Genomic DNA, 42,185 nt, shown 5'->3' on the forward strand with positions numbered 1-42,185 from the left:
ATTATCGGTGCGGTAGTAGACGTGGAATTTCCACGTGATTCAGTACCGAAGGTATACGACGCTCTGACCGTAACTAAAAACGGTCTGACGCTGGAAGTTCAGCAGCAGCTGGGCGACGGTGTTGTTCGTGCGATCGCAATGGGTCAGACCGAAGGCGTTAGCCGTGGTCAGGACGTTGCAAACACTGGTGCGCCAGTTTCTGTACCTGTAGGTACAGCAACACTGGGTCGTATCATGGACGTACTGGGTAACCCAATTGATGAGTGTGGCGAAATTGGTGAAGAAGAGCGTATGCCTATTCACCGTAAAGCGCCTTCTTATGACGAGCAGGCAGCATCTAACGAACTGCTGGAAACTGGTATCAAGGTAATCGACCTGGTATGCCCGTTTGCGAAAGGTGGTAAAGTTGGTCTGTTCGGTGGTGCGGGTGTAGGTAAAACCGTAAACATGATGGAGCTGATCCGTAACATCGCGATCGAGCACTCAGGTTTCTCCGTATTCGCCGGCGTAGGTGAGCGTACTCGTGAGGGTAACGACTTCTACTACGAGATGAAAGAATCCAACGTACTGGATAAAGTATCTCTGGTTTACGGTCAGATGAATGAGCCTCCAGGTAACCGTCTGCGTGTAGCGCTGACAGGCCTGACGATGGCTGAGAAATTCCGTGACGAAGGTCGTGACGTACTGTTGTTCGTAGACAACATCTACCGTTACACACTGGCAGGTACTGAGGTATCAGCACTGCTAGGTCGTATGCCTTCTGCGGTAGGTTACCAGCCAACTCTGGCGGAAGAGATGGGCGTTCTTCAGGAGCGTATCACTTCTACTAAGACTGGTTCCATCACGTCTATCCAGGCGGTATATGTACCTGCGGATGACTTGACTGACCCATCTCCAGCGACAACCTTCTCTCACCTTGACGCAACAGTAGTACTGTCTCGTCAGATCGCAGAGCTGGGTATCTACCCTGCGGTTGACCCACTGGATTCAACTTCTCGTCAGCTAGACCCACTGGTTATCGGTACTGAGCACTATGAAGTTGCTCGTCAGGTACAGGGTGTACTACAGCGCTATAAAGAGCTGAAAGACATCATCGCGATCCTGGGTATGGACGAACTGTCTGAAGAAGATAAGTCTCTGGTAGCACGTGCTCGTAAGATCCAGCGCTTCCTGTCTCAGCCATTCTTCGTAGCTGAAGTATTCACCGGTTCTCCTGGTAAATACGTGTCTCTGAAAGACACTATCAGCGGCTTTAAAGGTATCTTGGAAGGCCAGTACGACGAACTGCCAGAGCAGGCGTTCTACATGGTTGGCGGTATCGACGAAGTGATCGAGAAAGCTAAAGGCATGTAATTGCCTTTAGCTAACCTTTACGAGGTATAAATATGGCTATGACTGTTCATTGCGACATCGTAAGTGCTGAAGAAGAACTCTTCTCTGGCCTGATCGAATTCGTATCCGTAACAGGTAGCCTGGGTGATCTGGGTGTATACCCAGGCCACGCTCCGCTTCTGACGGAACTGAAACCAGGCCCTGTCGAGCTACGCAAACAGGGTGGCGAGCAGGATATCTTTTACGTATCCGGTGGCTTCTTTGAAGTACAGCCTAACAAGGTAACTATCCTTGCAGACACTGCTCTGCATGCGGCAGACCTTGATGAAGCTGCGGCTCAAGAAGCACAGAAACATGCTGAACAGGCGATGGCTGACAAAACTTCCGAGTTCGAATACTCGAAAGCAGCCACCCAGCTTGCAGAAGCTGCAGCGCAGCTTCGTACCGTACAGCAGATTCGTAAGAAACTGGGTCGTTAAGACTCACTGCTTACAATCCACAGTTCAAAAGGCAACCTTCGGGTTGCCTTTTTTTGTGCACAACATAAATCAAGTACGGATCAGCTATAATGCAGATTCTGTAATCCAGATTTATATAGAATGAAAAAGTTCGCTGTTGTTCTGTTGCTTTTGCTAAGTCAGTACACGTCTGCAGATGATGAAAAAACTATTCGTGTGGCAGCAATAGACTGGTGTCCACAGCTTTGCCTTCAGCAAGAACAAAATGGTTACATCCTCGACATAGTCAAAGAAGTATTTAGAGGTACAGGTTATAAGGTCACTGTTGAGGTATACCCATGGAGCCGTGCACTAGCCCTCACAAAGTCAGGAGATGTAGAAGCTGTATTAGCACCTGCAAAGGCCGAAGCTCCAAATTTACTTTATCCAGAGTATGAGGTGGGTACGCAAAGCATGTGCTTTTTCTCTGAGAAGCCCAACCCTTGGAGATACTTATCAACCGACAGCTTGAAAAATTTACAATTCGGAATTGCAACAGACACTTCAATAGAAGAATTGAATCAATACGTAGCGGATAATCCGCAACAATTTCAGTTCCAACCATACTTCGGCGGTTACATTCACCAACAAGCCAGAAAAGTAATGAAAGGGCGTATAGATGCTTTCCTGTTTACTAAAAACAGCACCGTGTATGAGCTTTCTAGGCTAGGCTTGATGAGCAAGTTCAAAATATCAGGCTGTGTTAATAACACCAATGTGTATATGGCATTTTCATCCAACCCAGACCGTGAAAGTATTATCCGTCCATTAATAGAGCTTTTTGATTCTCGCATGGAGATGATCAGAAACTCGGAAATAATCCCTAACATAATGCAAAAATATGGTCTCCAAGACTGGAGATAAAAATACATTGTGCCACTTGAGACTAAGGCTATCAGAGTAAATCAAACCGATCACATAACCTCGCATCTTGGGTGTTAAGGTTTTCCTAGCCACTAGCAGCTGCGAAGCAGCGTTCTAGCTACTGGTTGCGAAGCGTGCTGCTTTTATAAGTAGCTATGTATAAGCGCCATGCGCTTATAAAAGTCTCCAAAGCGTATCAAATATTATCTTCTGCGCCGCTGCCACTTCCGCAGAATCAATCACCACGGCTGTAGGGTAGTTCTCTGAAGCTAATGAGATAATCGCACACTTAGGTGGATAGATAGCGATATAGGCGGCATCCACCTTACCCTCAGTTTTAATCCATTTACGTTCTGATAGCAGGGCGTCTTCACCACCATCCCCAATGGCTATAGCACGAACGTTAATACCACGCTGTATCCGCTGGTTTGTGAAGTTAGGGAAGGGTCTGTAGAGGTGTTTTCGGATCGGCTTTGAGGAGAACACTGAGTAGCTTTCAGCCTCGGAGTTAGAAACCGTATTTAGGATATCTTTGAGGACGTGTTCGATACCGTCATCACCCTCATAGAAGCTGACATTGCTAGCGTTAAAGTCCGGTTTGAGGTGTTGTAGTTCAGGAATTATATTCTGCTTTAGCTCTTCCATCGCCCTATCAAGCCCTTGACGGCGTTCTTCGGCCAGTTGCAGAAGTATCTGTGGATCTACAGGGGCGAATAGTCGGCGCTTACCTTTTGGCTGGTAAGTGACAATTCCTTTCTGCTGCATCTCCTTAAGACTCTCGTATGCACTACCTCTATTTATGCCGGATTTATCAGCAATTGTACGTATAGAGCTAGCACCTAAGGAGAGTAGGGCTTTGTAGATAGCCACTTCACGTGGGTTTACACCGAGAAGGGAAAAAACTTCATCATTCATAATTGTCATTAAATTTGTGACAAAAGGGATTGTATAGCGCTATTTTTACTTTAAAGTGCATACAAAATAAAGCGTAACTATCAAGGAAAGGCCATGTCTGTAGACGTTGTCATCTTAGCTGCCGGTCAGGGTAGCCGTATGAAATCAAAACTGCCTAAGGTTCTGCACCAAGTAGGTGGCAAAGCCATGGTGCAGCATGTGATCGATACCGCAGCTCAGTTGGGAGACGTGAACACTCATGTTGTGATTGGCCATGGAGCAGACCTGTTACGTGAATCACTCCAAGGTCAGCGGGTGAATTTTGCTCTGCAATCTGAGCAGAAGGGCACAGGCCATGCTGTAGCCCAGGCGATGCCGGAAGTATCCGAGGATAGTGTGGTACTGGTACTTTACGGAGATGTGCCGCTGACTAAAGCTGAGACCATGTCACAAATGGTTGAAATTGCTGCGACAGGAGATCTGGCTCTACTTACTGTCGACCTGAAAGATCCAACGGGTTATGGCCGTATCGTTCGAAATAGTGCAGATAAGGTTGTTGCCATTGTTGAACATAAAGATGCTTCGCCAGAGCAACATAAGATCAGTGAAGTAAACACGGGAATCCTGGCTGTTAAAAGTCAGTATCTGCGTAATTGGTTACCACAGCTTTCATCGGAAAATGCTCAGGGTGAGTACTACCTTACAGATATTATCGCGATGGCTGCAGAACAGGGTCTAACAATCAGTGCCATTCAGCCGGATGCTGAAGAGGAAGTGCAGGGTGTTAACAACCGTGTTCAGTTGGCTGAGCTGGAACGCTGGTATCAGTTGCAACAGGCTGAGTACCTAATGATAAATGGTGCAACACTAGCTGACCCAAATCGTATAGATGTGCGTGGCAATGTAAAAATCGGCCAGGATCTGCTGATCGATATTAACGTTGTCCTGGAAGGTGATGTCACGCTGGGTGATAACGTTGTCATTGAGCCCAATTGCTATCTTAAGAACTGCACAGTCGGTGCGGGAACTCGTATTAAAGCGAACACCGTTATTGAAGACGCAGCTATTGCTGAAAACTGCGATATAGGTCCGTTTGCCCGTATACGTCCGGGTACGCAGCTTTCCAATAAAGCTAAAGTGGGTAACTTTGTTGAGACCAAGAAAGCGATTGTTGGTGAAGGCAGTAAGATTAACCATCTTTCATACATTGGTGATGCAATCTTAGGAAAAGATGTGAATATTGGTGCGGGCACTATCACCTGTAACTACGACGGTGTGAATAAGTCGACGACTGCGATCGGCGATAATGCATTCATCGGTTCCAACACTGCATTGGTTGCGCCAGTTCAGGTAGGTTCGATGGCGACTGTCGGGGCAGGCTCAACTATCAGTAAAAGCGTATCTGATGATGCGTTAGCTGTGACTCGCTCAAAACAAACTGAAATTAAAAACTGGCCTCGCCCACAGAAGAAAGGAAGCTAATTATGTGCGGCATTGTTGGTGCTGTAGCAGCACGCCCAGTACAAGAGATTCTTCTAGAAGGTCTGCGCCGTTTGGAATATCGCGGTTATGACTCCGCCGGTGTTGCGTTACAAACCGATGAGGGCATTCAGCGCTGTCGTCGCACCGGTAAGGTTCAGGCATTGGCTGATGGCCTTCAGGAGAACCCGCTGAGTGGTACAACGGGTATTGCCCATACACGTTGGGCGACTCATGGTGTGCCTAATGAGGCCAACGCTCATCCGCATATGTCAGGCGATCAACTGGCAGTGGTTCACAACGGTATTATCGAGAACTTTGAAGAGCTGAAAGCGGAGCTGCAGTCAGATGGTTTCGTATTCAGCTCCGATACTGACACAGAAGTAATTGCTCACCTGTTGGCGAGAGAGTTGCAATCAGTTAGTTCCCTTCACTCAGCTGTGGCCAATATTATTGGTCAACTGGAAGGTGCTTATGCACTGGGTGTGATTGAGAAATCTGATCCAAGCCAACTGGTAACTGCGCGTAAAGGCAGCCCACTGGTAATCGGTATCGGCATTGGTGAGAACTTTATCGCATCAGACCAGCTTGCTCTGCTGCAGGTTACCGACCGTTTTATGTTCCTTGAAGATGGCGATGTGGCAACGCTGACTGCTGACAGTATCACTGTAACTGATGCTAACGGGGCTAAAGCAGAACGTGAGGTTTCCCAGTTTGAACATGGGATCAGTTCAGCGGATAAAGGTGAGTTTAAGCACTTTATGCTCAAAGAGATCTATGAGCAGCCGGAAGTGATTAAAGCTTGCCTGGAAGGGCGGGTCAGTGGCGATAAATTACTGGAGCAGTGCTTCGGCGCAAAAGCTGCAGATATCTTTGATCAGGTAAAGCAGGTCCAGATTATCGCCTGTGGTACCAGCTTCCACGCAGGCCTGATTGCAAAGTACTGGATCGAGGATCTGGTGGGTATCCCTTGTATGGTAGAGGTAGCCAGTGAATACCGTTACCGCACAGTGGTTATCCCGGAAGGTACTTTGTTTCTGACAATATCTCAGTCTGGTGAGACTGCAGATACTCTGGCGGCTTTGCGTGAAGTACAAACCCGTGTATTGGCTTCTCTGGTCATTTGTAATGTACCTGGTAGTTCACTGGTACGTGAATCTGATCTGGCATTGATGACCAATGCAGGCCCAGAGATCGGTGTTGCTTCCACCAAAGCCTTTTCCACCCAATTGGTTGCTTTGATGCTGACAACTATTGCCCTGGGGCGTCGTAATGGTCTCAGTTCAGCATCTGAAGCAGCGATTATTCAGGCGCTGAAGCAACTGCCACAGCAGGTAAGCAGTGCGCTGGCGATGGATAAAGATATCGAGCTGATGGCGCAGCCATTTGCCGAGAAAAATCACTCCTTGTTCCTTGGTCGTGGCACTTTGTACCCAGTGGCTAAGGAGGGGGCGCTAAAGCTGAAAGAGATCTCCTATATTCATGCTGAGTCCTACCCGGCAGGTGAGCTGAAACATGGCCCTCTGGCATTGGTTGATAAAGAGATGCCTGTGGTGGCTGTTGCCCCGCAAAACGATATGCTCGATAAGCTTAAGGCAAATCTACAGGAAGTACGTGCCCGTGGTGGTGAACTGTTCGTTTTTGCCGGCTCAGAGAAAGTTCATTCTGAGGAGGGTATCCATGTTCTTTCAATGCCGGAGTGTGATGAGATTATGCAGCCTGTGCTGTACACCATTCCGTTGCAATTGCTGTCGTATCATGTTGCCGTGTTAAAAGGTACGGATGTGGATCAGCCTAGAAACTTAGCGAAATCGGTAACTGTTGAGTAATTCAGCGATTATCAGGCAGGTCTGAGCATAATCTGCTCATATAGGGCCTGCCTATTGCGATTTATCACGATGCTTTTCCCATTCTAAAAATGCTTCAGGGGTAAGGGGATGAGCGAACAGAAACCCCTGAACTTCAGTGCATTCCTTTTCTAGTAAGAAGTCAGCTTGGATATGACTTTCTACACCTTCTGCAATAACTTCAAGATTCAATGCTTTTCCCATCGCTATGACTGCTTCTGCTAAGGCCATGTCATTGGGATCAGAAGGTATATCTCGTATAAATGATTGGTCTATCTTTAGCTTATCTATGGGTAGTTGCTTCAGATAAGACAGAGACGAATAACCCGTACCAAAGTCGTCAATAGCTAGCTCAATTCCCATCTCTTTAAAGCCACTCAATACATTAATAGCGTGCTGAGGGTCTTTCATAATAAAGCTCTCAGTCACTTCCAGCCCTAGCCTATTAGTTGGAAAACCGCTTGCTCTTAGGCACTCTTGTACGGTTTCAGTGAAGGACTCATCATGTAATTGAGTTGCGGAAACATTGACATAAATACGCCCAAAATTAACGCCTGATTCCAACCAGTTAACGCCCTGTTGACAAGCCGTATGTAAAATCCAGGCACCAAGTTCTCTAATCAAACCACTATTTTCCGCTATGGGGATGAATGAATCTGGTGGGATAAGGCCTCTCTCAGGATGTTGCCAACGGACTAATGCCTCGACTCCTACTATTGAATGGTCTTCAATTCTTAGTTGAGGCTGATAAACCACAAAGAACTGAGATTGTTCCAGAGCATCCCTCAATGCACTTTGCACAAAGCTATGTTCGAGCGCCTGTTCTGTCATCTCCGCGGTATAGAATTTATAAGTATTACGTCCGGCTTCTTTAGCCTCATACATCGCTGAGTCTGAAAAGCTGAGAAGGTCATCAGCGTCGCTACTGTTATCCGGGCTAACAGCTATACCCATACTGGCCGAGACTCTTAGCATATGCTCATCAATCTGAATCTGCTGGCTGAAAACGCTAAGTATCTTTTCTACGATAGGTACAATATCTGTAACGTTTTGAATGTCTTCAAGAATCAGACAGAACTCATCACCACTAATTCGGCCTACGGTATCACCGACCCGGACGACTTGGCGAAGGCGAGAGGCAATTTTGGCGAGTAACTGGTCTCCAACTCCATGACCTAGGGTATCGTTAATATTTTTAAATCGGTCAAGATCGAGGAACAAAACAGCGACCTTCGTTTTCTTCCTTACTGACATTGAAAGGCTGTGTATCAGTCGTTCACGAAAGAGTAGGCGATTAGGAAGTTCTGTCAGTGCGTCATAGTGGGCTAAATGATCTAAACGCGCCTCGGTTTCTTTCAGTGAAGTTATATCAGCGAATACACCTACGTATCCTGATGGTTGCTGGCCTTGTTTAAAATCGATTGCATTAATAGTAAGGATTTCGGGGTAAATAGCGCCACTCTTAGCGCGATTCCATACCTCACCATGCCAATGTCCGAGAGTTTTTACCTGCTTCCACATGTTTTCGTAAAAGCTGATGTCGTGCCTGCCTGATTGCAAGATACGTGGATTCTGACCAATCACTTCATCTCTGCTAAAGCCCGTGATTTTAGTGAATGCCTCATTTACATCCACAATCGTTCCACTATGGTCAGTAATAGCAACACCTTCGCCGGTACTTCTGAAGACTGCGGCGGCTTGGTTTAGTCGACTTTCAGCTTCAATACGCTCAGTTACATCTTCAATATAGCCTTCAATGGTTTGTGTTGAAGAGCCTATAGCAACGCCTCTACCTTGTTCCTCCATCCATCTGTTATCGCCACTGGCGTTCCTGATTTTGTATAAGACCTTGTAAGCTTTATTACTCTTGAGCGAATCTTGTACTGCAGCCCAGATATATTCCCGAAATTCAGGCTCAATGAGTTGTGAATAAGAGAAACAGCGGTTATTAATCAAACTGTCGGCAGTATATCCAAATAGTGTTTCGCAACGATCACTTAAATAGAGCATGGTCCAATCCCGATCGTTTAAGCATTGAAATGCAACGCCTGGAAGATTGCCAATCAGTGTGCTTAATTGTGCTTCAGAGCTTACCAACGCTTTTTCTTGGATTATGCGTTGTGTAATGTCTTCACCGATAGAATGGTAGCTTTCAATTTCCCCTTGGTCGTTGAAAATTGCACGATTGGTCCAGCGCTGCCAACCAATATTTCCATCGGGAAGAAGTACTCTGTGCTCATGGACAAAGGAAGGCTCGGAAGTATCAAGTCCTGATATGCTGGATATTAATGCCGGACGGTCACTTTCAGGAATTAAATTGAGGAAGTTTGAGCCTACAAGCTCCTCAGATGTGCGATTAAATAGGTCGCAGTATGGTTGGTTAACAAATATGATCTCACCACCGGGTTTATATGTGCAGATCATTACCGGAAAGTCTTCAAACACGCCTTTGTATCTTTGCTCGCTTTCGCGTAGCGCTTGTTCTGCTAAGGCTTTGTCTGTTTTATCAATTGCTTGTATCAGATAACCGGTGAGGTTGTTTTCTGAATCAAAAAGCGCAATGGTTACCGAGTCGGCATGCCGAATTGAACCATCATGTGTTTCGTAAACATCATCGGAAAAAATAGGTGTTTGAGTTTTCAGAGCTTTTTTGAGGCGTTTTTTCCAGATCGACTCCCACTCGGGTAAGTGCTGCCATGACGCCGAGTCCCAAAAGTATTTACCTACAAAGTCATCGCGAGTATAGCCTTGTTGAGTTAAGGCGACCTGATTGACGTTAATCACTTTACCATCAGGTGCAAGAATAGCCATAAACTGAAACTGATGGTCAAAGACAATTTCGAATAAATCGCTGTTGTTTTTTAGGTTTGTAAGATACTTGGAATCGTTATCCATATTTTTCAAATGACTAGAACATATTTCGTAGCTTTAAGTTTGTAGGAAATCGCGAGGCTTATAGGAAAAGCCTAGTAGGTAAATCATTTATCAGCAATCGGTAAGGCATTAAAACAAAGCTATACTGATCCTCCAAAAACTCTTAAAAGAATTAATATTTTTGGTTCTCTACCTTCTGCTTTAAGGGGAGGTTTATCAGCCTAAGCGCTAGTTATAAGTTGGGGGGTACTGGAAATAACTTTTATGCTCAGTCTAGGCCTGATTCTGTAGGGGCCTCAATGAGTTAGGCTGGTTCAGGAAAGCCCCTTCACAATCGTAAATTGGTAGCTTGGAGGATGTTTAATGCTCAACCTTTGTAATAGCTTGCAAGGATTAATAGTGGAGTCGGCACCTTAGCCGGGGCTTGTGTGTACATCTCAATCGGGTAATCAACAAATGTCATCGCACCAGAAATATTACCTGAATCGCAAGTAATTCTTAGGTTTGCGCTATGATATTAAGCGCCTTAGTGAGAAATTTGGGCTAGCAATGTGTAATATCGTTAACACAGCATTCTTCTTTTAGAAAACCGATCAACTCGTCCAACTCCTCGTATTGTGGCACACAGTAAAGGGTCCTTCCTTCCCTACGTTGCTTAACCAAACCAACAGAAACTAAGCGGGTAATATGGTGGGATAGAGTAGAACCAGGCACTTCCAATGCGGTTTGAATTTCCCCTACAGGCACCCCTTGTTTTCCGCCTCTAACCAGATAGCGAAAGATTGATAATCGTGTGCTGTGGCCCAGTTCGGCTAAACGTTTGGCTGCTAAATCGATTTCCATTATTGATCACCAGAAATATTATATTTCGATAATAATAGAAATAATTTGACAGCTCAAATATCTATAGATAATAATATTTCCATATATTTAGAAATATGGAATTTATTATGAGTGATGAATTACTAACAATGTTCCAGGAAGTATTGGGAATGTTTATCTTTCTGGGTGTAGAGCTCACAACACTGTTTCTGTTGATCAGTTTTCTGGTTGGGGTAATCCAGGCCTGGATTCCTGCAGAGAAAATTCAATCTATTCTTAGTTCCAAAGGGGGCAGGGGTTATGTTTCTGCTGCTGCACTGGGGAGCATCACCCCTTTTTGTAGCTGCTCGACCATCCCTATGCTAGCGGGATTACTTAAAGCCAGAGCAGGTTTGGGGCCCACCATTACCTTCTTGTTTACTTCTCCGTTGTTGAATCCAATCATTATCGGTTTGTTTCTCGTGACTTTTGGTTGGCAGGTAACAGTAACCTACGCTCTTTTCGCTCTTTTGGTTTCTGTGAGCGCGGGTTATTTCCTCGAGAAGTTTGGATTTGCGCGTTATATACGTGAGGAGGTGCTTTCAGGTGAAGCTTCAGGAGGATGTGAAGCAGGCCAGGGCAGTAGTTGTTCGGAGTCTGCTACACAGGTGAAATCATCCTGCTGTCCTGATAATACCGAGAACAGTACAGAAGTGGAGATCTGTTGTGATGGCACAGCGGTAGTAAATGCCCCTCGGTTTGATTGGGCCAAGATTTGGCAGGAAACCTGGCAGCAGTTTATAGGTGTCTGGCCTTATCTGTTGATTGGCGTTGCTATTGGAGCATTTACCTACGGGTTTATACCGGCAGATGTTATCGCTGAATATGCAGGAGAAGATAACCCACTGGCAGTACCGATTGCCGCTGTTATTGGTATCCCGCTTTATATCCGAGCGGCGGCTGTGATCCCGTTGTCTGGGGCATTGATAGCTAAAGGCATGGCGTTAGGTTCTGTGATGGCTCTGATTATCGGTAGTGCTGGAGCTAGTTTGACGGAGGTTATTCTGCTGCGTTCACTGTTTAAAACACCCATGATCGTAGCATTCCTGCTTATTGTATTGGGGATGGCGATCAGTGCAGGTTTTATGTTTAACCTGTTATTTTAATCACTGAACATAATGAACGGTATGGATCGTTTATTTAGAAATAAAAAAGGCTGCTTAGAGCAGCCTTCTTTTTGTTCAGCGGGTAGATTTAGCTGTAATCAGCTGGGCTATATCCGCCCTCAATACCTTTGGAAGCAAGTGCTACTGCATCATGAGCGTGAAGGCTCTCAAAGTGTTCTACTTTTAGCCAGAAGTCAGTGTACTGCTCCTGATTCTGCAGTGCGTGTTTCACGCGGCGGGCCGCATCTTCACAAAACATCAGGTTGTGACCATTCAGTCGAGCAAATTCCTGTTCATCAGCGCGTTTAACTGCAGTCTGAACGGGCGTTTTCAGAGCATCTTCAACTAGATCGATAAGATCAGTTAACGGGAATGCGCCCATATCTTTGCTCAGTTTTACCCAGGCTGTTGCCTGACTACGCTGACTGTGCGGTGTCGCAAAAGAGCCCTTTTCTGACTTCAGCCAGTTTTCAACATCTTCGGCGCTAAAGCTGCCCTTGCCCGCGAAATCATCAGTGAATGCCTGAGCCAACAGCTGACGAGACAGGGCTGCTGAACAAGGGCAGGTTGATGAATATGGAACACGGGTTGCCAGCTCGAGAATCACTTCATCATCTTTCAGCGTTGCACGTAGTGTAGTTGAGTAGCTTTTCCAGCCACTGTTATCACTTTTCAGAGCATCACGCTTGATTAGAAAATCGAAGTCGAAGTTCAGGAATACCTGCGTAGAGATATCGTGATGGCTATCCAGTAGATGTGACAGGAAATCTGTCAGAGCAGGCACGTTCAGTGTCTGATTCTCAAAGAAGTTACTTAATGCCAGATACAAGCGGGACATGTGAATTCCCTTAACCTTCGGATTTACCAGGTTAACGTAGGTATTCACGCGTGCTTCAATGTTGTTCACACCGAGCTTATTGTCTTCGAACTGCAGTGGGACAGTGATCCCATTCATGCCCACCCAGTCCAGAGAACCGTGGATCTCCGGGTTTTGATGACTGGTAACGTCAGGCAAATTAGTCATGTATCTGGTCTTCCAATTGGGTTGTAACAAATCAATGTCTGGATATACGTATTACTTGCCAGGCCACAAACAGGCAATGTTTCAGGCGACAGCTCTATCCAGGTTGTATTCTGCTAAATATGGGCGTTTTCTTAAAAAACAAGTTTAAGCAGAAACTTTCACCGCTGCGACTCTATTATAGAGATAGCAGATGCTGAATATTTTTTGGAAATATGATCGAGCAAAGCGGAGAGCGACGTACGATACCGCTACCTAATGGTCTTTGGCAAACCTCATTAGTGAATAATTACAAAATAGCTCAATAATCTTAAATTTTAGTAAGACTTTGACGCTTTTCGTCATTATATCTCTATATTTGCCAAGGTTATTCGGCCAAATAAAGTAGATATATCAGCTGAAATTGAAATAGTCAGAAAAATATTGCTTCTGACTATTTACTCTCAGCCGATAACCCCTTAAAAACATAGTAAAAATGCTGGCAAATCTAAGAACAGAGCCAAATGCATTCGGCTGTAGGGAGCTGAATGCTTTGCAGATGATGATCATCCTGGCTTGTTTACAGGTTTTGCGAAGGGGAGTGCCACTGCATGAATGAATCACTGACTAACTTTGCAATCACGTTTATTGCATTTGTTGGTATAGCTTTTCTGGTTCTGTTTGTTATCGCTGTTATCACCGCCCTGGTGATTTACCAGATCGATAAACATCAGACTGCACAAACCATCCGACGAAATTATCCTCTGATCGGTCGTTTTAGGTACCTGTTTGAGCATGTAGGTGAGTTCTTCCGTCAGTACTTCTTTGCGATGGATCGGGAGGAGATGCCGTTTAACCGTGCCCAACGTTCCTGGGTCTATAGAGCAGCAAAGAATGTGGATAGTACTATCGCGTTTGGTTCATCCCGTGATCTGCGTATCCCTGGCACCTACTACTTTTTGAATTGCCCTTTCCCAACCCTGAAAGAAGATGCAGTAAGAACTCAACCTCTACGTATTGGCCCCTACTGTGATCAGCCATACGACGCCCCTTCCTTCTTTAACATCTCTGGTATGAGCTATGGAGCGATGTCCCGTCCAGCTATTGAAGCGTTGGCACAGGGGGCGAAAAAGGCAAACTGCTGGATGAATACAGGTGAAGGTGGCGTATCACCTTTCCACCTTGAGGCCGGTTGTGACATTGTTTATCAGATAGGTACTGCTAAGTATGGCCTGCGCGATGAGAACGGTAATTTCTGTGAAGAGAAACTCCGGGAAAAAGGTGCTATCCCTCAGGTCAAGATGTTTGAGATCAAGCTGAGTCAGGGAGCGAAGCCAGGCAAGGGTGGGATTTTGCCAGGTGAAAAAGTTACCGAAGAGATCGCAGCTGTGCGTGGCATCCCTGTCGGTGAAGATTCATTGAGCCCGAACCGCCACCCAGATATCGCCAGTATTGATGATCTGCTGGATATGATCGAAAAGGTTCGTACCATTACCGGCAAACCCTGTGGCTTCAAAATGGTTTTGGGTGAGTCGGAATGGATTGATGAGTTCCTCTCTGCCGTAAACAAACGTGGGGCGGAGAGTGCTCCTGACTTTATCACTATCGATAGTAGTGATGGTGGTACCGGTGCTGCACCGATGCCGTTGATGGATAGTGTTGGCTTACCTCTACGTGAGAGTTTACCGATTGTGGTTAACAAGCTGATGGCACATGATCTGCGCGAGCGCATCAGGGTCATCGCTTCAGGTAAATTGATTAACCCAACGGATGTCGGCGCAGCTATCTGTATGGGGGCTGACTTTGCGGTGACCGGGCGTGGTTTTATGTTTGCTTTGGGGTGCATTCAGGCGTTGCAGTGTAATAAGAACACCTGCCCAACAGGGATCACAACACATGATCCAGATTTGCAGCGAGGCTTGGTGCCAATGGTCAAAGCTGACCGGGTGGCAAACTACCATAATCATCTGGTGCATGAAGTGGAGATGATTGCCCACTCATGCGGTGTAACAGAGCCGCGCAAACTTAAACGTAAGCACTGTGCAATTGTTGTTGAAGGCAGTCGTTCAATTCCTCTGAATATTCTCTATCCAGAGTATTGATAGCCGAGCGTAATACGTAAAAAGCCAGTCATAAGACTGGCTTTTTATTTAAGAGTTATTCGTCGAACCAGCATTCATCAATGTAGGATGATAGCTCCTTCTCCTCCTGGCGCTGTTCGATTGCACGTCGCGCTTTTAGTGCACGGCGCGAAGCCAGCTTTTTTCGTGACAATTGTTCTTCTTCTTCGAAACCCACCATGAGGTCAAACACTTCAATCTGGGTTTCATTCATGTCTTGTGATTTGTTCAACATAAATTGACTCCTGATCTAGGGAGCCTGCGAACAAGTCCTGTAAGTGCTCTGCAAGTCCTGTAGCTTGTAGAAGCAAGGCGCAGTTCGCTGTTAATGGCCATAGTCCTTAACAAGAGCTGCAACAAAGCAGATACATGCTACAGGGCTTGCCCTTCGGGGCTTCACTGGAGACACATACTCAGCGTCAGTACTTTTTGCAATGTCTAGACATTCCGGCAAAGTACTTTCTTGATTATGAGACTCCAGTGAAGCCAGAGCGCCTACAAGATTTATTCGTAGGTTCCCTGGTTTTCTGGTCAGAAGGCTCATTAGGTGCCAGCTAAGTAAGGCACCTCAATGAGGGCTCTGAATCAGCCTTAAACTCAGTTTTATAATAGCTGTAAATAAATTACAAACAGTTTTGCTAGGAAAAATTGGCTTATTCTATTGTGCGCCGCACAGCTGTAAGCCGCATGAGCCTTGAAAACTGGGGAGATAGTAGTGGTAAGCTATTGCAGCAATATGAATAAAATATGTACAAAAAATGACAAGCGAAAAATGCCCGTCATTCTTTGTTATTGGCAGGTTTTATGCGGAGGTAAATTGATAACGCCTTTAATTCTGGCGTAGTGAACGAAGGCTGCGTTTGATCGTTTTTAGATGATCTATCAGCCCTGGCCCCAATTTCATAGCAACACCCACCGCAAGCACATCAATCACCACTAGGTGCAGAACTCGTGAGGACATCAAAGTACTTAGGTCCTTATCCTCTTCCAAATCGATATGGATAGGGATACTGGCAAGGTTGGCCAGAGGAGTATCACTTGGACATAAAGAGATAACGGTTGTACCGGTTTCTTTTACAAGTTTAACGGTGTGCAGCAGGTCCTTTGTACGACCGGTCTGTGAGATAGCAACTACTACATCGCGATCATCCAATGAAACAGCAGAGATCGCTTGCATATGGGGGTCGGAATAAGAGGTCGATGATACTTTCAGGCGGTGGAATTTGTGAGCGGCATCAGTACACACAGGGGCTGATGCACCAAAACCATAAAATTCCACACGGCGTGCTTTCGCTAGTGAATCAATCGCATCTTCGATGGTTTCTGTATCCAGCTGTTCTTTAATGTTGAGCAGGTTACCGATCATGGAATCGAAGATCTTTTCTTTAAACTCGGTAACCGTATCTTTGGAGTTCAGGGAGAACTGCTCAAAGTTGGTATTGCTGGCTAAGCCTTGAGCGAGGGTCAGCTTGAAATCCTGGAAACCGTCAAAGTTCAATGCACGGCAGAAACGCACAACAGTAGGCTCGCTGACGTTTGCTTCAGTCGCAAGATCAACGATACGCATATGAATCACGTCATTAGCGTGCTGCAGCACGTAGTCAGCGACTTTCTGTTCTGATTTTCTTAAGTCTTCACGCGCTTCTGCAATCGACTTAAGTAAGTTGACCGAAATCAAAGTGTTACCTCACAAGCTCATACCCGGAAGGGATTATAGCAACCTTACCGTAAGCAATTAAATCTATGTAGTTAAATTACAGTCTAGTTTCTGTTGAGGCTTATAAATGGGCAAAAAATAAAAAAACGCTGTATCAACGTAGGAATTTCACTACAAATAAACATAAAGGCGTTACAATGAGCGCTTTCCAACAGATCTGGTGAGATAGATGTCTGATCAACGCTTTGATAAAGAGTTTTACGATCTTAATGATTGGCAGCTGGCAGCTTTCTGTGCGGCTATATCTGAGCGGATGTTTCCCAATTTTGCTCTGTTCGCCAACCTTATGGAGTTTGGTGATGCCGATAAGATGCGTCAGATCTTAAACGGAGTTTGGGATAATCTTGGCAATACCGGGGCAAAAATGAACTTTGAGGTTCAGCTCGACAAAGTTGAAGCCAATATGCCAGATCTGGAAGAGTTCGATATGTATGGCGCTTCACCTGCGCTCGATGCAGTCGTCGCATTGTTTTCCACGTTGAATACAGTGATTGCCGCTGATGCTAGTGAAGTGATCACCGTGGGTAATATGTCCCGTGAATGTGTAGCTACGTTTATTGAGCTGAGCGCTGATGACCAGATGTCGGATGATGAGCTGGTGCGCTACATCAATACCCATGAACTGATGCAGCAGGAAGATGATTTCCAGGCGGATATTCTGGAAATTATTCAGGATGACCTGTCTCGTTCGGAAGCTCTCAAAGAACTGCGTGAACTAGCCCATAACGATGGTTACAGTAATATTGGCATCAGTGATAGTGAAAGCTGATGTTAAAACTGGGTTTAATTCTTCTTGTAGTGCCGGCTCTGGCACTGATGATAGTGTTTTTTGTTGATCAGTCGGCGGTAACAGCCTGTCTGGAACAAGGCGGCTCGTATAATTACCGTCTGGGCGAGTGTGACCTGCAACAGAAACATGACTTTATTCCACTCATCGCGCGTTACCCTCTGCTGATTAATGGTTCGATGCTACTTTCTGTAATCGGACTAATGATGTGTATGAAAGGTTTATTGTGGCGACCACCGTCACGTTAAGGAAACTTCATGATTAAGAAATTTATCTGGGGCATCTTATTCGCAATTGCGGCGGTAATTTTTGTTGCCTGGTTGACACAGGATCAGTGGTTACCACAGTGGAATCAGGATCTGGCAGAAGAGTCGGTGGAGTATCGCGAACGGGGTCTAAGCCTCGGGGAAAGAGCTAATCAGCAAGCCTGCCTGGATGAAGCGTTGACTAGTTTTAACACTTGTTCCGGTTTTGCCTGCACCATTAAACACGGCAAGTTCCTTAAAGCCTGTTTGGAAGTTGCATCCCCGGCAGAGGGATTCTGTGATGAGGTTCCTGAGTTTAATGAAGAGCCTACAGAAGATGATAAAAGCTGGGCGAGACACTACTGCTGGGATCGGGATATTCGTGGTGAAGGTTGCCGTTTGTTGATGCGACAGCAGCAGCTGTTCTGTTCGCAACAGTAATACACTCACTGTTTTGTTGAAGGGGAATAGGTTTCGACCTGTTCCCCTTTTTATTTCCGACTTTAACAGTAGTTTAATACGTTTGTTTTATTGTTCGCTGCTTTTTAAACTTGTTTAATAGGTTAATAATTAGGCAAGCTCTAAGAAAACAAAAATAATAACTTGAGATTGGAGTCTGGTTCGCTGCCCTGACAGGGGGATGGGGTGCATCCGGACAGTCGTTATGTCAAAAAGAACATCCCGTTATCCTACAGTTTTTGCAGATCAGCCCTGCACTGATGTTGTTTGCATTACTCCTGCATTGGAGGTTTTATGCAGATAGGCTCAGTTGGTTTTCCTGAAGATCAGCAAGTAAAGCTGGAAAAAATCTTCAAGCTTTCAAAACAAAATCGCTATTCACTTGTTGATCTGGATTGCAGTGAGCTGCCAGATCTATTGTTAGTTTTCGGTTTTGATCTATCGGCCCATCAAGAATTGGCTGAATTACCGGAAAGTTATCATTCCCGCATTATTCTGGTTGGACGTGGTAAACCAGAAAACAAACGCTATGCCCATCTTGGTTATCCGTTAGTTTCCTCCCGCGTTTTGCGTGCTCTGGATGGCATGACAAACAAGAACGAAGAGGATGAAGCGGTCGAGCCGGATGAGGATAACCGCTTCGCCAAATACCAAGACGTTGAAGTTACGGCTCAGCCTGAGCATGCACGCAGTAGTTACCAGATTCTGGTCGTGGATGATAACGAAGTCATGCAGCAGGCGCTTAACAATGAGTTGTTACAGTTGACTGTCCCTGTGATCGTGCATTTTGCGGGTACCGGTGAAGAAGCGCTGCAGCAGGTAGCGCAACAGAGATACGATTTTATCTTTCTGGATGTGGTCATGCCGGGTATTGATGGGTTCGAAACCTGTACCGAGATGCGTAAACGTCCGGAATTAAAGAAAACCCCCATTATTATGTTGACCTCCAAAACCTCGCCTATGGATGAGGTAAAGGGGATCATGTCTGGTTGTTCCACTTATCTGACCAAGCCGATAGAGCATGAAGAGTTTCAGAAGGTAATCAACCGGGTATCAAACTGGGTAGATGAATTTCAGAAAGCCTGAATTATGAGCGGAGTTTTAGGTGAAGAAGATTTTAGTAGTTGAGGATGATCCGGTACAGCAGCAACATATTTGTACGGTACTGTCAGATACAGGTGCTCAGGTGATTGTTGCCGGTAACGGTAAACAGGGATTGGAAAAGGCGAAAGCGGAAAAACCGGATCTAATCTTTATGGATATTGTTATGCCTGAGATGGATGGTTTTTCTGCCTGCCGTCAGATTACAAGTGATGCAGAAACCAAAGATATTCCGGTGGTGATAGTGTCGAGTAAGAACGAAGAAGCAGATAAGGTCTGGGCACAACTACAGGGTGCGGTTGCAGTAGTGGGTAAACCTTTTACCCAGGATGATCTAATGGCGCAGATCAACAGCCTGACTTGAGGTCAAACCTCTGAGAAAAAATTATGGACTCACAACTGACCGGTATAGCATCTGAAGTAAGCACTACCTTCCATCAGATTCGGCATGGCTTCAAAGTAGGCATGTACGCTTTGCTTATGCTGGAGCAGGCCCGTGCTGAAGTTGTTAAGTCGCCTTCAATCTGTCGAATGCCTTCCACTCCGGAATGGTTCAGTGGGTTCGTTAATCACCGGGGTGAGACAATTCCGGTATTTGATTTAAGCATCTATTTTCAGCTTGACCGGGATACCGAAGAGAAAAAAGAGTGGTTGTTGCTGATAGATGAACACCCGCAAGCAGCAGGCATTTTACTTTCGCAGCCGCCGCAAAGTCTGACTGACCCAGTTTTAGCAGATCCAGAAAAGAGTGAACAGGAAGCACTGCCAACCAGCTTAAAGCATGCCGTTGATAAGGTGTACCAGTCTCGTAATCAACAGTGGTTGGAATTAGATCACCGCCGCTTTTTCATGTCATTGAAAACAGAATTTTAAAGTAGGAGTAGAGTAATGCAGTCGTTTTGGGAGTTTAGAAACGTCCGGATACCGATCAAATTTGCGATCGCCTTGTTGCTGCTCTGTGCAGGTCTGATTTTCATGGGAACCTCGTACTACCAGACCATTGTACTTGAGGAACAGGCGCAGCAGCGTTCGCAAAGCTTGCATGAGTTTGTACGTCTGGTGGGTGATACAGATAACAACATTGCCAAAGCCCAGTATCGCGAGAAAAGCTACCAACTAACCTCAGATCTACAGCACTTGGCAGCGTTCAATCAGCATATTCAGCAGATTGATAATAACGTTGTTCAGCTGAAAACTTTGCTACGTAGTGAACAGGATAAAGCGTTGGTAGCGGAATTGGCTGAGCTTTTGGCGGACTACAGGGATACCTTCTCCAGTGCTTTTCAGGAAAGCACTATGGCTTTTTCCAAGCTTCCGGATATTGTGACTGCAATTGAACCAAAGCTTGAAGAACTTCAGGCGCTTGCGGGTGTATACAAGGAGCTGGATACCCAAGCACGAGACGTCGATGTCCGCGAGATGGTCACTTTCTTCTTCATCTCAATGGGTTTGATGACTGCCGCACTTGCGGTCGCTCTCTCCATCGTAAAATACGGAGTACTTGACCCGCTGAACCAAATTCAGGGCACAATCACCAAAGTACGTGAAGGGGATGTTGAAGCACGAAGTGAACTGGATAGTCAGGATGAATTGGGGCAGCTTTCCAATGTCTTGGACACAATGCTGGAGGAGAAAGAACAGGCTTTGCAGGAAAAGGATGCCGAGAACAAACGCTTGAACGGTTCGATCATCTCCCTGATCCAAAACGTATTCCAGATATCCCAGAAAGACCTGACTGTTCGTGTACCGGTCGCAGAAGACGTAACGGGTGCGATCTCCGATTCTATTAACCAGTTGGTTGAATCGATCGAGGTGGTACTGCGTGAGGTAAATGATGTATCACACCGGGTAAACAGTGCGTCAGTGCAGGTAAAATCACAGTCTGCAATGGTACTTAGCCACGCAGAACGAGAGCAGGAAGAGATCAGTCAAACACTTGAAGGTCTGGACTCGGCGATCCGTACAATGGAATTGATCTCAAAACTGGCAGCTCTTTCCAACACGGCTTCGCAAAAGGCAATGAAAACATCTGAGACAGCGATGGATTCGGTATCTCAGACTATCGACAGTATTAACAAAATCCGCCAGACCATCCACGAAGCGGAAAAACGTATTAAGCGTCTGGGCGAACGTTCTCAGGAGATCGGTGGTATCGTAAACCTGATCAACAACATCTCGGAGCGTACCCACGTACTTTCACTGAATGCGAGTATGCACGCGGCCTCAGCCGGTGAAGCAGGCCGTGGTCTGATGGTGGTAGTAGATGAGGTACAGCGTCTGGCGGAGAACTCCCGTGAAGCGACCTCTGAAATCGAATCTCTGGTAAACAATATTCAGCTCGAGACTGCGGATACCATCAACGTAATCAACAACGTAATCACCGATGTAGTAGAAGGTACGCGACTAGCCGAAGAGGCGGGTGAGCGTATGGGTGAGACGCGTTCGACAACACAGACCCTTGTAGAGTCGGTTGTTCGTATCGCACAAAGCTCGGTTAAACAGGCGAAAGTTGCGGAAGAACTGCGAGTACGTGCAAGTAGTATCGATGAAACAACCCAGGCGACCAACTCAGAGATGAAGCAACAGGCACAACTGTCAGATGAGTTGGTAAATGCCGCAGATGAACTGCAGCGTTCGGTCAGCGTCTTTAAGCTGGCGGCATCCTGAGTCTGAGTAGGATAAACACGATGTTTGATCCGAAGATGGCAATTGAGTGGCTGATTGCAAAGCAGCGCCTTTGTCATAAAGTGGGAACGCCGGTTACTGAACTTGTTGGTGAGCTTTATCAGCAGGTTGATCAATTCAGTGAGGCAGATCTGTCAGGTATCTCTGACTTCCTCGCCCTATATGCGGAGCAGCTGGAGCAGCTGGATGAGGTACAGCAGACTCAGGTGAAACCTGTGCTGGAGCGGGTGGATTACCTGCTTGAACAGATCTTTAGTGCTTCCCCTAAGCAGGTAAGTACGGAGTTAATCACCTGCTTGCAGAATAGCAATTGGCCTGAACCTCTACCTGAAGAGGACAGTGAGTTCCTGCTTGAATTGCTAAGTGCGGATTGCGCCGCATTATGTCAGGCAGAAGAGCCGACTGATCTGCAGCTTCCGTCAGTGGAAGAATGCTCTAAGGCTGAAGAAAACGAAGATGATTTTCATGCTCCCACCCCTTGCGCCGAAATCAAAGTTGTATTGGCAGACTTACCTGATCAGCTTGAGCAACTGGATACCGTTAGCGAAGAACTCTATGAGTTGGTAGATCGCTGCTCTGAAGAGGATTTCAGCGGAGTTTCTGATCTGTTGGCATTGTACGCAGAGCTAATCGGTCAGGTTGAAGATGAAACACTGCATCCCCTTTTATTGGAGTTGAATACAGAGCTATTGATCCTTTTGTCAGGTGATGAGGAAACTAATTCCCTTGCTAACCTGTTCCTAAAGATGGCGGATAGCCAGTGGCCTGATCCTGTACCTGATGAGGATCTGAGTTTCCTTGAAGAGATTCTATTGCAGGATCTGCAGCGTTTAAGTGGTGATGAACCAACTGCTGCGAATGAGAGCGGGTCTGCACTGAGTGAGGCGCTTCCAAAGCCTCCTGCATTTTGTGAAATCGACTTTTCACTGCTGGAGCAGGAAGGCCCGGAAGTTGCCCCGGATGTTGTGGCAATGCTCTCCCAGAGCATCGCTGCACTGCAGGAGCAATGGCAGCAGCAAGGTTCTGATCTCCAAATCGACCTCGAAGTAACCCAAGAAACTCTTGCCTCTGTGATTCGGGCCCTTGGAACCCTGCATCTACTCGGTGCAAAGGTGCTCAGTGAAGGTTTGCTGCATAATTTCCGTTATCTGCATGGGAACCAGTTACCACTGAGTGAAGAAATTATTCTCTCGGTCCAGTCCTGCTTTGCTGCCATGCAGGAGTACTTTGTTGATATCAGTATCTATGAGCGCCAACAGGCACTGCTGGATCAGTTTATTGATGCGCAACTGCCTTCTACTCCAAATACGGAAGAAGCCTCATTCATCATGGGCTTACTCGCCCTTGCGTCTTTGCAGGCTAGCGAAGATATTGAGCAACTCCAGGCTAAGCCAGAAGACGTAGAGCTGGGTGAATCGGAAGAGGTAGATCCGCAACTGCTGGATATGTTGCATACCGAGCTACCTCAGCTTGCGGATGAGTTTCAGGACAATCTGCAACGCCTGCTAGAACAGGGTGATCAGAATGGATTGCGTGGCTCGCAACGTGCCGTGCATACCCTGAAAGGTTTGGCAAATATGGCGGGTATACGAGGGTTAGCCAACCTGGCTCATAACCTGGAGGATCTACTCGACTTCTTGGCGGACCATAGTCTGCTACCTTCTGCTGGTTTGAGCAGAGATCTCCAGGTGGCATCCGACTGCTTGGCGGCAATGAGTGATAGTGTTACCGATGGCACCCCATCGCCGGATAATGCTCTGCCAGTCCTGCAACAGATTATGGATTGGGATTATCGGCTGAAAACCGAAGGTGCTGCGGCGTTAGAGCAGGATGAGGCGGAATCTGAAACCTCCGTGCAAGTTTCAGGTGTTGAAGATGCTCAGGCTGAGTTACCAGAGGTCACGACTGCCAAACCGGAAAATCCGGTTTTCCGTGTCCCGCGCCCTGTGCTAGACAACCTTTTCCGCTTGGTGGGTGAGTCCAGTACGCTGAACACTCAGCTGGATGAAGAGATCGGTCAACTGCGTAGCTTTACCCGTACAAATCGTGATCGTCACCGTATTCTGCAACGTACTCTGTTTGAGATGGAGCAACAGTTTAGTGAGCAGATGACCTTGCAGCCCAAACTGGATGAAAACTCCGATGAGTTTGATCCACTGGAGATGGATCGCTACAACGAATTGCATACCACCATCTCTCGTGTACAGGAGGCAGTGGCCGATGTACGTGAAGTTCAGCAGGAGATGGAGGGGCATATACAGAGCCTCAACACTCTGCATATTGCGCAATCGGGTCTACAGAAAGAAACACTGGAAAACGTACTCAGTACTCGTCTAGTACCGGTGAAGAGTATCACCACCCGACTGCAGAGGATCTTACGTCAGGCGTGCCGTGCAACAGGCAAACAAGCAGAGTTGGTCATCGAGGGTGAAGAGACCCAGGTAGACAGCCAAATCCTTAACCAGCTAGCAGATCCGCTGTTGCACATAATCCGTAATGCGGTAGATCATGGTTTGGAGTCGATGGCACTGCGCCAACAAAGGGGTAAGCCCGAGCAAGGTACTATTAAACTGAGCTTTTCAACGCTGAGTGATCAGATCCGGGTAACCTGTGAAGATGATGGTGACGGCATTAACACTCAGCGCGTTCAAGCGGTTGCGGAAGAGAAAAAGTTGATCGAGCCGGGTCTGGAACTGAGTGAAGATGAGGTTCAGCGCTTGATTCTGATACCTGGCTTCTCCACGCGTAGTGAAGTCAATCAGCTGTCCGGTCGTGGTATTGGTATGGATGTGGTGTATCAGCAGATCTTACGTCTGCAGGGCACACTGGATATCCGTTCCGAGACGCGTAAGGGCACCAGCTTCCAGCTTTCCATGCCTTCAAGTTCGTTGATGGTGCGCACTCTACTTGTACGTTGTGGCCGTCAAATCTTTGCACTCGCCGGTCACGGTATTGAGCAGAGCTTGATCTCGCTGGATGGTCGCTTAGAGGAGCAAAATGATCAGCTGACCTTCAGTCACGATGGTGAGACTTATCCTGCCTATATGTTGGAAAGTCTATTAGCCGAGAGGGCTTTTGACTATCAGGAAGCGGGAGCCGTATATCCAGTATTGATCGTGAATATGGCACAGGGTGAAAGGGTGGCGGTATTGGTGAAAGAGGTTATTGCTCACCGTGAGCTTGCATTCAAGCAAACGGGTGACTATATCCCAGACTTGCCTGGTATTCCCGGCCTGACCATTCTGGCCAACGGTGAGGCAGCGCCCATTGTGGATCTGCCTGCCCGTATCCGTTACCAGCGTTCTGCTCTGGTGGATCACAGCTTCCTGCCCGCCCCAGAAGAACTATTTGAGTTACCGCGTTTGCTGGTGGTTGATGACTCATTGAGTGCGCGTAAGTCTCTAGCGAGCCTACTGCAGGATACCGGATATGAGGTGACCACGGCGATTGATGGCCTGGATGCATTGAATCAGATCCGTAAGAAACAACCTGATCTTATTCTCACCGATATGGAGATGCCGCGAATGGGTGGGGTAGAGCTTTCTAACGTGGTACGTAACCGTGACGAGACAGCCCATATTCCAATCATGATGATTACATCACGCTCTACGGATAAGCACCGTGAGGAGGCTAATGAAGCGGGTGTGAGTGCCTATGTCACTAAACCGTGGACGGAAAACCAGTTGTTGGATCAGGTGGATAATCTGCTTGCGGAAGCTTGTGTATAAATCGTGATAAGGGACAGACTTAAGTCTGTCCCCACAATGCTCAGATAGTTAGCACCAACTTACCCTTAACCTTCCCAGTTCTGCTAGCATCAAACGCTTCACCAATATTCTCCAGTGGGAATGTCTGGGCAAGCTGCAACTGCAGTTTACGGTCTGCTGCTAGACCTGCCAAACGATCAAGCTGTTCCGCATTTGGTTCAACACGGATAGGTTCAACGTTAACCTTCATCTGCTTACCTGCCGCGATGACCTCGTCTTTAGTCACTGAAGGTAAGGTCACCAGCGTTCCGCCCGGTTTTACACAGCGGAGGGCATCGATGCCTACCTCGCCGCCAACGCCATCAATAACCAAGTCAACATTATCAACATGGTCGGTAATGTTTTCAGTTCTGTAATCGATAACCTGATCTGCCCCGAGCTCACGAAGAAACTCATGATTTTCTGATGAAGCGGTTGCAACGACACGTGCACCCATCCATTTAGCCAATTGAACAGCCAAATGACCAACACCGCCCGCTGCTGCCAGAATAACCACCTTCTGTGATGCTTGTAACTGGCCCTTATCAAACAGTGCCTGCCACGCGGTCAGACCGGCTAATCCTAATCCGCCAGCGGCTTCTACGGGCAAATCGTGCGGACGTAAGCTGATCTGATCCGCAGGAACCGCAACATATTCGGCAAAACATCCTGCGCGTTCCGGAAAATTGATAAAGCCGAATACTTCGTCACCCTCTTTAAAATCAGCCACATCATCTGCAACTTTGGCTACAGTGCCAGCAAACTCCCAGCCTGGGACAAAGGGTAGGTCGCCAATAAATGGGGCTGCACCACCGCCAGAGCAGGTTTTCCAGTCGATAGGGTTTACCCCGGCTGCTTTATTCTTGATCAGAACCTGGCCTGGATTCAGTTCCGGTTCGGGCAGTTCGGTATATGTTAGCGCTTCGTTGGAACCGAACTGACTGATTTGTATCGCTTTCATTTACTACTACTCCACTGGATACACTGGCTTTTACTAAGGCAGTGCAGCCGAAAACTCTGTTTTTTGTTAGGCTTGTTTTCTATTCAAGGGACCATATAGATAAGAACTGGTTCCGCAATAAGTAAAGGCGAATGTAATGTATCTGGCAATGTTAGAACAGTTTTTATTTTGGGGTGGTTTACTGGTATTTCTGGTGTCACTAGCGATGTATGCTGGTCGTACCAAGGACTATAAATCACTGGTTGAGTTCTGGAAGCCAACTATGGAAATGACCCGGCGCGAATTTAATGTAAACCGTGCCGGTTTATCGATGATGATTGTGGCTGTTGTGATTCGAATAGCCCTATTCGTGCTCTATTAAGGTATTTATGAAAGGAAACCCTGTAAGGGGAGCGGGTTATCTGCTGCGTGGTTTGCAGATGTTGCCCGATCCTCAGATCCGTCCCTTTGTATTGGTCCCGTTACTGACCAATATTGTTCTGTTTATCTCTGCAATCTGGCTGCTGTTCAGTAACTTTGGTGGTTGGGTTGATACGTTGATTACGACCTTTCTTCCGGATTGGGAGTGGTTGCAATGGCTACACTATATTTTATGGCCGATGATGGCGCTGCTGGTGGCAGTGTTTGTTTATTATGGTTTTTCAATCATAGCTAACCTGATTGCTGCACCTTTTAACGGTTTTCTCTCTGAGAAAGTTGAGAAACGCTTGCGTGGCGATGTGATCCAGGATGAAGGCTGGAAAGCGGTTGTCGCGTTGATACCGCGAGCAATCGGTCGAGAGCTATCAAAACTGGCGTATTACTTGCCCCGTCTACTTGTTCTTCTGGTGATCTCTTTTATTCCTGTTATCAACGTGATTTCGCCACTGTTGTGGCTGTTGTTTGGTGCCTGGATGATGGCGATTCAGTACTGTGACTACCCAATGGATAACAACAAGGTCAGCTTTAAGAACATGAAAATGATGCTTAAAACCGATCGTCTAACATCCATAGGGTTTGGTGGTTTGATTCAGGTGGGAATGATGATCCCATTGGTGAATTTGATCATTATGCCTGCTGCGGTAGTGGGGGCGACTATCTACTGGGTTGAAGCTCATGCTTCAACGGAGATTGATCTGGACCAGAAAAGATTGAAGTAAACCTATCCTAAGTGATTCCTGCGGAAGCAGGAATCCGGCTACCTAATTGGATCATGTTGGAAGGTAGGGCTTATGCAGTGGGCTGCTGATTATTCTCGTCGCTCTCTACCGGCATATGTGACAGAGCTTCTGACTCGCCTTCTTCCGGCTGTTCCGCTTTAAGAATCATCTCTTTGGGGAAGTGGCAGGCAAAAGTACTGCCCTTACCGACCTTACTCTTGATCGTCAACTGACCACCATGACGGGCCAGTACGTGTTTTACGATAGCGAGCCCAAGGCCCGTTCCACCACTGGCGGATGAACGGCTTTCATCAATACGATAGAAACGTTCGGTTAGGCGTGGAAGATGGATCGATTCAATGCCAGGTCCGTTATCCTTCACAGAGAAATGAGCGCCGCTGTTATCGACCCACCATTTGATACGGATATTGCCATCACTCGGTGTGTAACGAACAGCGTTATATACCAAATTTGAAAACGCGCTGTGTAGCTCAATTTCCTGACCAGAGAGATCATGTTCCAGATCCAGCTCCAGCTTGAATTGGTGGCCTTTCTCTTTTGCCAGTTGCTCAGCGCCTTCCATAATATGCTGGATCATGCTGTGAATCTGGATAGGCTGTTCATCAGAAATATGGTGGCTGGCTTCCAGTCGTGAGAGTAGCAGCAAGTCTGAAACCAGATTCTCCATGCGACGTGCTTGCTGTTGCATAGAGGTAAGCCCTCGCACCAGAGGGCGAGGAAGTTCCTGGTCGAGGAAGGTTTCAAGATAGCCGCGAATCACAGTCAGGGGCGTTCTCAGCTCGTGAGAGGCATTAGCAACAAAGTCCTGACGGGTCTGCTCCAGACGCATTATCCTAGTCACATCACGGGCAACTAGCAGACGGTCACCATCACCGAACGGAGTGATCTGATATTGAATCTGAATTTCAGAGCGCGCAGGTGAGGGCAGATTAATGGGATCAGTATATTGGCCCCGTTTGTAGTAACGGATGAAACGGGGGTCTCGCAGCAGGTTCATGATTGGTTTGCCGCGATCGGAACGGTCACTCAGACCTAGTAAGCGGTTTGCAGCATTATTCCACCACTCCAGGTTATGCTGACCATCAATAATAATGATCGCATCTGGCAGGGCTGCCGTGGAGTCTTGAAAACGGGAGATAACATTGCGCAACAGATTCTCGCGGGAATCCTGGCGGCGTTTCATACGGGAAAGTTCGTCGAATAGCTCTCCCCAGTGACCAGAGCTTTCAGGTGGTTCAGCAAGTTCCTCTTTTGCTTGTAGCCAGTCATTAAGGCGATTGAACTGTTTAACTTGAAACAGTCCCCAAACAAAAAGGGCTATGGCTGTGAACCAGCCGGGAATACCAAGTATTAAACCGATGGCAAAGGCTATACCACTCACCAGCAGTAGGCTGGTCAAGATTGAGTGGCGATTTCTTTGCATGGTTTTTCCTTTACAGAAGTTTGCCTTTTACACTTCAGGCAACATTAGAGGAGAAGCGATATCCTGTTCCGCGCACTGTTTGTACCAGATAATCGTGGCGTTCGCCAAGCGCTTTTCGTAAACGACGGATATGAACATCCACTGTACGTTCTTCAACGTAAACGTTGCCGCCCCATACCATATCCAGAAGTTGGCCACGGGAATAGGCGCGATCCTGATGAGTCATGAAGAATTGTAGCAGGCGGAACTCAGTCGGACCCAGTTCTATCGGGGCGTCATCAGCAGTAACTCGGTGAGAGATCGGATCAAGAGTAAGTCCGTCGACAGTTACCGGCTCTTCGATGCCTTTTGGTGTAGTTCGACGAAGGACCGTCTTAAGGCGGGCAACCAATTCACGCGGTGAGAACGGTTTGGTGATGTAATCATCAACACCGGCTTCAAGACCTTTGATCTTGTTATCCTCATCTCCCTTAGCTGTAAGCATGATAATAGGGATATCAGCGGTTGCTTCTTCTTTGCGTAAGCGGCGGGCAAATTCTATACCGCTGGCACCTGGCATCATCCAGTCCAGCAGAACCATATCTGGCTTATCATCAACGATCAGCGCGTGTGCTTTGTTAGCATTATCCGCTTCCATGCATTCGTATCCTGCCATTTCTAGCGCGACAGCGATCATCTCACGGATTGGAGCTTCATCATCAACGATAAGTACGCGTTTTGACGCAGACATTGTGTTATTGCCCTTTTCTACTCAATTTATCGACGCGGATATTAGAAGACAATTGTGTTACACAAATATGACAAGCAAAGCGTTTTCGCAAGTAAATGACCGAAAAACGACCTGTTTTTATAGGTATTGCTGCAAAAGGTAATGGCAGCCAAGCCCGATAAAGATCGCCATGCCCGCATAGTGATTGTTAAGAAAAGCTTTAAAGCAGGCGTCCCGATCACGATCCTTGATCAGATACTGCTGATACAGAAACAGGGCGCCAGCTGCTACAAGGCCCAGATAATAGGCAATGCCCAGAGATAACTGAGCACCAAGCATGATTAAAGTGAGAAGGGTGGTTATCTGCAGAATCCCGATAATCAATTTATCAGCATCACCAAAAAGGATGGCGGTAGATTTTACGCCAATTTTTAAATCATCATCCCGATCCACCATGGCATACATGGTGTCGTAAGCAACAGTCCATAGAAGGGTGGCGATATAGATCAGCCAGGCCAGAGTGGGTACTGTTTCTGTTACTGCGGTGAAGGCCATTGGCACTGACCAGGCAAATGCAGCCCCTAGTACCACCTGAGGTAGGTGGGTGTACCGCTTCATAAACGGATAGCAGGCTGCAAGTAGCAGACCACCAGCAGAAAGCATGATGGTTTGAATATTCGTAAACAGGACCAACACAAAGGCAATAAGCATCAATATGGTAAACAGCACCAGAGCTTCTTTAGCTGTTACTTTTCCTGCAGGGATAGGTCGTTGGGCTGTGCGTTTTACATGACCATCAATCTTACGATCAGCGAAATCATTGATAACACAACCTGCAGATCGGGTCAGGAATACTCCTGCAGCAAAGATAAACAGAATGTCATAAGCTGGAATGCCTTCAGCGGCTACCCACAATGCCCAGAATGCAGGCCAGAGTAGCAGGTAAGTACCTATTGGCTTTTCAACACGCATCAATTGCCCGAAGTAACGCAGCTTTTCGGTCCAGGGCATCTGTGGTGTTTGAGTATTAGCAGGCATAAATTTTCAGACTAATGTTAGCTGTTGTGATGTGACGCTTAGTTTACCTGTTGTAGCTCTGGCAGGAAAACCTCACAGACCAGAAGAGGTTTGTCTGATAGGTAAAATACAGAGCGCCGTGCCCAAACTTTACGTTGGTCTTGCAGACGCAGACAGCTAATCTGCAGTGGCCCCCGGCGCATACTGGGGTCTGTAAAAAGTAGAGAGCCTAAAGAACGATTACCTAACATTCTCAGCTGGCGCTGACGGCCGGTGAGGGTTTGAGCAGGGATGATAGACCGTGCATAAACCCAGGGTTTTCCTGTGCCGATTAGCTGAACTTCGCGAACCAATGCATATTGACGGCTGCGCATGTTAAGCGCCTTGGCTTCGGAGCGGGTTGGACGCATCCAGCCTTGTCGGACCACTTCGACCCGAAAGTCCCCCCGGCTAAGTTTGACCAGCCGTTGTGTTAGGGAGCCACTATCGGTAAGCCATGAATACCACTCAGCCGGTGCTACCTGATGGTAGGAACGACGTAATGTAGTCCAACGGGTATCAAAGCTTTGCCGAGTTAAAGCGGTGGTAGGCACTGTGTTTATGTCCTTAATAAACGCCTTTAACAAAGGTCATTAAAAACGTGGCGCTATCTTAGCAGAATTGTTCAATTCTGGGGACAGGTTTAAACCTGCCCCCTTACACCGCCTGTGTTACCATGCGGCGATGACTAAACAACTCTTTGCTTTCCCTGCAGAACAGGCCGCTGATTTGATCCAACAATGGGTTGAAAAAATGGTGGTTGGTCTGAATCTATGTCCCTTTGCTGCACCTGAAGTGCGTAATGAAACAATCCGCTATGCCGTATCTGATGCCACTGATTTTGAAATGGCCGTTCGGGATTTCCTAATTGAACTTGAACGGATACAGCGAGCCGAGGAAGAGGAGCTTTCTACGTCTCTTGTCACGTTCACGCATATGGCGGCAGATTTTGAACAGTTCCTTGATCTGCTGGATCTTTGCCAATCAGTATTGGAGCAGGCGGGGTTAGAGGGTGTCTTCCAGTTAGCCAGCTTCCATCCGCAATATTGCTTTGGGGGTGTAGCTGAAGATGACATTAGCAACTGGACCAACCGTGCCCCTTTTCCAACCATTCATATTATCCGTGAAGGGCAGATGGCACGTGTTCTGACCCATTACAAAAATCCAGATGAGATCCCAGAACGGAATATGGCCCTAATGGAAGAGTTGGGTAGAGAGGGATTGATTGAAAGGTTCCCACCTCTAGCCCAGTACTGGAACAACTAACTTCCCATCCCGCTTAAGCGTCTTTTTAGGCGGGGTATCGCCCAATCAATAAATACCCTGCTACGGGAAGAAAGTTGACGGCTATGTGGATACACAAGATTAACGGGGAGGGGATTGGTCTCGAACTTTTGCAAAACCGGGAGCAGTTCCCCTTTTTCGATAAAAGAGGCAACCTGGTAGCTGAGAAACTGACCATAGCCTAGTCCCTGTTTACAGGCATCTAATGCCGTTTCCACATGATTGGTTTTATATCGCCCATTAACACTGATTTTATGTAGGGTGCCTTTATCATAAAAAGGCCATTTAGCATGAGATGCCAGAGCTGTAAGGTGAATACAGCTGAACTTATTAAGTTCTGTTGGGTGGGAGGGCTTTCCCTCGCTATCGATCAGATCCGGGCTTCCGCAAACTTTGTAACTTACTTCCCCAACTTGTTTAGCCATCAACGTTGAATCGGGTAGCGGACCAATACGCAGGGCGATATCCATCCCCTCTTCGATAAGATCTACCACTCGGTCGAGTAGTAGTAGCTCAACCTCCATTTCTGGATATTCTGCAAGAAACTCATTGATGACAGGTGCTAAATGCAAGCGGCCGAAGGTAATCGGCGCTGTTATCCGGATGATCCCTTTTGGTGAGGTCTGGCGTTGATTAAGTGCATTTTCTGCATCTTCTATGTCTAACAGAATATGACGGCAGCGCTTAAAGTATTCCTCTCCCTCTTCAGTCAATTTCAGCCGTCTGGTTGTGCGGTAAAGTAGTTGTGTATCCAGCTCCTTTTCAAGGCTCGCTAAAGCCCGCACAACAGATGATTGCGACATAAATAGCTTGTCGGCAGCGCCGGTTAAACTTCCACACTCGACAATTTTTACAAAAATGGACATCGCTTTGAGCTTATTCATATCTACAGATTAATGCAGAAAATGCATTATTAAAATGGTGTTGGGTCTATTTATTGCGAATAGTGTTTTCGGTGAAGATGGGCGGGTATTTAATTTAAGGGTGAGGCTGCTAATGGGGCACCGTTTTAGTGATCTGACATTTACGGCGGATGTACAAGCTACACAACAACAGTTTGGTAGTTATGAGCGTTCGCAAACTGTTCGTAAGCGAATGCCTGATTTTGATCGTTTGGGGGAAAGGGAAACACAATTTATTGCCCAACGGGATAGCTTTTATATGGCAACAGTATCCACAGAAGGCTGGCCTTACATCCAGCATCGCGGTGGTGAGCCAGGGTTTTTGACCGTCGTAAATGAAAGTCTGCTCTGCTTTGCCAATTACTCAGGTAATGGACAGTTCCAGAGTCTGGGTAATTTAAGCAGTAACAACCGAGTAGCTCTATTTTTGATGGATTATGCCCATAAAAGACGTCTAAAAATCTTAGCTGAAGCGACGATGTTTTTGCCACAAGAGCTACCTGAGAGGCTGTCTGTATATTCTAATGCATCAGCTGAATCCTATGTTGTTCTGCGGCTGGAAGCATTTGATTGGAATTGCTCACAACATATCACGCCCAGATTCAGTGAAGCTGAGGCACTTGATCTATTTGCAAGTAAGTAAGGAATAAGATGATGAAACTGTATGATCTAGAGTTATCCGGAAACTGCTATAAGGTCCGCCTATTCGCTGCTTTAGCGGGTATTCAGCTGGATTTGGTACCGGTCGATTTTATGGCGGGAAAGCATAAACAAGCGCCAGTTATCGACTTAAATCCATGGGGTGAACTGCCTGTACTGGAAGATGGAGAGGTGGTGTTAAGGGACTCGCAGGCTATTCTGGTTTATCTGGCTAGGCAATATGCGAATGATGACTGGTACCCTCAGGATGCTGCAGAGCAGGCATTGGTACAACAGTGGTTATCTACGGCAGCTAATGAGATCCAGAACGGTCCCGCTAGTGCACGCCTTGTGGATAAGTTTGGTTTTGAGTTGGATAAAGCGAGAACACTAGTCATTTCAGATCGTATTCTGGGGTTGTTGGAATCTCATCTATCGCAGAACCAATGGTTAGCAGCAGAACAAGCAACAATCGCGGATTGTGCTGTGATGCCTTATGTGGCTCTGGCGCGTGAAGGGGGCATTAGTCTGGATGATTACCCTGAGATTCTTAAATGGATTGAACAGATAAAAACTTTACCGGGGTTTATTCCGATGCCGGGGATATAAGCGCTACCTGATTACGGCCGCCAGCTTTAGCCGCATAGAGCCCTTTATCGGCGAGCTGGATCAGTTCATGTGGTGTACCACCTTGCGCTGGTTTTATGGAAGCTAAACCAGCGCTTACTGTGATTATCTCAGCAGTCTCTGATTTTTCATGCTTAATTCCCAGGTCAGCTACAGCCTGGCGGATACGTTCAGCAAGCGTGATTGCGCCATCGATGTCGGTATCTGGCAAGATCACCGCAAACTCTTCTCCGCCGTAACGGCAAACCATATCCTGAGCACGTTGAACCGTTTTCTTAATGGTCTGTGCTACGGTACGCAGGCAGCCGTCACCGGCTAAATGTCCGTAAAAGTCGTTAAATGTTTTGAAGTGATCGATATCGATCATTATCAGGATTAGATTACGCTTGGAGCGTTGTGCCCGGCGCCACTCTGTTTCGATACTGCGTTCAAATTCACGGCGGTTGTTTACCTGAGTCAGACCATCAACTCGTGCGGAGCGGGCCAGTTGATCCTGAGAGTGTTTAAGCTGCATCAAAATCTGAATTCGTGCCTGCAAAATTGCAGGGGAACGGTTCAGAATCAGAAAATCAGATGCGCCTGCATTATAGGCTTCCAGTTCTAGTTGTTCGTCAGTGTCTCGGCTGATAAAGGCAACAGGTAGAGGCAGTTCATCTTGGTTCTCGCCGCATTCCCGACATAGAGCGAACATATCTTGCCACTGCTGCTCAGTACTCAGGAGCAGCAGATCGGGTGGATCATCGTGTAGTAGTGTTTTCAACTCCTGCAGGCTGGAAGGCAGGAGAATGTTGTATTCGTTTCGGAGCACTGCGATAACCGGCCAGATTTTCTCTAGGCTGTGATCACAGTAGATTGCGATGGTTTGTTGCTCACTACGTGGGCATCCCGGTTTAACCTGATCCTGTGAGGAGATCTCTTCACCTTTAAAAAAGGCTATTAGATCCTCTGGGCTTGGCAAACCTAGGGTGGTACGGCCATCATCGCAACTCAGCACGGGAATACGTAGATTGTAGTCACCTTCTTCCCAGCTTTGTTGCCAGTTACTAAGGAGATTCTCTTGTGGCTCCTCAATATTTACTTCAGCAGGCAATCCAGCTTCGATCAGGCATTCATAAATAACGGAAACATCAGCAATATCACGCCCATCTACCCATAGCGCTCTGTAGAGGAGGCGGCGGAGTTCTATGGCTTTTCTGCTATCAATCTCAGCGGCTTGGATCACGCAGAGGCTGGCGAAGCGACTGTCACTGCGCTTTTTCGGTAATGCCAGTTCTACTTGTGGTGCTCGACTACGAACAACAAACACTTCACTGGCAAGCTCTGCCTGACTCTCGGCGGTTTTGTTGTAAACCTCTATATCTGGAGCATGTTCTACCAAACGCCACTCTAACTGCTCGAGAAGACCAAACTGGTGTAGCTGCTCATGCAGGGCATAGCAGAAAGGACAGTTTAGATCGGCGTAGACAGTGTATTGAAGCATAAGGTTTTCAGTATCAGTCAGACTTAGCTCAGTGAAGTGGTTTTAAACTTATCGACCAAATTAGGGAAAACCTTTAGCCGAAAAGGCAAAAAAAAGCGGCCCAGAAAGGCCGCTTTTTATTCAGAACAGATTCAGATTTTACTCTGTATCCTCCGGGCGAGCCGCTTGTTTTATCTGCTTTAGGCTACTGTGACGTACGTCAGTTCCGCTTACCAGATAGATTAGGTGAGCGGCCATCGCGCGTGCATGATCGCCAATACGTTCCAGGCTACGTAGTACCCAGATTACGTTCATTACGCTGGAGATAGAGCGCGGATCTTCCATCATGAAGGTTGCCAGAGAGCGCATTGCAGAGCGGTATTCCTGGTCAACAGACTTATCCATTTTCGCTACGCGGTAAGCCAGCTCAGTATCGTTACGGGCAAAGGCAGTCAGTACATCCTTAACCATTTCACGTACCAGATTACCGATGTGACGTACTTCCTGATAACCGCGTGGTGATTCACCTTCTTCTACCAGCTCAATTGCGTGGCGGCAGATACGGCTTGCTTCATCACCCATACGTTCCAGGTTAGTTGTCGCTTTGGATACAGCGATGATTAGACGCAGGTCGCTGGCAGCAGGCTGACGACGAGCGATGATCATGGTGCACTCTTCGTCGATCAGAACTTCCATTTCATTAGTCTGCTTGTCCACTTTACGGGACTGCTCAGCCAGTTCTGCATCACCATTCAGCAGCGCATCGATACAATCGTGTACCTGACGTTCTACAATACCGCCCATAGTGAGTAGCTGGGTACGGATCTGTTCCAGTTCTTCGTTAAACTGACCAGAGATATGCGTGGAGTAATTTCCAGTATTAATTTCCATGTTTAATCCTTCCCCAATTAACCGTAACGGCCAGTGATGTAGTCTTCAGTCTGTTTCTTATCTGGGTTGGTGAACAGAGTATCTGTTACGCCAAACTCGATCAGATCACCCATGTACATGAATGCAGTGTAGTCAGAGACACGTGCTGCCTGCTGCATGTTGTGAGTTACGATCACGATTGTGAAGTCTTTTTTCAGCTCGTGGATCAGCTCTTCAATCTTCAGTGTGGAGATCGGGTCCAGAGCGGAAGCCGGTTCGTCCAACAGCAGTACTTCTGGTTTAACAGCGATAGTACGTGCGATTACCAGACGCTGTTGCTGACCACCGGACATGCCTAGTGCACTTTCGTGCAGACGATCTTTCACTTCATCCCACAGTGCTGCGGATTTAAGTGCCCACTCTACCGTTTCATCAATTACGCGCTTCTTGGTTACGCCTTGAATGCGCAGACCGTAAGCAACGTTTTCATAGATCGATTTAGGGAATGGGTTTGGCTTCTGGAATACCATACCTACACGACGACGCAGCTCAGCGATATCAACGCTACGCTCGTAGATGTTGTTATCATCCAGCAGGATCTCACCTGTGATATGGCAGTCATCAACCAGATCGTTCATACGGTTGAAGCAACGCAGCAGTGTGGATTTACCACAACCGGATGGGCCGATGAAAGCTGTTACGCGATTCTTAGGAATGCGCATGTCGATACCGTGCAGGGCTTCGTTGTCGCCGTAGCTCAGTTTCAGGTTGTTAACCTTAAGGGCCAGTGTCTCTTCCTCAAGGTTCAGGATGCGGCTGTCGCGCTGCATAGAAGAAATATCAATTGCGTGTGTTTTAGCTTCGCTAGTCATTTTAGCAACCTTTAAAAATTCTGTTCGTTGTCCGTTGGTTTCGATTACATCTCAAGCGCTTTGTATTTCTCACGCAGGTGGTTACGGATCTGGATAGCTGACAAGTTCAGCATCGCAATTACCGCCACCAGCAGGAACGCTGTTGCGTAAACCAGCGGACGAGCCGCTTCAACGTTAGGGCTTTGGAAACCTACATCGTAGATGTGGAAGCCCAAGTGCATAAATTTCTGATCCAGATGTAGGAACGGATAGTTACCGTCCAGTGGCAGACTTGGCGCCAGTTTTACTACACCTACCAGCATCAGCGGTGCTACTTCACCTGCAGCACGCGCGATCGCCAGGATCACACCGGTCATGATAGCCGGGCTGGCCATCGGGATTACAATCTTGATCAGGGTTTCAAACTTGGTCGCACCCAGTGCCAGAGAGCCTTCACGAATCGCACGTGGGATTCGGGTCAGACCTTCCTCTGTTGCAACAATTACAACGGGTACTGTCAGCAGTGCCAGAGTGATCGATGCCCACATCAGACCTGGTGTACCAAATGTCGGTGCTGGCTTTGCTTCTGGGAAGAATGCGTCATCTATGTGACCACCCAGGAAGTAAACGAAGAAACCAAGACCGAATACACCGTATACGATGGATGGTACACCAGCCAGGTTGTTTACCGCGATACGGATTACACGGGTTACAAAACCCTGTTTTGCGTATTCGCGCAGGTAAACGGCTGCAACAACACCGAATGGTGTTACCAGTACTGACATGATGATTACCATCAGAACCGTACCGTAGATCGCTGGGAAGATACCGCCTTCGGTATTTGCTTCACGTGGGTCATCGCTGAGGAATTCCCAAACTTTAGCAAAGTAGTGGCCGAGTTTGCCGCCCAGACCCATATCGTTTGGCAGGAATGCGCGAACAACGTGAGCAACTTTGAACTCAACGATTTTACCGTTGGCGATCTCAGCTGTGATGCTGTCACGGTTAACGGCATTGTAAAGGTCTAGCAGTTCACCCTGCAGGCCTTCATACTCAGCGTTCAGTTCAGCACGGCGGGCGTCGATAGCAGCATATTTAGCAGTATCATTAACTTCTTTCAGCTGTAGTGAGCGTTCTTTAAGGCGCAGACGTTCCAGCTCGTAGTTGATCGAACCGATTTTGCCTTTTTCGATATCCTTGATCTGATCATGGATCATCTCAGCACGTTCAATACGCTTCTGGAATTCATCCCACAGCGTTAGGTACTCTGCTGATTTGTCGTAACCAGTATGCGCACCAACTTCTTTACCCGATTCTTTAATGCTGCGCAGGTAACCGTAGAAGTTACCCCATTCACGACGTTCCGCCGCAAACAGCATTTCAGGTTTAGATGACTCAGAAGTAAAGGCATCCAGAACCCAGATAAAGTCAGTACCACCGTGGTCACGGTTACCGATCTTCATCAGCAAACGATCCATCGTTTCAGTACCCTCAGGTACTTTAACACCACTATCGCGTAGCTGATCAGCAGGTACTTCTACGGTTTGAACTCGCTCACCAATCATACGGATGGTGTTGGAGTTCTCAGTGTAGTTAGTTTGCACTATATCAGCAGGCCAGAAGTGGCCCAGACCGCGTACGGCGATCAGGCTCAACAGACCCACAACCATGATCATACAGATCGCGACGGCACCGGCATTCAACCATACCCAAGGTGCGCCGGATTTAGTCCATTCAGTAAAAGACTGTCTCATCAAATTAATCCTCAATACGCACTATTACAGGGAGCCATACTTCTTACGCAGGCGTTGTCTTACCAACTCGGCCAGCGTGTTTACGAAGAACGTAAACAGGAAGAGTACAAAGGCAGCCAGGAACAGGATTCGGTAGTGAGTACTACCCACTTCGGATTCAGGCATCTCTACAGCGATGTTGGCTGCCAGAGTACGCATACCCTCGAAGATGTTCACATCCATAATTGGTGTGTTACCTGTTGCCATCAGTACGATCATGGTTTCACCTACCGCACGACCCATACCGATCATTACCGCAGAGAAAATACCTGGGCTCGCTGTTGGCATAACAACGCGAACCAGTGTCTGCCATGGTGTAGCACCCAGTGCCAAAGAACCGTAGGACAGGTGTTTTGGTACTGCGAAGATCGCATCCTCTGTGATAGAGAAGATAGTTGGGATAACCGCAAAGCCCATCGCGATACCTACTACCAGCGCGTTACGCTGATCGTACGGAATGCCCAGCTCGTTGCTTACCCAGTAGCGCATCTCTGTACCGAACAGCATCTGCTCGATACCCGGTGCGATCCAGAAGCTGAACATAGTTGCGACAATAACAACCGGTACCAGCAGGGCTGCATCCCAACCTTCAGGAATCAGAAAGCGAATAGACTTCGGTGCATTCGCCCATGCGAAAGCAAAGCCGATAATGGCAGCCGGAAGCACCAGTATGGTGACAAAAATACCTGCCAGATTGACTTCCATAAAAGGTGCAAGCCAAAGACCTGCCAGGAAGCCCAGAATTACTGTAGGTAGTGCTTCCATCAACTCGATGAAAGGTTTTACCTTACGGCGCATCGCCGGAACCATGAAGTAAGCAGTGTAGATCGCACCACAAATTGCCAGTGGCGTACCCAGCAGCATCGCGTAAAAAGCAGCTTTCAGGGTACCGAATGCCAGAGGCATCAGGCTGTATTTAGGTTCAAAATCGTTGGTTGAAGCAGAGGACTGCCAGGTGAATTCTGGCTCCTGATAGCCTTCGTACCAAACTTTCTCCCACAGAGCGCTCCATGAAATTTCCGGATGCTCGTTGTGGATCTTCCATAGCGCCAGTTCACCGTTCTGTTCAACCAGTAGGGCATTAGAACGGGGTGCCATAGCGATTGTGTCTACATTGCCTTTAGCAACTGCTGCACTCAGAGAGTTACGTTCAGCTGTAGTGCTGTAGACCGCCAGATTGCCGGTTTCGGAGATAGTCACAAAACCTTTACGGCGATGTTCAATAGCGATGCTGCTGATTGCAGAATTTCCGGTCTGGAAAGAGCGGATCTTGGTCATCAGCCACTCATTGTCCTGATTACGTACCAGGAACCACTGTGAGGTAAGGCCTTTATCGTCAGAGATAAGCAGTGAGTTGCCGCCCAGTAGCAGTTCGAAGGATGTGATTTTGCCCTGTGTAGCGTCAACTAGCTGAGTAACCTTAGGGCCGCCCGCTGCTTTCATATCAACGATACCCAGTTTGCTGCCTTCACCGGAGATCATCATCCAGCGACGATCTGGCATCAGAAGTAATTTCTGAGCTGGGATGTTCATATCTGGAAGAGCGTATGAGCTGGTGTCTGCTTCAACCTCTTCGGTAATAATATTTTCAGTCAAGCTAACATCAGTGGCAGTCAGTTTTGACTGCTGACCACCAATCAGTGTCCACTCTTCCTCTTCGCCGTTCAGTGCCAGAACTTCAACTGGTCCTTCACTCACCTGAATTAGCTCTGCGCCCAGAGGGTATTCAATTTGTGGAGTGATTACACGAACGCCGTTTGGATAGGTCGACTTGTACTTGTGCTTAAAGACCTGCGCCTGACCGTTGCTGTAACCCAGTGCAAAGATGCCGCTGTACTCAGATGCAATGGCAAAGCTGGTTACTGAAGCGTCGGCAGGGATGTCAGCATTTTCCTGTTTCAGGACTTCGCCGTTGCGCGTGTTAAAGAACACCATCTGACCTGCGTCAGTGACACGCAAACCGATCTCAGTCTGCTCTTCCATGGTCAGGTAAAGCGTTTTCCCTTCACCGGGAATCTGATAAGGAGCGACCTGTTTTTCGTTTTCCTGCCATGGTTCGATTTCGGCAGACTCAAACAGGGGAGCCACTTCATAAAGAAGGTAAAAGAAGATCAACAGAATTGCGACAATTACGCTGATGCCACCAAAAGCGATACCTACAGCCGCAAACTTATCCTTAAAAGCGCGTATGTTTCTGTGTCGCTTGGCCGCTGGAGTGTCAAAGTCCAGTTCGGTCGTTGCTGAGTTTTCTGTACTCATGGCACATGGGTCCTGAGGTTAACTAAAATTACGGCGCGTACAATATTAAAAGTTTGTTACACCAATGTTACAGAAGGTGTAATAAACGAAATAAGGGGGCCATTTCTGGCCCCCTTATTCGGGTCAAGCAAGTTAGGCTTGGGATGTATTACATGCCCAGAGCAGCCATCTGCTTCTTAACTACTGCAGCAGGTAGTGGGATGTAGCCATCTTTAACAACTACTTCCTGACCTACTTTAGACATAACCATCTTCAGGAATTCTTTCTCTAGAGGAGCTAGAGGCTGACCTGGCTTCTTGTTCACGTAAACGTACAGAGAACGAGCCAGTGGGTACTTGCCGTTCAGAGCGTTCTGTGGAGTTGCTTCAACGAATGCAGAACCTTCTTTCTTAGTCAGAGGCAGTGCACGTACGGAAGCAGTCTTGTAACCGATACCGGAGTAACCGATAGCGTTCAGAGAAGTAGAAACAGACTGTACTACAGATGCAGAACCTGGCTGTTCGTTAACATTGTTTTTGAAGTCACCTTTACACAGGCCTTTCTTCTTGAAGTAGCCGTAAGTACCGGATACAGAGTTA

At 47.2% G+C, this 42,185-nt stretch carries 38 protein-coding genes; 20 read left to right on the plus strand and 18 right to left on the minus strand.

Features of this window, described 5'->3' with window-relative positions; all coding sequences use genetic code 11:
• The 3 genes from atpD to GY843_RS05620 all read left to right on the plus strand — a co-directional run.
• The coding region (gene atpD, locus GY843_RS05610; protein ID WP_297307375.1) for a F0F1 ATP synthase subunit beta at positions 1-1,353 on the plus strand (1,353 nt) is incomplete at its 5' end.
• A gap of 32 nt (positions 1,354-1,385) precedes the next feature.
• Positions 1,386-1,811: a F0F1 ATP synthase subunit epsilon gene (locus GY843_RS05615; protein ID WP_297307377.1), complete on the plus strand. Its 426-nt coding sequence runs from the start codon at positions 1,386-1,388 to the stop codon at positions 1,809-1,811.
• 120 nt (positions 1,812-1,931) lie between these two features.
• On the plus strand, positions 1,932-2,693 hold the full coding sequence (locus GY843_RS05620) for an ABC transporter substrate-binding protein (protein ID WP_297307379.1): 762 nt from the start codon (positions 1,932-1,934) through the stop codon (positions 2,691-2,693).
• A gap of 174 nt (positions 2,694-2,867) precedes the next feature.
• Here the strand turns inward: GY843_RS05620 and GY843_RS05625 are convergent, their stop codons facing one another.
• Positions 2,868-3,608 carry a TrmB family transcriptional regulator gene (locus tag GY843_RS05625; RefSeq protein ID WP_297307381.1) on the minus strand — a complete coding sequence of 247 codons (741 nt, stop codon included), beginning with the start codon at positions 3,606-3,608 and terminating at the stop codon, positions 2,868-2,870.
• A gap of 93 nt (positions 3,609-3,701) precedes the next feature.
• Between GY843_RS05625 and glmU the strand changes: the two genes are divergently transcribed.
• Both glmU and glmS read left to right on the plus strand, forming a co-directional pair.
• On the plus strand, positions 3,702-5,069 hold the full coding sequence (gene glmU / locus GY843_RS05630) for a bifunctional UDP-N-acetylglucosamine diphosphorylase/glucosamine-1-phosphate N-acetyltransferase GlmU (protein ID WP_297307383.1): 1,368 nt from the start codon (positions 3,702-3,704) through the stop codon (positions 5,067-5,069).
• A 2-nt stretch (positions 5,070-5,071) separates the two neighbouring features.
• Positions 5,072-6,895 carry a glutamine--fructose-6-phosphate transaminase (isomerizing) gene (gene glmS, locus GY843_RS05635; RefSeq protein ID WP_297307385.1) on the plus strand — a complete coding sequence of 608 codons (1,824 nt, stop codon included), beginning with the start codon at positions 5,072-5,074 and terminating at the stop codon, positions 6,893-6,895.
• Positions 6,896-6,946: 51 nt separating this feature from the next.
• Here the strand turns inward: glmS and GY843_RS05640 are convergent, their stop codons facing one another.
• Positions 6,947-9,808 (minus strand): bifunctional diguanylate cyclase/phosphodiesterase, encoded by a 2,862-nt coding sequence (locus GY843_RS05640; protein ID WP_297307388.1) that lies wholly within the window; start codon positions 9,806-9,808, stop codon positions 6,947-6,949.
• 522 nt (positions 9,809-10,330) lie between these two features.
• Entirely contained in the window at positions 10,331-10,630 is a 300-nt protein-coding gene (locus tag GY843_RS05645; RefSeq protein WP_297307390.1) for a helix-turn-helix transcriptional regulator, read from the minus strand.
• A gap of 107 nt (positions 10,631-10,737) precedes the next feature.
• On the opposite strand from GY843_RS05645, the gene GY843_RS05650 reads away from it, so the two are divergent.
• Positions 10,738-11,754, plus strand: coding sequence for a permease (locus GY843_RS05650; RefSeq protein WP_297307392.1), 1,017 nt, complete (start codon positions 10,738-10,740; stop codon positions 11,752-11,754).
• 88 nt (positions 11,755-11,842) lie between these two features.
• On the opposite strand, the gene folE2 is transcribed toward GY843_RS05650, so the two are convergent.
• Positions 11,843-12,778: a GTP cyclohydrolase FolE2 gene (folE2, locus tag GY843_RS05655; protein ID WP_297307394.1), complete on the minus strand. Its 936-nt coding sequence runs from the start codon at positions 12,776-12,778 to the stop codon at positions 11,843-11,845.
• 587 nt (positions 12,779-13,365) lie between these two features.
• On the opposite strand from folE2, the gene GY843_RS05660 reads away from it, so the two are divergent.
• Positions 13,366-14,856, plus strand: coding sequence for an FMN-binding glutamate synthase family protein (locus GY843_RS05660; protein ID WP_297307396.1), 1,491 nt, complete (start codon positions 13,366-13,368; stop codon positions 14,854-14,856).
• A 55-nt stretch (positions 14,857-14,911) separates the two neighbouring features.
• Here GY843_RS05660 and GY843_RS05665 read toward each other — a convergent pair whose 3' ends face one another.
• A complete protein-coding gene (locus GY843_RS05665) occupies positions 14,912-15,109 on the minus strand; it encodes a PA3496 family putative envelope integrity protein (RefSeq protein WP_297307398.1) in 198 nt (65 codons plus the stop codon).
• Between the two features lie 594 nt (positions 15,110-15,703).
• Entirely contained in the window at positions 15,704-16,552 is an 849-nt protein-coding gene (locus GY843_RS05670) for an SIS domain-containing protein (RefSeq protein WP_297307401.1), read from the minus strand.
• A gap of 208 nt (positions 16,553-16,760) precedes the next feature.
• Here GY843_RS05670 and GY843_RS05675 point away from each other — a divergent pair, with 208 nt between their 5' ends.
• The 8 genes from GY843_RS05675 to GY843_RS05710 all read left to right on the plus strand — a co-directional run bounded on the left by GY843_RS05675 (position 16,761) and on the right by GY843_RS05710 (position 25,596).
• On the plus strand, positions 16,761-17,360 hold the full coding sequence (locus GY843_RS05675) for a YjaG family protein (protein ID WP_297307403.1): 600 nt from the start codon (positions 16,761-16,763) through the stop codon (positions 17,358-17,360).
• Positions 17,360-17,626: a hypothetical protein gene (locus tag GY843_RS05680; protein WP_297307405.1), complete on the plus strand. Its 267-nt coding sequence runs from the start codon at positions 17,360-17,362 to the stop codon at positions 17,624-17,626. Before GY843_RS05675 ends, GY843_RS05680 begins: the two co-directional genes overlap by 1 nt.
• Positions 17,627-17,635: 9 nt before the next feature.
• The gene (locus GY843_RS05685) at positions 17,636-18,064 is read left to right on the plus strand and encodes a hypothetical protein (RefSeq protein WP_297307407.1); all 429 of its coding nucleotides are present in this window, start codon (positions 17,636-17,638) and stop codon (positions 18,062-18,064) included.
• A 312-nt stretch (positions 18,065-18,376) separates the two neighbouring features.
• Positions 18,377-19,168: a response regulator gene (locus GY843_RS05690; protein WP_297307409.1), complete on the plus strand. Its 792-nt coding sequence runs from the start codon at positions 18,377-18,379 to the stop codon at positions 19,166-19,168.
• Between the two features lie 19 nt (positions 19,169-19,187).
• A complete protein-coding gene (locus GY843_RS05695) occupies positions 19,188-19,547 on the plus strand; it encodes a response regulator (RefSeq protein ID WP_297307411.1) in 360 nt (119 codons plus the stop codon).
• A 23-nt stretch (positions 19,548-19,570) separates the two neighbouring features.
• Complete coding sequence (locus tag GY843_RS05700; RefSeq protein WP_297307413.1) at positions 19,571-20,056, plus strand: chemotaxis protein CheW; 486 nt, start codon at positions 19,571-19,573, stop codon at positions 20,054-20,056.
• A gap of 15 nt (positions 20,057-20,071) precedes the next feature.
• The gene (locus GY843_RS05705) at positions 20,072-21,850 is read left to right on the plus strand and encodes a methyl-accepting chemotaxis protein (RefSeq protein ID WP_297307416.1); all 1,779 of its coding nucleotides are present in this window, start codon (positions 20,072-20,074) and stop codon (positions 21,848-21,850) included.
• 20 nt (positions 21,851-21,870) lie between these two features.
• Positions 21,871-25,596: a response regulator gene (locus GY843_RS05710; protein ID WP_297307418.1), complete on the plus strand. Its 3,726-nt coding sequence runs from the start codon at positions 21,871-21,873 to the stop codon at positions 25,594-25,596.
• 40 nt (positions 25,597-25,636) lie between these two features.
• Here the strand turns inward: GY843_RS05710 and GY843_RS05715 are convergent, their stop codons facing one another.
• Positions 25,637-26,575: an NADP-dependent oxidoreductase gene (locus tag GY843_RS05715; protein ID WP_297307420.1), complete on the minus strand. Its 939-nt coding sequence runs from the start codon at positions 26,573-26,575 to the stop codon at positions 25,637-25,639.
• Positions 26,576-26,711: 136 nt separating this feature from the next.
• On the opposite strand from GY843_RS05715, the gene GY843_RS05720 reads away from it, so the two are divergent.
• Complete coding sequence (locus GY843_RS05720) at positions 26,712-26,936, plus strand: hypothetical protein (protein WP_297307422.1); 225 nt, start codon at positions 26,712-26,714, stop codon at positions 26,934-26,936.
• 7 nt (positions 26,937-26,943) lie between these two features.
• Complete coding sequence (cysZ, locus tag GY843_RS05725) at positions 26,944-27,714, plus strand: sulfate transporter CysZ (protein ID WP_297307425.1); 771 nt, start codon at positions 26,944-26,946, stop codon at positions 27,712-27,714.
• A 70-nt stretch (positions 27,715-27,784) separates the two neighbouring features.
• On the opposite strand, the gene phoR is transcribed toward cysZ, so the two are convergent.
• The 4 genes from phoR to GY843_RS05745 form a co-directional block, all read right to left on the minus strand.
• Positions 27,785-29,158 carry a phosphate regulon sensor histidine kinase PhoR gene (phoR, locus tag GY843_RS05730; protein ID WP_297307427.1) on the minus strand — a complete coding sequence of 458 codons (1,374 nt, stop codon included), beginning with the start codon at positions 29,156-29,158 and terminating at the stop codon, positions 27,785-27,787.
• 34 nt (positions 29,159-29,192) lie between these two features.
• Complete coding sequence (gene phoB / locus GY843_RS05735) at positions 29,193-29,888, minus strand: phosphate regulon transcriptional regulator PhoB (RefSeq protein ID WP_297307429.1); 696 nt, start codon at positions 29,886-29,888, stop codon at positions 29,193-29,195.
• A 117-nt stretch (positions 29,889-30,005) separates the two neighbouring features.
• Positions 30,006-30,905, minus strand: a complete 900-nt coding sequence (gene ubiA, locus GY843_RS05740; RefSeq protein WP_297307431.1) for a 4-hydroxybenzoate octaprenyltransferase — start codon at positions 30,903-30,905, stop codon at positions 30,006-30,008.
• 38 nt (positions 30,906-30,943) lie between these two features.
• Entirely contained in the window at positions 30,944-31,477 is a 534-nt protein-coding gene (locus tag GY843_RS05745) for a chorismate lyase (protein ID WP_297307433.1), read from the minus strand.
• A 130-nt stretch (positions 31,478-31,607) separates the two neighbouring features.
• On the opposite strand from GY843_RS05745, the gene GY843_RS05750 reads away from it, so the two are divergent.
• Positions 31,608-32,189, plus strand: a complete 582-nt coding sequence (locus GY843_RS05750; RefSeq protein ID WP_297307435.1) for a DUF1415 domain-containing protein — start codon at positions 31,608-31,610, stop codon at positions 32,187-32,189.
• Here the strand turns inward: GY843_RS05750 and GY843_RS05755 are convergent.
• Complete coding sequence (locus GY843_RS05755; protein ID WP_297307437.1) at positions 32,186-33,091, minus strand: LysR family transcriptional regulator; 906 nt, start codon at positions 33,089-33,091, stop codon at positions 32,186-32,188. The two genes, GY843_RS05750 and GY843_RS05755, sit on opposite strands and share 4 nt — an antisense overlap.
• A gap of 112 nt (positions 33,092-33,203) precedes the next feature.
• Here GY843_RS05755 and GY843_RS05760 point away from each other — a divergent pair, with 112 nt between their 5' ends.
• Both GY843_RS05760 and GY843_RS05765 read left to right on the plus strand, forming a co-directional pair.
• Positions 33,204-33,752 (plus strand): pyridoxamine 5'-phosphate oxidase family protein, encoded by a 549-nt coding sequence (locus GY843_RS05760; RefSeq protein WP_297307439.1) that lies wholly within the window; start codon positions 33,204-33,206, stop codon positions 33,750-33,752.
• 8 nt (positions 33,753-33,760) lie between these two features.
• Positions 33,761-34,357, plus strand: coding sequence for a glutathione S-transferase family protein (locus tag GY843_RS05765; RefSeq protein ID WP_297307441.1), 597 nt, complete (start codon positions 33,761-33,763; stop codon positions 34,355-34,357).
• Here the strand turns inward: GY843_RS05765 and GY843_RS05770 are convergent.
• From GY843_RS05770 to GY843_RS05795, 6 genes are all read right to left on the minus strand, one after another.
• A complete protein-coding gene (locus GY843_RS05770) occupies positions 34,335-35,855 on the minus strand; it encodes a diguanylate cyclase (RefSeq protein WP_297307443.1) in 1,521 nt (506 codons plus the stop codon). The two genes, GY843_RS05765 and GY843_RS05770, sit on opposite strands and share 23 nt — an antisense overlap.
• A gap of 138 nt (positions 35,856-35,993) precedes the next feature.
• A complete protein-coding gene (gene phoU, locus GY843_RS05775; protein WP_297307445.1) occupies positions 35,994-36,725 on the minus strand; it encodes a phosphate signaling complex protein PhoU in 732 nt (243 codons plus the stop codon).
• Between the two features lie 17 nt (positions 36,726-36,742).
• Positions 36,743-37,576, minus strand: coding sequence for a phosphate ABC transporter ATP-binding protein PstB (gene pstB / locus GY843_RS05780; RefSeq protein WP_297307447.1), 834 nt, complete (start codon positions 37,574-37,576; stop codon positions 36,743-36,745).
• A gap of 44 nt (positions 37,577-37,620) precedes the next feature.
• Positions 37,621-39,309, minus strand: coding sequence for a phosphate ABC transporter permease PstA (gene pstA / locus GY843_RS05785; RefSeq protein WP_297307449.1), 1,689 nt, complete (start codon positions 39,307-39,309; stop codon positions 37,621-37,623).
• A gap of 24 nt (positions 39,310-39,333) precedes the next feature.
• Positions 39,334-41,607 carry an ABC transporter permease subunit gene (locus GY843_RS05790; protein ID WP_297307451.1) on the minus strand — a complete coding sequence of 758 codons (2,274 nt, stop codon included), beginning with the start codon at positions 41,605-41,607 and terminating at the stop codon, positions 39,334-39,336.
• A 148-nt stretch (positions 41,608-41,755) separates the two neighbouring features.
• A partial coding sequence (locus GY843_RS05795) for a PstS family phosphate ABC transporter substrate-binding protein (protein ID WP_367183804.1) occupies positions 41,756-42,185 on the minus strand: 430 nt, incomplete at its 5' end.

The sequence above is a fragment of the Neptuniibacter sp. genome (assembly GCF_024231755.1).
Taxonomy (GTDB): Bacteria; Pseudomonadota; Gammaproteobacteria; order Pseudomonadales; family Balneatricaceae; genus Neptuniibacter.

Coding starts and splice junctions, on each gene's coding strand:
- GY843_RS05615 (WP_297307377.1), top strand. CDS start 1,386: ATGGCTATGACTGTTCATTGCGACATCGTAAGTGCTGAAGAAGAACTC.
- GY843_RS05620 (WP_297307379.1), top strand. CDS start 1,932: ATGAAAAAGTTCGCTGTTGTTCTGTTGCTTTTGCTAAGTCAGTACACG.
- GY843_RS05625 (WP_297307381.1), bottom strand. CDS start 3,608: ATGAATGATGAAGTTTTTTCCCTTCTCGGTGTAAACCCACGTGAAGTG.
- glmU (WP_297307383.1), top strand. CDS start 3,702: ATGTCTGTAGACGTTGTCATCTTAGCTGCCGGTCAGGGTAGCCGTATG.
- glmS (WP_297307385.1), top strand. CDS start 5,072: ATGTGCGGCATTGTTGGTGCTGTAGCAGCACGCCCAGTACAAGAGATT.
- GY843_RS05640 (WP_297307388.1), bottom strand. CDS start 9,808: ATGGATAACGATTCCAAGTATCTTACAAACCTAAAAAACAACAGCGAT.
- GY843_RS05645 (WP_297307390.1), bottom strand. CDS start 10,630: ATGGAAATCGATTTAGCAGCCAAACGTTTAGCCGAACTGGGCCACAGC.
- GY843_RS05650 (WP_297307392.1), top strand. CDS start 10,738: ATGAGTGATGAATTACTAACAATGTTCCAGGAAGTATTGGGAATGTTT.
- folE2 (WP_297307394.1), bottom strand. CDS start 12,778: ATGACTAATTTGCCTGACGTTACCAGTCATCAAAACCCGGAGATCCAC.
- GY843_RS05660 (WP_297307396.1), top strand. CDS start 13,366: ATGAATGAATCACTGACTAACTTTGCAATCACGTTTATTGCATTTGTT.
- GY843_RS05665 (WP_297307398.1), bottom strand. CDS start 15,109: ATGTTGAACAAATCACAAGACATGAATGAAACCCAGATTGAAGTGTTT.
- GY843_RS05675 (WP_297307403.1), top strand. CDS start 16,761: ATGTCTGATCAACGCTTTGATAAAGAGTTTTACGATCTTAATGATTGG.
- GY843_RS05680 (WP_297307405.1), top strand. CDS start 17,360: ATGTTAAAACTGGGTTTAATTCTTCTTGTAGTGCCGGCTCTGGCACTG.
- GY843_RS05685 (WP_297307407.1), top strand. CDS start 17,636: ATGATTAAGAAATTTATCTGGGGCATCTTATTCGCAATTGCGGCGGTA.
- GY843_RS05690 (WP_297307409.1), top strand. CDS start 18,377: ATGCAGATAGGCTCAGTTGGTTTTCCTGAAGATCAGCAAGTAAAGCTG.
- GY843_RS05700 (WP_297307413.1), top strand. CDS start 19,571: ATGGACTCACAACTGACCGGTATAGCATCTGAAGTAAGCACTACCTTC.
- GY843_RS05705 (WP_297307416.1), top strand. CDS start 20,072: ATGCAGTCGTTTTGGGAGTTTAGAAACGTCCGGATACCGATCAAATTT.
- GY843_RS05710 (WP_297307418.1), top strand. CDS start 21,871: ATGTTTGATCCGAAGATGGCAATTGAGTGGCTGATTGCAAAGCAGCGC.
- GY843_RS05715 (WP_297307420.1), bottom strand. CDS start 26,575: ATGAAAGCGATACAAATCAGTCAGTTCGGTTCCAACGAAGCGCTAACA.
- GY843_RS05720 (WP_297307422.1), top strand. CDS start 26,712: ATGTATCTGGCAATGTTAGAACAGTTTTTATTTTGGGGTGGTTTACTG.
- cysZ (WP_297307425.1), top strand. CDS start 26,944: ATGAAAGGAAACCCTGTAAGGGGAGCGGGTTATCTGCTGCGTGGTTTG.
- phoR (WP_297307427.1), bottom strand. CDS start 29,158: ATGCAAAGAAATCGCCACTCAATCTTGACCAGCCTACTGCTGGTGAGT.
- phoB (WP_297307429.1), bottom strand. CDS start 29,888: ATGTCTGCGTCAAAACGCGTACTTATCGTTGATGATGAAGCTCCAATC.
- ubiA (WP_297307431.1), bottom strand. CDS start 30,905: ATGCCTGCTAATACTCAAACACCACAGATGCCCTGGACCGAAAAGCTG.
- GY843_RS05750 (WP_297307435.1), top strand. CDS start 31,608: ATGACTAAACAACTCTTTGCTTTCCCTGCAGAACAGGCCGCTGATTTG.
- GY843_RS05755 (WP_297307437.1), bottom strand. CDS start 33,091: ATGAATAAGCTCAAAGCGATGTCCATTTTTGTAAAAATTGTCGAGTGT.
- GY843_RS05760 (WP_297307439.1), top strand. CDS start 33,204: ATGGGGCACCGTTTTAGTGATCTGACATTTACGGCGGATGTACAAGCT.
- GY843_RS05765 (WP_297307441.1), top strand. CDS start 33,761: ATGATGAAACTGTATGATCTAGAGTTATCCGGAAACTGCTATAAGGTC.
- GY843_RS05770 (WP_297307443.1), bottom strand. CDS start 35,855: ATGCTTCAATACACTGTCTACGCCGATCTAAACTGTCCTTTCTGCTAT.
- phoU (WP_297307445.1), bottom strand. CDS start 36,725: ATGGAAATTAATACTGGAAATTACTCCACGCATATCTCTGGTCAGTTT.
- pstB (WP_297307447.1), bottom strand. CDS start 37,576: ATGACTAGCGAAGCTAAAACACACGCAATTGATATTTCTTCTATGCAG.
- pstA (WP_297307449.1), bottom strand. CDS start 39,309: ATGAGACAGTCTTTTACTGAATGGACTAAATCCGGCGCACCTTGGGTA.
- GY843_RS05790 (WP_297307451.1), bottom strand. CDS start 41,607: ATGAGTACAGAAAACTCAGCAACGACCGAACTGGACTTTGACACTCCA.